The sequence below is a fragment of the Vreelandella azerica genome (assembly GCF_013112225.1).
Classification (GTDB): Bacteria; Pseudomonadota; Gammaproteobacteria; order Pseudomonadales; family Halomonadaceae; genus Vreelandella; species Vreelandella azerica.
Genome location: NZ_JABFHI010000008.1, coordinates 1 through 57,671, shown reverse-complemented (window position 1 = coordinate 57,671; position 57,671 = coordinate 1). Strand labels below are relative to the sequence as shown.

49 protein-coding genes, 2 tRNA genes, 2 rRNA genes, 1 other RNA gene and 11 pseudogenes (1 of these 65 running past the window's edge) are annotated in these 57,671 nt (G+C 53.2%); 21 read left to right on the top strand and 44 right to left on the bottom strand.

Features of this window, described 5'->3' with window-relative positions; all coding sequences use genetic code 11:
• The 4 genes from HLB35_RS15010 to HLB35_RS14995 all read right to left on the bottom strand — a co-directional run.
• Positions 1–2,519: ribosomal RNA gene (locus HLB35_RS15010) — 23S ribosomal RNA — on the bottom strand; it reaches 370 nt to the left of the window's first position.
• A 349-nt stretch (positions 2,520–2,868) separates the two neighbouring features.
• Positions 2,869–2,944 (bottom strand) — tRNA-Ala (locus HLB35_RS15005).
• Between the two features lie 110 nt (positions 2,945–3,054).
• Positions 3,055–3,131 (bottom strand) — tRNA-Ile (locus tag HLB35_RS15000).
• Between the two features lie 87 nt (positions 3,132–3,218).
• A 16S ribosomal RNA gene (locus HLB35_RS14995) occupies positions 3,219–4,751 on the bottom strand.
• The 16S and 23S rRNA genes sit together here with 2 tRNA genes alongside, the layout of an rRNA operon.
• Before the next feature lie 598 nt (positions 4,752–5,349).
• Here HLB35_RS14995 and HLB35_RS14990 point away from each other — a divergent pair.
• A pseudogene (locus tag HLB35_RS14990) lies at positions 5,350–6,374 on the top strand (aspartate carbamoyltransferase).
• 41 nt (positions 6,375–6,415) lie between these two features.
• Here the strand turns inward: HLB35_RS14990 and ruvX are convergent.
• The 7 genes from ruvX to HLB35_RS14955 all read right to left on the bottom strand — a co-directional run bounded on the left by ruvX (position 6,416) and on the right by HLB35_RS14955 (position 11,041).
• Positions 6,416–6,871: a Holliday junction resolvase RuvX gene (gene ruvX / locus HLB35_RS14985; RefSeq protein WP_171703194.1), complete on the bottom strand. Its 456-nt coding sequence runs from the start codon at positions 6,869–6,871 to the stop codon at positions 6,416–6,418.
• Positions 6,871–7,428 (bottom strand): YqgE/AlgH family protein, encoded by a 558-nt coding sequence (locus HLB35_RS14980; RefSeq protein ID WP_171703193.1) that lies wholly within the window; start codon positions 7,426–7,428, stop codon positions 6,871–6,873. The genes ruvX and HLB35_RS14980 overlap by 1 nt, the downstream gene beginning before the upstream one ends.
• A 42-nt stretch (positions 7,429–7,470) precedes the next feature.
• Positions 7,471–8,436: a glutathione synthase gene (gshB, locus tag HLB35_RS14975; protein WP_171703192.1), complete on the bottom strand. Its 966-nt coding sequence runs from the start codon at positions 8,434–8,436 to the stop codon at positions 7,471–7,473.
• Positions 8,437–8,548: 112 nt separating this feature from the next.
• Complete coding sequence (locus HLB35_RS14970) at positions 8,549–9,259, bottom strand: CvfB family protein (RefSeq protein WP_171703191.1); 711 nt, start codon at positions 9,257–9,259, stop codon at positions 8,549–8,551.
• A gap of 54 nt (positions 9,260–9,313) precedes the next feature.
• Positions 9,314–10,075: a 16S rRNA (uracil(1498)-N(3))-methyltransferase gene (locus HLB35_RS14965; protein ID WP_171703190.1), complete on the bottom strand. Its 762-nt coding sequence runs from the start codon at positions 10,073–10,075 to the stop codon at positions 9,314–9,316.
• Between the two features lie 5 nt (positions 10,076–10,080).
• Positions 10,081–10,584, bottom strand: a complete 504-nt coding sequence (gene secB / locus HLB35_RS14960; RefSeq protein ID WP_171703189.1) for a protein-export chaperone SecB — start codon at positions 10,582–10,584, stop codon at positions 10,081–10,083.
• Positions 10,585–10,618: 34 nt separating this feature from the next.
• Positions 10,619–11,041, bottom strand: coding sequence for a rhodanese-like domain-containing protein (locus HLB35_RS14955; protein WP_171703188.1), 423 nt, complete (start codon positions 11,039–11,041; stop codon positions 10,619–10,621).
• A 193-nt stretch (positions 11,042–11,234) separates the two neighbouring features.
• Between HLB35_RS14955 and gpmI the strand changes: the two genes are divergently transcribed.
• The 3 genes and pseudogenes from gpmI (at position 11,235) to HLB35_RS14940 (ending at position 15,373) form a co-directional block, all read left to right on the top strand.
• Positions 11,235–12,800, top strand: coding sequence for a 2,3-bisphosphoglycerate-independent phosphoglycerate mutase (gene gpmI, locus HLB35_RS14950; protein WP_171703187.1), 1,566 nt, complete (start codon positions 11,235–11,237; stop codon positions 12,798–12,800).
• 9 nt (positions 12,801–12,809) lie between these two features.
• Entirely contained in the window at positions 12,810–13,949 is a 1,140-nt protein-coding gene (locus tag HLB35_RS14945) for a murein hydrolase activator EnvC family protein (RefSeq protein WP_171703186.1), read from the top strand.
• A 102-nt stretch (positions 13,950–14,051) separates the two neighbouring features.
• Positions 14,052–15,373, top strand: a pseudogene (locus tag HLB35_RS14940) (S41 family peptidase).
• Positions 15,374–15,381: 8 nt separating this feature from the next.
• On the opposite strand, the gene HLB35_RS14935 reads toward HLB35_RS14940, so the two are convergent.
• The 4 genes and pseudogenes from HLB35_RS14935 to HLB35_RS14920 all read right to left on the bottom strand — a co-directional run bounded on the left by HLB35_RS14935 (position 15,382) and on the right by HLB35_RS14920 (position 20,093).
• Positions 15,382–16,629, bottom strand: a complete 1,248-nt coding sequence (locus tag HLB35_RS14935; protein ID WP_171703185.1) for a UbiH/UbiF/VisC/COQ6 family ubiquinone biosynthesis hydroxylase — start codon at positions 16,627–16,629, stop codon at positions 15,382–15,384.
• A 72-nt stretch (positions 16,630–16,701) separates the two neighbouring features.
• Positions 16,702–17,948: pseudogene (ubiH, locus tag HLB35_RS14930) on the bottom strand (2-octaprenyl-6-methoxyphenyl hydroxylase).
• A 157-nt stretch (positions 17,949–18,105) separates the two neighbouring features.
• On the bottom strand, positions 18,106–19,452 hold the full coding sequence (pepP, locus tag HLB35_RS14925; RefSeq protein WP_171703184.1) for a Xaa-Pro aminopeptidase: 1,347 nt from the start codon (positions 19,450–19,452) through the stop codon (positions 18,106–18,108).
• A 63-nt stretch (positions 19,453–19,515) separates the two neighbouring features.
• Positions 19,516–20,093: pseudogene (locus tag HLB35_RS14920) on the bottom strand (UPF0149 family protein).
• Positions 20,094–20,284: 191 nt separating this feature from the next.
• Here HLB35_RS14920 and HLB35_RS14915 point away from each other — a divergent pair.
• The 3 genes from HLB35_RS14915 (at position 20,285) to HLB35_RS14905 (ending at position 21,623) form a co-directional block, all read left to right on the top strand.
• Entirely contained in the window at positions 20,285–20,608 is a 324-nt protein-coding gene (locus HLB35_RS14915; protein WP_171703183.1) for a cell division protein ZapA, read from the top strand.
• A gap of 111 nt (positions 20,609–20,719) precedes the next feature.
• A non-coding RNA gene (gene ssrS / locus HLB35_RS14910) (6S RNA) lies at positions 20,720–20,902 on the top strand.
• Positions 20,903–20,906: 4 nt separating this feature from the next.
• Entirely contained in the window at positions 20,907–21,623 is a 717-nt protein-coding gene (locus tag HLB35_RS14905; RefSeq protein ID WP_171703182.1) for a 5-formyltetrahydrofolate cyclo-ligase, read from the top strand.
• Between the two features lie 447 nt (positions 21,624–22,070).
• Here the strand turns inward: HLB35_RS14905 and ilvA are convergent, their stop codons facing one another.
• The gene (ilvA, locus tag HLB35_RS14900; protein WP_328732210.1) at positions 22,071–23,618 is read right to left on the bottom strand and encodes a threonine ammonia-lyase, biosynthetic; all 1,548 of its coding nucleotides are present in this window, start codon (positions 23,616–23,618) and stop codon (positions 22,071–22,073) included.
• 124 nt (positions 23,619–23,742) lie between these two features.
• On the opposite strand from ilvA, the gene rpiA reads away from it, so the two are divergent.
• Positions 23,743–24,417, top strand: coding sequence for a ribose-5-phosphate isomerase RpiA (gene rpiA, locus HLB35_RS14895; RefSeq protein WP_171703180.1), 675 nt, complete (start codon positions 23,743–23,745; stop codon positions 24,415–24,417).
• On the opposite strand, the gene waaA is transcribed toward rpiA, so the two are convergent.
• From waaA to HLB35_RS14880, 3 genes and pseudogenes are all read right to left on the bottom strand, one after another.
• Complete coding sequence (waaA, locus tag HLB35_RS14890) at positions 24,414–25,715, bottom strand: lipid IV(A) 3-deoxy-D-manno-octulosonic acid transferase (RefSeq protein WP_171703179.1); 1,302 nt, start codon at positions 25,713–25,715, stop codon at positions 24,414–24,416. The two genes, rpiA and waaA, sit on opposite strands and share 4 nt — an antisense overlap.
• Before the next feature lie 2 nt (positions 25,716–25,717).
• Positions 25,718–27,147, bottom strand: a pseudogene (gene hldE / locus HLB35_RS14885) (bifunctional D-glycero-beta-D-manno-heptose-7-phosphate kinase/D-glycero-beta-D-manno-heptose 1-phosphate adenylyltransferase HldE).
• On the bottom strand, positions 27,137–28,255 hold the full coding sequence (locus HLB35_RS14880; RefSeq protein ID WP_171703177.1) for a glycosyltransferase family 9 protein: 1,119 nt from the start codon (positions 28,253–28,255) through the stop codon (positions 27,137–27,139). The pseudogene hldE and the gene HLB35_RS14880 overlap by 11 nt, the downstream one beginning before the upstream one ends.
• 93 nt (positions 28,256–28,348) lie before the next feature.
• On the opposite strand from HLB35_RS14880, the gene HLB35_RS18610 reads away from it, so the two are divergent.
• Positions 28,349–28,606, top strand: coding sequence for a lipopolysaccharide kinase InaA family protein (locus HLB35_RS18610; RefSeq protein WP_328732191.1), 258 nt, complete (start codon positions 28,349–28,351; stop codon positions 28,604–28,606).
• Between the two features lie 8 nt (positions 28,607–28,614).
• Complete coding sequence (locus tag HLB35_RS18605; RefSeq protein WP_328732190.1) at positions 28,615–28,980, top strand: lipopolysaccharide kinase InaA family protein; 366 nt, start codon at positions 28,615–28,617, stop codon at positions 28,978–28,980.
• 56 nt (positions 28,981–29,036) lie between these two features.
• Here HLB35_RS18605 and HLB35_RS14870 read toward each other — a convergent pair whose 3' ends face one another.
• The 12 genes and pseudogenes from HLB35_RS14870 to HLB35_RS14830 all read right to left on the bottom strand — a co-directional run bounded on the left by HLB35_RS14870 (position 29,037) and on the right by HLB35_RS14830 (position 36,084).
• Positions 29,037–29,198 carry a hypothetical protein gene (locus HLB35_RS14870; RefSeq protein WP_171703165.1) on the bottom strand — a complete coding sequence of 54 codons (162 nt, stop codon included), beginning with the start codon at positions 29,196–29,198 and terminating at the stop codon, positions 29,037–29,039.
• An 84-nt stretch (positions 29,199–29,282) separates the two neighbouring features.
• Positions 29,283–29,826, bottom strand: a pseudogene (locus HLB35_RS14865) (exopolysaccharide biosynthesis polyprenyl glycosylphosphotransferase); the annotation flags it as partial.
• A 69-nt stretch (positions 29,827–29,895) separates the two neighbouring features.
• Positions 29,896–31,027 (bottom strand): IS3 family transposase gene (locus HLB35_RS14860; protein WP_422822424.1). Its coding sequence is split into 2 segments (ribosomal slippage): positions 29,896–30,769 and positions 30,768–31,027, totalling 1,134 coding nucleotides; the frame shifts between segments, so codons are not numbered across the junction.
• Positions 31,028–31,061: 34 nt separating this feature from the next.
• On the bottom strand, positions 31,062–31,586 hold the full coding sequence (locus HLB35_RS17670) for a hypothetical protein (protein ID WP_328732188.1): 525 nt from the start codon (positions 31,584–31,586) through the stop codon (positions 31,062–31,064).
• 5 nt (positions 31,587–31,591) lie between these two features.
• Positions 31,592–31,936: a hypothetical protein gene (locus HLB35_RS17665; RefSeq protein ID WP_235937274.1), complete on the bottom strand. Its 345-nt coding sequence runs from the start codon at positions 31,934–31,936 to the stop codon at positions 31,592–31,594.
• A gap of 36 nt (positions 31,937–31,972) precedes the next feature.
• Positions 31,973–33,061 (bottom strand): glycosyltransferase family 4 protein, encoded by a 1,089-nt coding sequence (locus HLB35_RS14850; RefSeq protein ID WP_171703176.1) that lies wholly within the window; start codon positions 33,059–33,061, stop codon positions 31,973–31,975.
• Entirely contained in the window at positions 33,058–33,537 is a 480-nt protein-coding gene (locus HLB35_RS14845) for a glycosyltransferase (protein ID WP_235937269.1), read from the bottom strand. Before HLB35_RS14845 ends, HLB35_RS14850 begins: the two co-directional genes overlap by 4 nt.
• 23 nt (positions 33,538–33,560) lie before the next feature.
• Positions 33,561–33,800: a hypothetical protein gene (locus HLB35_RS17660; protein WP_328732186.1), complete on the bottom strand. Its 240-nt coding sequence runs from the start codon at positions 33,798–33,800 to the stop codon at positions 33,561–33,563.
• A gap of 217 nt (positions 33,801–34,017) precedes the next feature.
• Positions 34,018–34,431: a hypothetical protein gene (locus HLB35_RS17655; protein ID WP_235937268.1), complete on the bottom strand. Its 414-nt coding sequence runs from the start codon at positions 34,429–34,431 to the stop codon at positions 34,018–34,020.
• Positions 34,374–34,742 (bottom strand): hypothetical protein, encoded by a 369-nt coding sequence (locus HLB35_RS17650; RefSeq protein ID WP_235937267.1) that lies wholly within the window; start codon positions 34,740–34,742, stop codon positions 34,374–34,376. Before HLB35_RS17650 ends, HLB35_RS17655 begins: the two co-directional genes overlap by 58 nt.
• An 8-nt stretch (positions 34,743–34,750) precedes the next feature.
• Positions 34,751–35,251 carry a hypothetical protein gene (locus tag HLB35_RS17645; protein ID WP_235937266.1) on the bottom strand — a complete coding sequence of 167 codons (501 nt, stop codon included), beginning with the start codon at positions 35,249–35,251 and terminating at the stop codon, positions 34,751–34,753.
• A 41-nt stretch (positions 35,252–35,292) separates the two neighbouring features.
• Positions 35,293–36,084: a lipopolysaccharide biosynthesis protein gene (locus HLB35_RS14830; RefSeq protein WP_235937265.1), complete on the bottom strand. Its 792-nt coding sequence runs from the start codon at positions 36,082–36,084 to the stop codon at positions 35,293–35,295.
• Positions 36,085–36,251: 167 nt separating this feature from the next.
• Between HLB35_RS14830 and HLB35_RS14825 the strand changes: the two are divergent.
• Positions 36,252–36,543, top strand: a pseudogene (locus HLB35_RS14825) (IS1380 family transposase); the annotation flags it as partial.
• Between the two features lie 55 nt (positions 36,544–36,598).
• Here HLB35_RS14825 and HLB35_RS14820 read toward each other — a convergent pair.
• Together HLB35_RS14820 and HLB35_RS14815 are read right to left on the bottom strand one after the other, a co-directional pair.
• On the bottom strand, positions 36,599–37,060 hold the full coding sequence (locus HLB35_RS14820) for a hypothetical protein (protein ID WP_171703174.1): 462 nt from the start codon (positions 37,058–37,060) through the stop codon (positions 36,599–36,601).
• A 466-nt stretch (positions 37,061–37,526) separates the two neighbouring features.
• Positions 37,527–37,715: a hypothetical protein gene (locus tag HLB35_RS14815; RefSeq protein WP_171703173.1), complete on the bottom strand. Its 189-nt coding sequence runs from the start codon at positions 37,713–37,715 to the stop codon at positions 37,527–37,529.
• A 135-nt stretch (positions 37,716–37,850) separates the two neighbouring features.
• Here HLB35_RS14815 and HLB35_RS19025 point away from each other — a divergent pair, with 135 nt between their 5' ends.
• On the top strand, positions 37,851–38,282 hold the full coding sequence (locus HLB35_RS19025; RefSeq protein WP_171703276.1) for a helix-turn-helix domain-containing protein: 432 nt from the start codon (positions 37,851–37,853) through the stop codon (positions 38,280–38,282).
• A 53-nt stretch (positions 38,283–38,335) separates the two neighbouring features.
• Positions 38,336–38,865: pseudogene (locus tag HLB35_RS19020) on the top strand (IS630 family transposase).
• 145 nt (positions 38,866–39,010) lie between these two features.
• Here HLB35_RS19020 and HLB35_RS17640 read toward each other — a convergent pair.
• The 3 genes from HLB35_RS17640 to HLB35_RS14800 are packed head-to-tail and all read right to left on the bottom strand — an operon-like array spanning position 39,011 to position 41,050.
• Positions 39,011–39,445: a glycosyl transferase family 90 gene (locus tag HLB35_RS17640; RefSeq protein WP_328732180.1), complete on the bottom strand. Its 435-nt coding sequence runs from the start codon at positions 39,443–39,445 to the stop codon at positions 39,011–39,013.
• Positions 39,391–39,999: a hypothetical protein gene (locus tag HLB35_RS17635; RefSeq protein ID WP_235937263.1), complete on the bottom strand. Its 609-nt coding sequence runs from the start codon at positions 39,997–39,999 to the stop codon at positions 39,391–39,393. Before HLB35_RS17635 ends, HLB35_RS17640 begins: the two co-directional genes overlap by 55 nt.
• Before the next feature lie 22 nt (positions 40,000–40,021).
• Complete coding sequence (locus tag HLB35_RS14800) at positions 40,022–41,050, bottom strand: glycosyltransferase family 4 protein (protein WP_171703172.1); 1,029 nt, start codon at positions 41,048–41,050, stop codon at positions 40,022–40,024.
• Positions 41,051–41,132: 82 nt separating this feature from the next.
• On the opposite strand from HLB35_RS14800, the gene HLB35_RS14795 reads away from it, so the two are divergent.
• Complete coding sequence (locus HLB35_RS14795; RefSeq protein WP_171703171.1) at positions 41,133–41,924, top strand: glycosyltransferase family 2 protein; 792 nt, start codon at positions 41,133–41,135, stop codon at positions 41,922–41,924.
• A 4-nt stretch (positions 41,925–41,928) separates the two neighbouring features.
• Here the strand turns inward: HLB35_RS14795 and HLB35_RS14790 are convergent, their stop codons facing one another.
• Entirely contained in the window at positions 41,929–42,825 is an 897-nt protein-coding gene (locus HLB35_RS14790; RefSeq protein ID WP_328732177.1) for an O-antigen ligase family protein, read from the bottom strand.
• 583 nt (positions 42,826–43,408) lie between these two features.
• Here HLB35_RS14790 and HLB35_RS18600 point away from each other — a divergent pair.
• From HLB35_RS18600 to HLB35_RS18585, 4 genes are all read left to right on the top strand, one after another.
• The gene (locus HLB35_RS18600; protein ID WP_328732175.1) at positions 43,409–43,738 is read left to right on the top strand and encodes a hypothetical protein; all 330 of its coding nucleotides are present in this window, start codon (positions 43,409–43,411) and stop codon (positions 43,736–43,738) included.
• Positions 43,708–44,178: a hypothetical protein gene (locus HLB35_RS18595; protein ID WP_328732173.1), complete on the top strand. Its 471-nt coding sequence runs from the start codon at positions 43,708–43,710 to the stop codon at positions 44,176–44,178. The genes HLB35_RS18600 and HLB35_RS18595 overlap by 31 nt, the downstream gene beginning before the upstream one ends.
• A 25-nt stretch (positions 44,179–44,203) precedes the next feature.
• Positions 44,204–44,485, top strand: a complete 282-nt coding sequence (locus tag HLB35_RS18590; protein WP_328732171.1) for a sulfatase-like hydrolase/transferase — start codon at positions 44,204–44,206, stop codon at positions 44,483–44,485.
• A gap of 89 nt (positions 44,486–44,574) precedes the next feature.
• The gene (locus tag HLB35_RS18585; RefSeq protein ID WP_328732168.1) at positions 44,575–45,066 is read left to right on the top strand and encodes a sulfatase-like hydrolase/transferase; all 492 of its coding nucleotides are present in this window, start codon (positions 44,575–44,577) and stop codon (positions 45,064–45,066) included.
• On the opposite strand, the gene waaF is transcribed toward HLB35_RS18585, so the two are convergent.
• Together waaF and rfaD are read right to left on the bottom strand one after the other, a co-directional pair.
• Positions 45,053–46,093: a lipopolysaccharide heptosyltransferase II gene (gene waaF / locus HLB35_RS14780; RefSeq protein ID WP_171703170.1), complete on the bottom strand. Its 1,041-nt coding sequence runs from the start codon at positions 46,091–46,093 to the stop codon at positions 45,053–45,055. The two genes, HLB35_RS18585 and waaF, sit on opposite strands and share 14 nt — an antisense overlap.
• Positions 46,086–47,042, bottom strand: coding sequence for an ADP-glyceromanno-heptose 6-epimerase (rfaD, locus tag HLB35_RS14775; RefSeq protein ID WP_171703169.1), 957 nt, complete (start codon positions 47,040–47,042; stop codon positions 46,086–46,088). Before rfaD ends, waaF begins: the two co-directional genes overlap by 8 nt.
• 136 nt (positions 47,043–47,178) lie before the next feature.
• Between rfaD and glyQ the strand changes: the two are divergent.
• From glyQ to gmhB, 3 genes and pseudogenes are all read left to right on the top strand, one after another.
• Positions 47,179–48,137: pseudogene (gene glyQ, locus HLB35_RS14770) on the top strand (glycine--tRNA ligase subunit alpha).
• Positions 48,137–50,203 carry a glycine--tRNA ligase subunit beta gene (glyS, locus tag HLB35_RS14765; RefSeq protein WP_171703168.1) on the top strand — a complete coding sequence of 689 codons (2,067 nt, stop codon included), beginning with the start codon at positions 48,137–48,139 and terminating at the stop codon, positions 50,201–50,203. The pseudogene glyQ and the gene glyS overlap by 1 nt, the downstream one beginning before the upstream one ends.
• 106 nt (positions 50,204–50,309) lie before the next feature.
• A complete protein-coding gene (gene gmhB, locus HLB35_RS14760) occupies positions 50,310–50,870 on the top strand; it encodes a D-glycero-beta-D-manno-heptose 1,7-bisphosphate 7-phosphatase (RefSeq protein WP_171703167.1) in 561 nt (186 codons plus the stop codon).
• A gap of 135 nt (positions 50,871–51,005) precedes the next feature.
• Here gmhB and HLB35_RS14755 read toward each other — a convergent pair whose 3' ends face one another.
• The 5 genes and pseudogenes from HLB35_RS14755 to dnaA form a co-directional block, all read right to left on the bottom strand.
• A complete protein-coding gene (locus HLB35_RS14755; protein WP_235937262.1) occupies positions 51,006–53,141 on the bottom strand; it encodes a DNA gyrase subunit B in 2,136 nt (711 codons plus the stop codon).
• Complete coding sequence (locus HLB35_RS19015; protein ID WP_235937261.1) at positions 53,116–53,427, bottom strand: ATP-binding protein; 312 nt, start codon at positions 53,425–53,427, stop codon at positions 53,116–53,118. The genes HLB35_RS14755 and HLB35_RS19015 overlap by 26 nt, the downstream gene beginning before the upstream one ends.
• A gap of 115 nt (positions 53,428–53,542) precedes the next feature.
• Positions 53,543–54,640, bottom strand: coding sequence for a DNA replication/repair protein RecF (gene recF / locus HLB35_RS14750; RefSeq protein WP_171703166.1), 1,098 nt, complete (start codon positions 54,638–54,640; stop codon positions 53,543–53,545).
• Between the two features lie 124 nt (positions 54,641–54,764).
• Positions 54,765–55,867: pseudogene (dnaN, locus tag HLB35_RS14745) on the bottom strand (DNA polymerase III subunit beta).
• 23 nt (positions 55,868–55,890) lie between these two features.
• A pseudogene (gene dnaA, locus HLB35_RS14740) lies at positions 55,891–57,355 on the bottom strand (chromosomal replication initiator protein DnaA).
• Positions 57,356–57,671 lie beyond the last annotated feature (316 nt).

Sequence of the window (57,671 nt, the reverse complement as noted above, 5' to 3'; positions counted from 1 at the left end):
GACTTCAGCCCCAGGATGTGATGAGCCGACATCGAGGTGCCAAACACCGCCGTCGATGTGAACTCTTGGGCGGTATCAGCCTGTTATCCCCGGAGTACCTTTTATCCGTTGAGCGATGGCCCTTCCATACAGAACCACCGGATCACTAGAACCTGCTTTCGCACCTGCTCGACGTGTCTGTCTCGCAGTCAAGCACCCTTATGCTCTTGCACTCATTGCACGATGTCCGACCGTGCTGAGGGTACCTTCGTGCTCCTCCGTTACGCTTTGGGAGGAGACCGCCCCAGTCAAACTACCCACCACACACTGTCCTCGATCCGGATAACGGACCTGAGTGAGAACGCCAATGATGCCAGGCTGGTATTTCAAGGGTGGCTCCACTCGAACTGGCGTCCGAGGTTCAAAGCCTCCCAGCTATCCTACACAGGCAACATCAGCGTCCAGTGTGAAGCTATAGTAAAGGTTCACGGGGTCTTTCCGTCTAGCCGCGGGTACACCGCATCTTCACGGCGATTTCAATTTCACTGAGTCTCGGGTGGAGACAGCGTGGCCATCATTACGCCATTCGTGCAGGTCGGAACTTACCCGACAAGGAATTTCGCTACCTTAGGACCGTTATAGTTACGGCCGCCGTTTACCGGGGCTTCGATCAAGAGCTTCTCCGAGGATAACACCATCACTTAACCTTCCGGCACCGGGCAGGCGTCACACCCTATACGTCGTCTTACGACTTGGCAGAGTGCTGTGTTTTTACTAAACAGTTGCAGCCACCTGGTATCTTCGACCGGTTCGGGCTTGGAGAGCAAGTCTCGTCACCCTACGCCGGCGTGCCTTCTCCCGAAGTTACGGCACCATTTTGCCTAGTTCCTTCACCCGAGTTCTCTCAAGCGCCTTGGGATTCTCACCCTGACCACCTGTGTCGGTTTGGGGTACGGTCGCACATGATCTGAAGCTTAGAGGCTTTTCCTGGAAGCGTGGCATCGATGACTTCCTGACCGTGGTCAGTTCGTTTCGCATCTCGGCTTTAAGCGCCCGGATTTACCTGAGCGCTCGGCCTACTTGCTTTCACCAGGACAACCAACGCCTGGCTCACCTAGCCTTCTCCGTCCCCCATCGCAATCATGTCCGGTACGGGAATATTGACCCGTTTCCCATCGACTACGCCTTTCGGCCTCGCCTTAGGGGCCGACTCACTCTGCTCCGATTAGCGTCGAACAGAAACCCTTGGTCTTCCGGCGAGGGCGTTTTTCACGCCCTTTATCGTTACTCATGTCAGCATTCGCACTCGTGATACCTCCAGCGAACTTCTCAATTCACCTTCATTGGCTTACACGACGCTCCTCTACCGCTCACACCTAAGTGTGAACCCGTAGCTTCGGTACCTGATTTAGCCCCGTTACATCTTCCGCGCAGGCCGACTCGACTAGTGAGCTATTACGCTTTCTTTAAAGGATGGCTGCTTCTAAGCCAACCTCCTAGCTGTCTGAGCCTTCCCACATCGTTTCCCACTTAATCAGGATTTCGGGACCTTAGCTGACGGTCTGGGTTGTTTCCCTTTTCACAACGGACGTTAGCACCCGCTGTGTGTCTCCCACGCGTCACTCACCGGTATTCGGAGTTTGCCTCGGGTTGGTAAGTCGGGATGACCCCCTAGCCGAAACAGTGCTCTACCCCCGGTGGTGCTGCATGAGGCGCTACCTAAATAGCTTTCGAGGAGAACCAGCTATCTCCGAGCTTGATTAGCCTTTCACTCCGATCCACAAGTCATCCAAATCTTTTTCAACAGATCCTGGTTCGGGCCTCCAATTGATGTTACTCAATCTTCACCCTGCTCATGGATAGATCGCTCGGTTTCGGGTCTATATCCTGCGACTGGTGCGCCCAGTTAAGACTCGCTTTCGCTACGGCTCCCCTAATCGGTTAACCTCGCCACAGAATATAAGTCGCTGACCCATTATACAAAAGGTACGCCGTCACGGAACAAGTCCGCTCCGACTGCTTGTACGCACACGGTTTCAGGGTCTATTTCACTCCCCTCTCCGGGGTTCTTTTCGCCTTTCCCTCACGGTACTGGTTCACTATCGGTCAGCCAGGAGTATTTAGCCTTGGAGGATGGTCCCCCCGTCTTCAGTCAAGGTTTCTCGTGCCCCGACCTACTCGATTTCACAGGATCAGATTTTCGACTACGGGGCTATCACCCGCTATGGCCGCGCTTCCCAGCGCATTCGTCTAATCAGTCACCTGCTTAAGGGCTGGTCCCCGTTCGCTCGCCGCTACTAGGGGAATCTCGGTTGATTTCTTTTCCTCAGGGTACTTAGATGTTTCAGTTCCCCTGGTTCGCTTCCTGTCACCTATGTATTCAGTGCAGGATACTCATCTTGTGATGAGTGGGTTTCCCCATTCAGAGATGCCCGGGTCACAGGTTGTTTGCCACCTCGCCGAGCCTTATCGCAGGCTTCCACGTCTTTCATCGCCTCTGGCTGCCTAGGCATCCACCGTGTGCGCTTCATTGCTTGACCCTATAACCCGAAGGAGTCTGGGGTTCGCAATGATAACGATTGCCGGATACGCTTGAGACGTATCACATAACAATTTACTACGTACAAACCTCTCAGAGTGTTGTTAGTCACACAGAATGTGATTAACCACCCTCTTAAGAAGGTTTTTATCAGCTTGATATATTATTAAAGAGCGACTGTTCGATGAACAGTGATAAGACAACGCATTAATAACGTTTTGACTTATCAATGGTCACAAAACATAAACAAACGGTTGTTAACATAATAAATAATGGTGGAGCCAAGCGGGCGATGCGACGTTTCGCTCGAACCGCTGACCCTAACAAGGTCAGTTCCACATCCATAATAATGGTGGAGCCAAGCGGGATCGAACCGCTGACCTCCTGCGTGCAAGGCAGGCGCTCTCCCAGCTGAGCTATGGCCCCATTATTTTGCTAACTTAGCCTCTTGCCATCAATTTCTGTGAAACAAGGCAAAATGCGACGACGTATAGCCTGCTATACGAGGGGCATTTTAACGCAGTATCGCAGGAATTTGGTGGGTCTGGGCAGACTTGAACTGCCGACCTCACCCTTATCAGGGGTGCGCTCTAACCAACTGAGCTACAGACCCAAGAGGAAATCATGCTTAAACCGTTTGCTCTATTATCTGATCAGGTAATTCATTGTGAGCGCTTACCGCGAGGGATGATGCATCGTTTAAGGAGGTGATCCAGCCGCAGGTTCCCCTACGGCTACCTTGTTACGACTTCACCCCAGTCATGAACCACACCGTGGTGATCGCCCTCTTGCGTTAGGCTAACCACTTCTGGTGCAGTCCACTCCCATGGTGTGACGGGCGGTGTGTACAAGGCCCGGGAACGTATTCACCGTGACATTCTGATTCACGATTACTAGCGATTCCGACTTCACGGAGTCGAGTTGCAGACTCCGATCCGGACTGAGACCGGCTTTAAGGGATTCGCTGACTCTCGCGAGTTCGCAGCCCTTTGTACCGGCCATTGTAGCACGTGTGTAGCCCTACTCGTAAGGGCCATGATGACTTGACGTCGTCCCCACCTTCCTCCGGTTTGTCACCGGCAGTCTCGTTAGAGTTCCCACCATTACGTGCTGGCAAATAAGGACAAGGGTTGCGCTCGTTACGGGACTTAACCCAACATTTCACAACACGAGCTGACGACAGCCATGCAGCACCTGTCTCTGCGTTCCCGAAGGCACCCAGTGATCTCTCACCGATTCGCAGGATGTCAAGAGTAGGTAAGGTTCTTCGCGTTGCATCGAATTAAACCACATGCTCCACCGCTTGTGCGGGCCCCCGTCAATTCATTTGAGTTTTAACCTTGCGGCCGTACTCCCCAGGCGGTCGACTTATCGCGTTAACTTCGCCACAAAGTGCGCTAGGCACCCAACGGCTGGTCGACATCGTTTACGGCGTGGACTACCAGGGTATCTAATCCTGTTTGCTACCCACGCTTTCGCACCTCAGTGTCAGTGTCAGTCCAGAAGGCCGCCTTCGCCACTGGTATTCCTCCCGATCTCTACGCATTTCACCGCTACACCGGGAATTCTACCTTCCTCTCCTGCACTCTAGCCTGACAGTTCCGGATGCCGTTCCCAGGTTGAGCCCGGGGCTTTCACAACCGGCTTATCAAGCCACCTACGCGCGCTTTACGCCCAGTAATTCCGATTAACGCTTGCACCCTCCGTATTACCGCGGCTGCTGGCACGGAGTTAGCCGGTGCTTCTTCTGCGAGTGATGTCTTTCCTGGCGGGTATTAACCGCCAGGCGTTCTTCCTCGCTGAAAGTGCTTTACAACCCGAGGGCCTTCTTCACACACGCGGCATGGCTGGATCAGGCTTGCGCCCATTGTCCAATATTCCCCACTGCTGCCTCCCGTAGGAGTTCGGGCCGTGTCTCAGTCCCGATGTGGCTGATCATCCTCTCAGACCAGCTACGGATCGTCGCCTTGGTGAGCCATTACCTCACCAACCAGCTAATCCGGCATAGGCTCATCCGATAGCGGGAGCCAAAGCCCCCTTTCTCCCGTAGGACGTATGCGGTATTAGCCTGAGTTTCCCCAGGTTATCCCCCACTATCGGGTAAATTCCTATGCGTTACTCACCCGTCCGCCGCTCGTCAGCATCTAGCAAGCTAGATCTGTTACCGCTCGACTTGCATGTGTTAGGCCTGCCGCCAGCGTTCAATCTGAGCCATGATCAAACTCTTCAGTTTAAAATCATTGTGATGCTTACTTGTCACCCGAAGGTAACAAAAACGCATCAAACTTGGCTCAAGGTTCAAACGAATTCATTCAATACACAATCGAAGGCCGAGGCTTAAGATTGTCTTGCTGAGTCGCTTGCCTTGATATTTGGTGATTTATCACCCTCATCGGCAAGCGCCCACATGAATTACCTGATCAAATTTTTAAAGAGCTTTTCGCGAGGCGGTTATCAAACCTTGTCATTCGTTGACCTGAATGACTTGCCTCAGCGAGGAAGGCGTATTCTACGCATTCCTGTGTGTTTGTCAACCGCTGATTTCAGCGAAGAAGTTAGACGTTTTAAAAACTAGCTAACTGACTGACAAGCTGAAGGTTTTTGCCTTCACTCACCGCTGGTAACGCTGTGCGTCCTCGGCAGCGGATGCGTACTTTACGGCCTCACCGCTGAGGATGCAAGAGGCTTTGTAAAAAAGTTCAAATACCTGGTTTTTCAGATTAAAGCACAGCGGATGAAAAGCGCTTCGGCGATGACTTGGTTGGCAGTTACACTACTACCTACGTGTTTAATGTCTCTGTTTATTCGCCCTAACCAGCCTGAGGTCCGTGATGAGCCAGCACCTGTTAACCGTCGATTCTTTAAGCCGTGAAAGCGTTGATCATCTATTACGCGTCGCTGCGCGTATGGAGCCAATCGCCAATCGCCGTCAGGTGACGCGGGTACTGGAAGGCGCAGTACTCGGCAACCTGTTCTTTGAAGCTAGCACCCGCACACGAGTGAGCTTCAACGCAGCCTTTGCCGCTTGGGCGGCAGCGTCTGCGATACCACGGGCTTTACATTCTCTTCCATGGCCAAAGGTGAGTCGCTTTACGACACCAGCCGGGTAATGAGTGGCTACTGTGATGCGATTGTCATGCGCCACCCGGACCAGGGCTCGGTAGCGGAATTTGCAGCAGCAACCAATGTGCCGGTCATCAACGGTGGTGATGGCCCAGGCGAACACCCAAGCCAGGCGCTGCTGGATCTCTATACGATTGATAAAGAATTCCAGCGGCTGGGGAAATCACTCAAGGGTGCGCATATCTTGCTTACTGGGGATTTGAAGTACGGGCGTACCGTGCATTCCTTGATCAAACTTCTTTCCCTTTATGACCCGCTCCGCTTTACCCTGGTGTCTCCGCCAGGCCTTGAAATGCCAACCGCGTTGATTGACCTAGTCACCTCACGCGGGCATCAGGTTGAACAGCGCGAGTCGCTGGCCAGTAATTTTGCGGATCTGGACGTGGTGTACACCACAAGAATTCAGAAGGAGCGTTTTACCAACGAAATGAATGAAAGCTTTCAGGGGCTTTCACATGACTTTATGGTCAATCGTGACTTTCTTGACCAGCGCTGCAGCCAGAGCACCATAGTCATGCACCCACTTCCGCGCGACAGCCGTCCGGGCGCAAACGATTTAAATGTGGATCTGAACGGTGACCCACGTCTGGCGATTTTCCGCCAGACAGACAACGGTATCCCAATGCGTATGGCGATTTTCGCTACGCTATTACAGGTCGATGAATTAATCGAAAAGGATATGCGCCCTGTGCGCTGGTTTGTTCCTGACCAGACGGGCACGCTGGATCGCTAAGGTAGGCAGCCTGCAGCAGGCTTTTGGTTGTAGTAATTTGGTTACAAAGAGACGCGCCCATCTGGCAAGCCTTCTAGATGGGCGAACCAACCTTCCAATATAAGCACAGCGGCAATGCCATCCACACTCTCTTCGCGATAATTTCCGCGATGTCCGGCCGCATGAGCAATCTGCTTGGCTTCTCGGGTGGTGCCACGTTCATCGATCATCTGGCAGGGTTTACCGTAGCGGCCATGCAAGCGGTTACCAAACTTGCGTGCCCGCGTGCTCATGACTGATTCACTACCGTCCATGTTAAGCGGCAGACCCACCACGAAAAGATCCGGCTGCCACTCTTCCACCAATCGTGTTACCTGGTTCCAGTCAGGAATGCCATCACGAGCAGGAAGCGGGGTAAGCTCCCTGGCGCTTTTCAAAAGTTCATTACCTACGGCGACACCGATACGCCGCGTACCAAAATCGAAAGCAAGCACCAGACGCTGGCCCATCATTGCCATTATGCGTGCCCCGCGTCCCGGGTCATCAGGTTAAGATCAACCCCTAAAAGGCCTGCAGCGCTAGAAAGCCGCTCAGCAGGTGGCGTTTCAAACAGAACGCTCAGAGCAGCATCAACCGTCAGCCAGGCGTTATCCTTCAGTTCGTCTTCTAACTGACCCACATCCCAACCGGCGCACCCCAGGCAGATGAGAAAATGCGCTGGCCCGGTGTTATTGGCCAGCGCCTGAAGTATATCGATGGAGGTCGTCAGGGCGATGTCGTCGGTCACCTGAATGCTGGAATCCCACTCCTGGCTATTACCCCGATGGAGGATAAAACCACGATCCTTGTGCATGGGGCCGCCATAATAAACAGGCGCACTGCGATGCAGGCTGCGCTCTCCACCCAGAGAAAGCTGATCAAACAGCGCATCCAGAGTGACTTCCAGCGGTTTGTTAACAATAACGCCCATGCAACCATTGTCATCGTGGTCGCATAGATACACCAGGCTGGAAGCAAAATTGGCATCTTCCATATGCGGCATGGCCAACAGGAAATGATGTTTCAGACTTTGCATGCGGCTCCTAACATTTACCCTCTACGGGCAAATTTTTCAGTCTCAGGCTGACGGTATGAGGCGGCGCTCGATGGCATCGAGCAGCAGACCGGCAATATGGGTACCGCGCTGATCGTCAATTTCACGTACGCAGGTAGGGCTGGTGACATTGATTTCAGTAATGTAGTCACCGATCACATCCAGGCCCACAAACAGAAGGCCTTTTTCACGGATCATCGGCTGTACCTGCTGAATCAACCAGTGATCGCGCTCGGTTAATTCTCGGGTAACACCGCGCCCACCAGCTGCCAGATTACCACGGGTTTCACCCGCCGACGGTATGCGTGCCAGACCAAAGGACACCGGCTCGCCATCCACCAGAAGAATACGCGTATCGCCGTCCTTGATTTCCGGCAGATAGCGCTGAGCCATGATCTGGCGCTGGCCACGCAGGGTCAGCTGTTCAATCACGGCGCCAATATTGCGACCGTCCGGGCCAATATGGAAGATGCCCGTGCCGCCCATACCATCAAGCGGTTTAAAAATCACGTTACCGTGTTCTGCGTGGAAAGCGCGCAGTACCTCATCACGGCTGGAGACAAGGGTGGGAGCACAGCACTGCGGAAACTGTTGGGCAAACAGCTTTTCATTACACTGCAGCAGCGCAGCAGTGGGATTGACAACCTGAACCCCCTCTCGCTCGGCAAACCCCAACAGATGCACCGCATTGATGAAGTCTGCGTCTACCGGCGGATCCTTGCGCATCAGGATAGTATCCAGCTCGGTCAGCGGTCGCGCTTCGGCATCCCCAAGATCAAACCAGTGCCCGGCGTCACGATGAACACTCAGCGGGCGCATCAGCGCAAACGCCTCACCCGCCTGCAGGAACAGGTCTTCCTGCTCCATGTAATAAAGCTGGTAGCCGCGATCCTGGGCTGCCCAGAGCAAGGCCAGGGTAGTATCTTTCTTATAGGCGATATCAGCGATGGGATCCATCACCACGCCCAGACGAAGATTCGATTGACTCATTGATCAGCGCTTCCGGAAATAGACAGGTTAGTAATTGCCCTAGATGAACAGGCGCTTCTTCCATGACGGGCAGTATGCCGCAGGGTGTGTCAGACGCCAAACCTGACGTGTTTCAGGTGGCATTCTGCACCAGGCTAGCGGCCACGCCTGGCTGCAGGCGAATGGCCAAAGGCTCAATGCTAATCAGCTCACGCTTGTAAAGGCGCCCAATCGCCTGTTTGTAGGCGCTTTTGCTGACGCCCAGCCGCGCTTTGATCTCCTGGGCACTGCTTTTGTCGCCCAGGGGCAGATAGCCACCACTTTCACGCAGTGCCTGAAGCACTTTGTCGCCCACCACATCCAGGCGCGCCTCACCGGGAGGTAACAACGAAATATCCAGACGTCCATCTTCACGACGCCTTTTGACAAATCCTGTCAGGCCTTGCCCACGGCGCAGTGGCTGAGTGAGGTCATCCTGATAGACCAGCCCCCAATAGGCGTGGTTGACCACTACCTTCATGCCCAGATCCGTTCGCTCGGCAACCACCAGGGTCACTTGATCACCCTGGGAAAGCTCCCAGGCTTCATCCTGTAAAAAGTGTTCAAGGCGCATCGAAGCCACCGGACGCTGCTGATCATCTGCATACAGCTTGACCAGAACACGTTTACCCACATCCGGACGGAATGACTGCTCACTGTAAGGCAGCAGGACATCCTTCGGTGGCCCCCAGCGCAGAAAGGCGCCCACACTGGTGACAGCCGTCACGGTCAGGTAAGCGACCTCTCCGATGGACGCGCTGACGGCCGTGGCAGGAGGAGGAGAGGAGCGTGAATCACGAGCCATGGCAAAGGTGTCCTGAGAATAAAGAGAAGAAAAGCGGCGCCTGTCTGCCCGATATCAGGGCTGAAAATCACCGAAATGATATTGAAGCAGCGACAAAGCAACAACAGGGGCGGTTTCAGTGCGCAAAACGCGTGGTCCCAGCGTCAATGGGGTGAAGTCGGCATTTTCAGCTGCCTTGAGGTCATCCTCCGCCAAGCCACCTTCCGGACCAATCAACAAGGCGACACTGGCAGGCGCTTCAGCACACTGAAAAGGATTCCCGGTGGCCAGATGCAGCATCAGCCGCAGGGTTTCATCACGCTGTTCAAGCCAGGTCGCAAGCGCTTGGGGAGGATGCACACTAGGGACTACGGCGCGCCCGCACTGCTCACTGGCGCTGGCCGCAACGGCCTGCCAATGAGCATGCTTGCGTGCTTCCCGTTCGCCTTTCAGACGCACCTCGGTGCGTTGCGTATAGATCGGCGTGATACAACTCACGCCTAACTCAACAGCCTTCTGAATAGCGTAGTCCATACGGTCGCCCTTGGAGACCGCCTGGCCAAGATGAATCATCAGCGGCGACTCACCTTGCCCGGGCCATAAGGCTTCTACGCTTACCGTAACCTGCTTGCGTGTCACTTCTGCCAGACGCACACCGGCCTCCTGGCCGTTACCGTCAAAGATCACCAGCGGCGCCCCCGGCAGCATACGCAACACACGGGTGAGGTGGCGCGCCGGACCTTCCGGCAGAGTCAGCGTTGCCCCTTCAACCAGAGGCGTCGGCACATGGATGCGTGGCACCCTGGCATATTCTGCAGACCATTCAACGCTGTTCATGCTGATCAGGCTTGGGTGCCTTCTGCCTGCTGGGCTTCACGCTGCTTGCGCTGGGCATACATGGCCTCGAAGTTGACCGGCGCCAGCATCAGCGGCGGGAAACCACCACGGTTAACCAGGCTGTCGACACATTCGCGCGCATAGGGGAACAGCAGATTCGGGCAGAACGCGCCCAGGGTCTGATCCAGCTGAGCACCTTCAATACCAGAAATACGAAACAGGCCAGCCTGCTCGACTTCTACCAGAAAAGAGGTTGTGCCGCTTTCGTTATCATCGACCCGTGCAGTGACCTTGACGACCACTTCAAACTGATCTTCAGCCACCTGATTGCTGGTAGTGTTCAGATCAAGATTGACCTTGGGCTTGAACGGCTGCTTGAACACCTCGGGCGAATTAGGCGCTTCAAACGAGATATCCTTGACATAAATGCGCTGCAGCGAAAATTTCAGCTGCGGCTTGTCTTCAGCCTGCGCGCCGGCTGCCGGATTGGTGTTGTTGTCTTCTGCCATTGGAGACTCCTTGGATTCAATTTAGATCAAATGGTTATTTTTTCACCATGGGTAGGCTATCAGCCTGCCATTGCATCATGCCGCCCTTGAGTTTTACCGCACGCTCAAACCCGGCTTTGGCCAGTTTCGCCTGAACAGCGCCTGAGCTCTGGCCATGTTTGCATACTATGATTACCGGTTTGCTTTTATGCTTTTCCAGTTCGTTCATGCGGTTATCAAGGTTGCTTTGCGGAATATTAAGCGCACCTGCGATATGGCCGGCCTTGTAATCCTTGCTTTCGCGCAGATCAAGCACCACCGCATCTTCACGGTTGATAAGCTGGGTCGCCTGGGTAGACGTCACACCGCTGGTAGCAGCGTTACGCGTTTCATAGATAAGCCAGGCGGTCAGCACGAGCAGAAAGGCGCCCACCAGCAATGGATGGTTTTGTACGAATTCGAACAGCTGATCGATCATCGCGTGCAAAATCTCTTGGTCAATGCGGAAATAAAGCGGCACTGCCGCCGTTTAAACGCCACAGTATACACGCCACATACGGTTGCGCGCAGGCCGATATCATGACGAACCCACACGGCCTGCGCTATGATGCCCGAAGAGTCGGTGAGTCGCGACCCCGAACCGATCTGCATTCGGCAATAAAGAGGCTTTAATGGACACAACAAGTACACCGCGCCCAGTTGCGCTGATTATCCTGGATGGCTACGGCCACAATCCTGATGCCCAACATAACGCTGTCGCCAGCGCCAATACACCTGTCATGGATGCGCTATGGTCTCAGCGCCCCCACGCTTTCGTACATACTGATGGTCGCCATGTCGGGTTGCCTGACGGCCAGATGGGCAACTCGGAAGTCGGCCATATGAACCTGGGTGCCGGACGCATTGTTTATCAGGACTTCACTCGCATTACCAAAGCTATTGAAGACGGTGATCTGGATAACAACCCGGTGCTTACTCAGCCGATTGACGCCGCCGTGGCCAACCAGCGCCCCGTTCACCTGATCGGGCTGCTGTCACCGGGCGGTGTCCACAGCCACGAAGACCACTTTCTGGCCCTGGCCGAACTCGCCGCACGACGTGGAGCCAAACAGATTTATATCCATGCTTTTCTGGATGGCCGCGATATGCCACCGGAAAGTGCACGCCCCTCCATTGAACGCGCGAATACGCGTCTGGCAGAACTGGTTGGCGCAGATAATGGCTTTGTAGCCTCTGTGATTGGGCGTTTTTATGCCATGGATCGTGACAATCGCTGGGAGCGCGTCAGCCAGGCCTATGAACTGCTGACCGAAGGGCGTGCCGACTTTACGGCAGCGAGTGCCGAAGAGGCTCTGCAGGAGGCTTATGCGCGTGGAGAAACTGACGAATTTGTATCAGCGACGCGCATTGTCAATAACCATCAGGCGGTAACGCTGCAAAACGGTGATGCGGCCATTTTTGCCAACTTCCGTGCCGACCGTGCACGTGAGCTGACCCGCGCCTTCGCCGAGCCGGACTTTAGCGGTTTTGAGCGCCGCAACTGCCCACGACTGGCAGGCGACGGCCTGGTAATGATGACGCGCTACGCCGCTGATATTCCCGCCCCTACGGCGTTCCCGCCAACGGACCTCAGCGATACGCTGGGCGAAGTGGTCGCCAAACGTGGGCTGACCCAGCTGCGTATTGCTGAAACAGAAAAATACCCACACGTTACCTTCTTTTTCTCCGGCGGCCGGGAAGATGAATTCAATGGTGAAACGCGCATTTTGCTGCCCTCCCCGCAGGATGTTCGCACCTACGACGAAAAGCCCGAAATGAGCGCCCGGGAAATTACCGACAAGCTGGTCGATGCCATTGATAACAACCGTTTTGACCTGATTGTCTGCAACTATGCCAATGGCGATATGGTGGGTCATACCGGTGATTTTGAGGCTGCCGTCAAGGCCATTGAAACGGTGGATGAATGTGTTGGCCGAGTGGTTGAGGCGATTGAGCGCGCCCATGGCGCCTGCCTGATCACCGCTGATCACGGCAATGCCGAACAGATGGTTCACCCGCAAACCGGCGAGCCGCAAACGGCCCATACCACCTTTGTTGTGCCGCTTGTCTATGTGGGTGAGCGCCCAGGAACACTGAGCGACGGACGGCTTTGTGACCTCGCCCCTACCCTGCTTACGCTGATGGATCAGCCTGTACCCGACGCCATGACGGGAACCCCGCTGATCTCCCTAGACTGAGAGATCGCCATGAAGTGTTTTATCGCACTGGGTTTTATATGCTGCATAGGGCTGGTAACACCAGCCCTGGGGCAGGAAGAAAGCGAATCCGGTGCTCAACGGCTGCTGGAAAGTATTGGTCAGAAAATTGAAGCCGTTGCTAATCGCTTGATCGCCACAGGCTCGGAGCGCGACAAGGCCAGCCGCGAGCTTCAGGCAATTGAAACCGAGCTTGCCGACACTCACCAGCGCCTGGATACGCTGCAAAGCGAGCGAAAGGCGCTTGACGACAAGGCCGACCAGCTACGTCAACAGCGTGAGCAGCTACAGCAGGAACGCCATCAGCAGACGGAAGCGCTGAGTGAACAGCTCATCGCGCTTCATCGGCTGGGGCCAACGCTGCAGATCAAACTGCTACTTAACCAGGAAGACCCGGCACAGCTGGATCGCATGCAGGCTTACCTGAACCGTCTTGGCCAGGCACGACAGCGGCGTATGGCGGCTATTGCCGAACTGGATGCTAGTCTGGCCAGTTCTGCCACCCAGTTGCAGAGCCACCAGACCCGTCTGGACGAATTGACCAGCCAACTCGAAGAACAGCGCAAACAGCTTGCCGACCGTACCGCTCAGCGACAGCAGCTGGTCAGCCGACTGGATGCCCGTCATCAAACGGAAGAACAGCGACTTGCGGCACTTGAAGCCGACCAGAAAGAGGCGCGTAAAACGCTGCAACGCATTCGCGAGGAAATGGTGCGTCTTTCCAAGCCTTCACCCAGCACACGCTTCAGCCAGACTCAGGGCACACTGCCCTGGCCAGTGAAAGGCAGCCTGCAACACGGCTTTCATCAGGATACCGGCGTTCACCGTGAGGGCATCATGATTCAGGCCAGTGCTGGCACCCCGGTCACTGCCGTGCATCAAGGGCGAGTGGTCTTTGCTGACTGGATGCGTGGGTTTGGCAATCTGCTGATCATTGATCACGGTGACCATATGATGACGCTCTATGCCCACCTGCAGCGCTTTAGCATCAGTCCTGGCCAATCTGTACAACGTGGTGATGAGATAGGCCGAGTGGGTGACACTGGCGGGCAATCTCGGGCAGGGCTTTATTTTGAAGTTCGCCGACGCGGCGAACCCACCAACCCAGAGCAATGGATTGCGCGGCGCTGACGGGATAAGCTGGGACAGCTAATGTGTTGTCTGCTGCACTGACGCCATGGTTAGCCAACATTCATCCGGCAGCAAAACTGCCTAACGCTTTGCGGAGTCATCATGACGCTATCAGTTGAGGTGCTAAGAGCCCCCGTCAAGCGGGCACTGGCTGTACTTATACCCGTTGCTCTGCTGACGACTCCTGTCATAGCGGCAGCACAGTCGCCTGATGTCGTTAGCCCTGATGCAGAAAGTCAGTTTGACGACCTTCCCCTTGAAGAAATCAAGACTTTTGCTGAAGTGTTTGAACGCATCAAGCGCGCTTATGTGGAAGACGTTGATGATCGCACCCTGTTACGCAATGCCATGCGCGGTATGCTCAGCGAACTGGATCCGCACTCGGCCTACCTGGATGAGGACGAGTTCACCAGCCTGAGAGAGTCAACACAGGGTGAATTTGGCGGTATCGGCATTGAGGTCGGCATGGAGAACGGCCAGTTGACCATTATCACCCCGGTGGATGACACCCCTGCATCGCGGGCAGAACTGATGTCACGGGATCTGATCATCAGCATCGACAGCGCCCCGACAGACAGTATGTCGCTGCAGGAAGCCGTCAGCCTGATGCGCGGCGAGCCGGGCAGCGAACTGACCCTTGGTATTCTGCGCCCCGGCGAGGAGACCCCAAGGGATGTCACTCTGACCCGGGAAGTCATTCGCAGCGAAAGCGTCAAACATGAGCTGCTTGAACCCGGTTACGGCTACCTGCGAATCAGCCAGTTCCAGTCGCGTACTGCCCAGCAGGCACGTCGGGCACTAGAGCGCATGGCTGATGATCAAGCCCTTGAAGGCCTGGTGCTGGATTTACGTAATAATCCAGGCGGCATCCTGCAAAGCGCCGTTGATATTGCCGACATTTTTCTGGAAGACGGCCTGATCGTCTATACCGAAGGGCGCCTGTCCAATACGCAGATGTCCTTTTCAGCGACTGCCAATACTCCAGCTGCAGAGATGCCGCTGGTGGTACTGATCAACAGCGGCAGCGCCTCAGCGGCAGAAATCGTTGCGGGTGCCGTGCAGGACCAGCGTCGCGGCATCATCATGGGCACCGACAGCTTTGGTAAAGGCTCGGTGCAGCAGATTATGCCATTGGGTAATGGCGAAGGCCTGAAGCTGACCACGGCACTTTACTACACGCCTAATGGCCGTTCGATTCAAGCCCAGGGGATCAGCCCAGATGTGTGGAGGTAGTGCGCGGCCGACTGGAAGTCGCCGAAAGCCGCCGTCAGATTCGCGAAGCTGATCTTGACGGGCACCTGCAATCACAAAATGAAGCTCCTGAACGCCAAGCTGTATCGCAGCGTCTGCGCGATGACTACCAGTTAAGCGAAGCGCTTAATCTGCTTAAAGCCCTGAATGTGGTGGATCGCCGCCGACGTTGATAAAAGCGTCAGCGGCAGCTGGCGGGCAGGCGACCCCGCTCGCCTGTTGCCTGATGCATGACGGCGCGCTTCAGAGGGGCCAGGCGATTCACACCGCTCATCCCCATATTACGTGCCAGCATCAGAGCCGGATGGCGCGAACCAAACAATGTCTTGAAGCCTTTCATCAGCGCCAACATGGCCGTGTTGTCTGCACGGCGGCGGCGCTCATAACGGCTCAGGATGCGCTCATCTCCCCAAGCGGCGCCGCGCTGCCAGGCGTTGATGACCTCTTCTGCCAATACCGCGGCATCCATCAGGCCAAGGTTAACCCCCTGCCCGGCTAACGGGTGAATGCTGTGCGCCGCATCACCGACCAATGCAAAGTTCGCTAAAACGTAATGGCGGGCATGACGTTGGATCAACGGAAAACCATGCGCCTGATCACACACCTCGACCTGGCCCAGGCGATGCTCAAGGGCAGCCGCCAGCGCCTTCCCCAATGCATCACGGGATAAACCACACAGCTGTTCGGCTCTGGATGGCTCAACGGACCAGACAATCGAGCAATAATGATCATCACCCTTTACCGTCAAGGGTAGAAAAGCCAGCGGCTGGCCATCCACAAAGACCTGCCGGGCGGTATTACCGTGGGGCTTTTCACAGCGCACCGTGGTCACCACTGAGGTGTGCCCCATATCTTCTTCGCGTACCTCGATTTCTGCCATCTCTCTTAACAGTGAACGCGCCCCGTCGGCTGCCACCACCAGAGGCGCTTGTAACTGACGTCCATCATTAAGCGCCAGATAGCGCTGCCTGGCCCCAGTCTGCAAGGCCTCAACCGTGACGCCATTAAAGCGCGTCACCTTGGGGTGGTTGACCAACTGCTGATTCAGTGCTGCCAGGGTGACATCGTTTTCAACAATATGCCCAAGCACTGCCACTCCGGCTTCATCGGCTGAAAAATGAATATCACCACTGCCCTCGCCGTCCCAGACATGCATGAATGAATAAGGCGTCACACGATCAGCCTGCATGCCAGGCCACGCCTGAAGGTGGGTCAGCAGACGCTGAGAGACAGGCGTCAATGCACTGACCCGAGGCGTTGGCGGTGTATCAGCACCTCGCTCTGATGGCATCAGCGGCGCTGGCCTGGTTTCTATCAGCCCGACCCGCATGCCGGCGTTACCCAGCAGAGCGCTCAAACTGGTGCCCACCATGCCTGCACCGACTACCACCACATCAAACGCCGCTGTCTGTTGATTTGCTGATTGCATTGACTCGACACCCTCTGGCTGTAGATTTCTGGCCGCTATTTCTGAAAACCGCTTGTCCTGACCACTACTCGCTCAACGCTCCACGCCCATTGCCCGGCGAGCCAGACTGCGACGCAGTGGGCCCGCTAGGTTCAGGCCGATCAACCCCGCCGCGCGGGCATGGCCCAATAGCGGCCAATCGAGCCCAAACAGCCTTACCAAGCCATCGCTGAAACGGATAACGTTAGCACGGTCACGCTCGCGGCGCTGTTCGAATCGGGCCAGCGTCTCCATCGCCCCCAGGGTAGCCGCTGCGTTCAAGTGATTATCGCCTTTCTCAACATTGCCCTGCGCCAGCGCTTGAGCCAGCGTATCAACAAGATCCATCACGCCTCGCAATGCCAGATTAAAGCCCTGACCTGCCACCGGGTGCAGCGCATGGGCCGCATTACCTAACACCACCAGGCCGGGCCGCACCGGCTCATCTGCGGTAGTCAGTTTGAGCGGATAGACATGGCGGTTGCCCACCCGGGTGAAACGCCCAGCGCGGTCACCAAAGGCCTTTTGCAGCTGGGCGAGAAAATTACTGTCGCTCAGCGCTAACCTGGCCTTTTCATCCCCGCTGGGGTGTGTCCACACCAGTTCCATGGCATTGCCCGGTAAAGGCAGTAATGCAATGGGGCCATCCGTTGTGAAACGCTCATAGGCAATGCCTTGATGAGGCTGGCTGACGCCCACATGGGTAATCAGGGCCGTCTGTTGATAGGACGTCTGCGCACTGGGAATACCCAGTTGTTCCTTGAGCCCTGAACGCCCCCATCGGCCAGCACCGTCAGCCCCGCCACCAGCTCACTGCCATCCGATAGGGTCAGGTGGTGCCCCTCGGCCACCGGTGCCAATTGTTCAACGCGCGCTGGGCAATGCCATTCAAGCGGCAAGCCGCTTAGTTCGTGGTGTAAAACACGCCCCATCCAGGCATTCGGGATGACATGCCCCAGCGCCTCAACGCCAACGTCTTGCGCATTCAGGCGTGTTGCCCCCATTCGCCCCCGCTCACTGATATGAATCCGCCGGATGGGCGAGGCTTCCTGTTGCATCGCCTCCCACACGCCCAGGCGACGAAAGCGCTGTGCGGAACCCTCAGCAATCGCGCTGGCTCGGGCATCAAAACTGGGCTGCCAGACAGGCGGTTCAGCAGCCTCCGGCAAGGCGGTGGCTTCAATCACCGCCACGCGTAACCCATATTGCGTGATCAGCGGTGCCAGCGCACAGCCCAGGCTGGCGCCCACCAGGCCTCCTCCTATGATCACAATATCGTGAGTGACTGCTTGCTCGGACATCGCCATCGTTGCGCCCTCTTAGTATAAAAGCCTCAATATAAAGCCTCAGCACATAACCTAAGTTGAAAGGCTCAGAAACAGACATAAAATAATAAAAATCAGTTATTTATTTCGTAATGTAAATTACATAATAAATAAAACAACTAACCAAAAGCGGTTATTTATCAGCCATAAGGGCCTCAATATCTGCAATCTCTTTGGGTACATCAGAGGTAATTACCTCGTGGCCTTCGGCGGTCACCACGACATCATCTTCGATACGGATACCGATGCTACGGTAGTCAGCCGGAATATCTTCGTCATCCGGTATATAAAGCCCTGGTTCAACGGTAATCACCATGCCCGGCTCTAAAGGGCAAGAGGTTTCAGGATCCAGGCGGTAAGCGCCCACATCATGAACATCCAGACCCAGCCAGTGGGAGGTGGAATGCAGGTAAAAACGCCGATAGCTTTCATTCTTGATGCACTCATCAAGCTCACCTTTCAGCAGCCCAAGCGCTATTAACCCTTGTGTCAGGTCGCGCACCACACCTTGATGGATCTCATGAAGCGTTGCACCGGGGCAAACAGCCGCAACGGCATTCTTCTGGGCTTCGAGAACAAGGCTGTAAAGCGCCCGCTGGGGTGCGCTAAACACACCTGAGACGGGGAAGGTTCGGGTGATATCACCAGCATAGAGGGCATATTCAGCGCCAGCGTCTATCAGCACCAGCTCACCTGCCTTGAGCAGGGCAGAATTTTCAATGTAGTGCAGAACACAGGCGTTTGCACCGCTGCCCACAATGGTGCTGTAGGCAGGGCCGCTGCCGCCCTGCCAGACAAACTCATGCTCCAGCTCAGCCTGCAGGTGGTATTCATGTAGCCCAGGTGCGGCTGTCCGCATGACACGGCAATGAGCCCGCGCCGAGATGGCGGCCGCATGGCGTAACAAGGCGAGCTCTTCATCTCCCTTGATCAGCCGCATATCATGAATCAAGGGCGCAATATCCAGCCAACCCTGCAGCGTCGGGTGACCACGCCGCTGAGCGGCCTGCGCCTGCTGATAGGCGTCGTCAGCCAAGCCTCGGGCTTCTGGATGCGAGAGGGGGATATAGAGCATCTCACAGCCACTGAGCAAGGTCTTGAGCTGCTCCTCGCGCTCGGCATTTTCAAACGCCAGCTCAACAGCATGCTCTCGCATAACGCCTTCAGCCCCCAGGCGACGCCCCGTCCAGGCTTCCATGGTGGGGTCACGATCCTGACAGAACACCACGCACTGCCCGCCCTGATCGCTGCCATCAGGCAGTAACACCAGGAGGGCGTCGGGCTCAGTGATCCCGGTCAGGTAATAGAAATCACTATCCTGGCGGAACGGGTATTCACTGTCGCGGGAGCGGGTTACCAGGGAGGCCCCCGGGATCAGGGCTGCCGAATGGCTTGGCAGCTTGTGCATCAATCGAGCACGGCGCGCCTGATAAACCTGTGGCGCAATCGGGGCGGGCGATAACATCAAATCGGGCTGCATAGCGTCTCCAGTCACGTCAGCTTTTCAATACCTTGCATATTTCCAGCAACCTGAAACCCCAGTCTAATGGGTGGGCGCATCGGCCTGTTCAACCTGCGGCTGGCCGGGGTGCTGTTCGGTATACAACAACATTGCCGTCATACGCACGTGCTCGGTCAGCGCAAACAGATCGTTTTCATTTTCGGGGCTATCATCAATATCGGCCTCGATCCCCGCAATGGCTGGCATATCATCAAGGGCCTCGCACAAGGCCTGGGACCAGCGCTTACGTGTTTCATCATCTACCACGTCGTCAATGACTTCGTTAAAACCTTGCACCCAGTCCTTGAGGCCTTGCGCCTGCTCAGCCAGTGAAAAAGCTCATCCGGCAGCAAGGGGGTGTAGTTGAGATCGCTGGCGCTCAAAGCCTCCAGCGTCTGCTTGCGCCAACCCAGCAGGCGTTCACCGCTGCTGGTGTCAGCCGGCTGTTCAACGCCCAGACTCAGGCATACCTCTTCCAACCATGCCGACGCTGAAATATCCCGAAGCGCCAATAGCCCACACAAGCGCCCGTCTAGAAAAGCGGGCGACTGCATGCTGCCATGCAGCAGAAACACATCGGCAATATCAGAAAATTCGTGGCGTTCATCGATCAGGGACATAACAGAATCCATCAGGTGTTGGGGTGTGTGAAAATTGAGCGTGACACTACTGCAACAATCGCGTCGGCGAATCTTACTGGCGGCGTCGATTGACCCTGCAACAGTGGCTCCTTATAGTTGAGGCTGTACGCATGTTTCCATGCGGTGATATTAACGCATCGGGCCCACGCAGGCCCGCGCCGGAGCTTTCAATGAGTGACGCCAAGCGTCCAACCACGGATATCACCCTGCTAGGGCGACACTACACCATTGCCTGTGATCCGGGTGAAGAGCAGAAACTTGAGCGGGTCGCCCGCTACCTTGACCGTGCCATGCAGGGCATTCAGGCGCAAAGCAGCGTGCTGGGTACCGAACGCGTTGCCATCATGGCTGCGCTCAACATTACCAATGAGCTGTTGGAAACCAAGGACGCCCAGCGCCATTACGAGGCTGATATCACTCGCCTGAGTGAGCGCCTGGAAACTGCGCTAACAAAAAGTCGTGAGCCAGCCAATGGCACCAACAAGCCATCATGACAGCAACAGCGGGTCGCTCCCAAGCGTTTGAGCCAGCAAATTATTGCTTAAAGGTTTCGCAAAATTCACAGCGCATCTTTGGTATCCGAAGCGGCTCTGTTAGGATGGTTGCGTTCCCTGGGGTGTTCGCCAGTCGTTTACGTCCCTTGAGCCTATGCGCAATACCTAGGGGGCCAAATGCTAGCCAGTCCTGTGTGCATGTCCGCGTGACGGAAAGCCTGATGGGCTGGCTGCGGCCACCCACCTGAACCTTTGGGTTCAGGGCCAGAACGACAGCGGCACTCTGGGGAACCTTAAGATGACGTATGATGTAACCCTTGCCTCGCCAACGCTTGCTCAAGAGCCCAATGGCACCCTCCTGGCAGCAGGTAAAGATAAAACCTCCCTGCGCCGCGAACTCAAGCGCCGCCGGCGAAACCTTTCCATGCAGGCTCAACAGCTCGCCGCCCGAAAACTGTGCGCGCAGCTAAAAAAGCTGCCGGAAATCCAGCGCGCTCGGCGTATCAGCCTGTATTTACCGCTCAACGGTGAAATCGACCCCACTCCCTTGCTGCCCTGGCTATATCGGCGTGGGGTTAAGGTCTACCTGCCTGTCTTGCGCCCATTGGCAGACAATACGCTGTGGTTTGTTGCTTACCGGCCAGACACCCCTATGGTGAAGAACCGTTATCGCATTTGGGAACCCGCAGCCCAATTCAGTGCTCACAGGCGCAATCGCTTACCCCCTTGGGCGCTGGATACCATGCTGGTGCCGTTAGTCGGCTTTGATGCTAAGGCCAACCGGATGGGAATGGGCGGAGGTTATTATGATCGCACCCTGGCATTTGTTCGCCACCGTCGACCTGCGCCACGCTTGATGGGAGTTGCCCATGCCTGCCAGGAAGTTAACTCACTCCCCGTTGAACCCTGGGATATTCCGCTCAGTGCGATTGTGACAGATCAAGGTGTTATACGCCCAACCCCTCTTCGCACCAATGACATTTATGCCAATGAACGTATCCGTATCAGCCAATAGCCAACACGGGCGCCAGTGAAGTTTCCAAAAGAGGGAGCATCCCTACAAGAATGCGGCCTTTATCAAGCCTGCTAGCTGCCGGAAAGCGCCTGCGCGTACCCGGTAACCAAGACTCCCAGCACAAAGATCACAAATAATGCCATGATCGTATCTGGTTTTTTACGGCGCATGTTGTCCTTCTCCAAGAATGTTGGTAATAGCAAAATTAACTATTCAAGAGCGCCCAAAGGATCCAAGCCTGGAAATATTGGCTGATTTATCTCCAATGGTGACGACCAATGAATAATGGATAACATCGTCCATTGACTATATGGCCAATGGGCACCCCCAATCAATGGCCAATTGAATCTCTGGATGCCAGCAAACGTAGATTTAACTTCAATTAACTTTACTCGCACGGTGAGAAAGGCTATCCCACAATCAGCCAACTCAAACTAGGACGACGTGCTAGGCCATAAACAGGCGATAAGCCGGATTGTCGCTTTCCTTCCAATAGCGGTAACCAATCGCATCAAGGTGCATTTCAACATTTTTGCGGTGGCCATTAGGCACTTGCATACCCACCAGCACGCGACCATATGCCGCACCGTGATTGCGGTAATGAAACAGTGAAATGTTCCAGTCATGGGGCAGCTTGGTCAGGAAGTTCATCAACGCCCCCGGACGCTCAGGAAACTCAAAGCGATAAAGTTCTTCTTCAAAATGCTCGCTGGGGCGCCCGCCTGCCAGATGACGGGTATGCAGTTTGGCCAGTTCGTTGTCGGTCAGGTCTTCCACCTGATAACCAGCCTCTTCCAGTTTTTCGATAACCGCTAGACGGTCTTCTCCTCCCGGTTTGACCTGCACGCCCACAAAGATATGCGCTTCACTAGCATTCGAATAGCGATAACCAAATTCCGTCACCATCCGCTTGCCAAGGGTGCGGCAGAACTTCTTGAAACTGCCGGGCTGCTCATCAATGGTCACCGCCAGAATGGCTTCGCGCTGCTCACCCAATGAAGCCCGTTCGGCAATATGCTGGAGACGATCAAAATTGATGTTGGCCCCGCAGTTGATACACATCAGGGTCTGGCCTTCCACCCCGGTCTGTTGCACGTATTTTTTCAACCCTGCCAAGGAAAGCGCTCCGGATGTCTCGGGAACCGCACGGGTATCCTCAAAAATATCCTTCACGGCGGCACACATTTCATCGGCATTGACAGTGATCACATCATCCACCAGCCCCTGGATGATGCTGAAGGGCACTTCACCGATCTGAGCAACCGCCACCCCTTCCGCAAAGACCCCCACCTGATCCAGTACCACCCGCTCACCGGCGTCCATGGCAGCCTTGAGGCAGGCGCTGTCCTCTGACTCCACGCCAATCACCTTGATCTCGGGGCGCAGATACTTGACATAGGCCAGCACTCCGGCCAGCAGGCCACCGCCGCCCACCGCAACAAAAATGGTATCAATCGGTTCAGGATATTGGCGCAGCATTTCTACCGCTATGGTGCCCTGACCCGCAATCACATCAATATCGTCAAAGGGTGGAATATAGGTATACCCATGCTCGGCGATCAGCGTCTGGGCATGCTCGGCGGCAGCGGCAAAGGCATCGCCTTTCAGCACCACCTTGGCGCCCCAGCCGCGCACGGCCTGTACTTTGATCTCGGGGGTAATGCGCGGCATGACAATCACCGCCTTGACGCCCATCTGCTTGGCTGCCATGGCCAGCCCCTGGGCGTGATTACCCGCTGACGCCGCAATCACGCCCTTGGCCTTCTGTTCTTCCGTCAGTTGGGTCATCTTGTTATAGGCGCCGCGAATCTTGAAAGAATTCACCGGCTGCAAATCTTCGCGTTTTATCAGAATCTTGTTGTTGAAGCGACGTGATAGAAGAGGCGCAGAAGAAATAGGCGTTTCACGCGCAGCGCCGTAAACGCGAGCGTTAAGGATCTTTTTCACTGTAGCTTCAAGCATGGAAGTATCTCGTTGGCGGCTTTTCGGACTGATTTAAGATAAAGCCGATATTGTTAGCAGATTCTGGCCAGTGTCGTCTAGGACTGTTTGAGCCATTATACTGCTGACTCAACAGGCCCTAACCATTTTCAGTTTTTATTGCATCAAAAGGCTCACCATGACCCAGGATGAACTCAAAGCAGCAGTGGCAGATGCCGCTATCAAGGAAATCGAACCGTGGCTTGAAAAGGATACCGTGCTGGGCATTGGCACTGGTTCCACGGCCAACCTGTTTATCGACCGCCTGGGACGACTGGGGGACCGCTTCCAGGGCGCTGTTGCCAGTTCTGATGCCAGTGCCAGCCGTCTGAAAGCGCAGGGAATTGATGTACTCGAACTTAACTCTGTGGGCACGCTACCTTTTTACATCGATGGCGCAGACGAAGTAAATGCTCACTTACATATGATCAAGGGCGGCGGTGCTGCCTTGACTCGGGAGAAGATCGTCGCTGCCTGCGCTGAACGCTTTATCTGCATTGCGGATGGCTCAAAATCTGTAGCTCGATTGGGCGAATTCCCCCTGCCCATTGAAGTGATTCCCATGGCGCGTTCCTATGTGGCCCGCGAGCTTGTCAAACTCGGCGCCGAGCCGGTTTATCGTGAAGGGGTGGTGACGGATAACGGCAACCAGATCATCGACTGCTATGAGTTCATGATTGATGACCCTGAAGCCATGGAAGCTCGCCTGAACAATATTGTTGGCGTGGTGACCAATGGCCTGTTTGCCGCCCGCGGCGCCGATATCCTGTTGCTGGGTACGCCAAAAGGCGTCGAACGCACTGCGCGGCGCTAATCCGGATCTTGCCCCGCCTTCGCTGGCAGTAGTTGAACCAGACCTGCCAGCGTACGCTCAAGCGCGCCGCGCTGCTGTTCGACAACCTGCAGCCCCAGGGCACCTTTGCGCGCCGTCTCATCGAGGTCATCAAAGGCAGCCACCAGTGCTGCCACAAGCGCCTGCTCATCGGCCACGCTTTCCAGCGCTCCGGCAGCTTGCAGGGGCTTGGCCACATCCTCGAAATTCTCCAGTGACGGGCCACACAGGGTAAAGCGCCCAAGGCTTGCCGGTTCCACCACGTTATGGCCGCCCAGAGGCACCAGACTACCGCCCACAAAGGCCACATCCCCTACAGTGTAGAGCTGCTCCAGTTCACCCAGGGTATCTGCCAGGTACACCTGGGTCTGCGCTGTCACCGGCTGCTGCAGGCTTCGACGCGCCGTTGTACATTGCGTTTTCTCACACAGTTTTGCCACCTCGTCAAAGCGCTGCGGATGACGCGGCGCGAGTATCAACAGCGCCTCAGGATGATAGCAAGCAAGCTTGCGATGGGCCGCAAGCAGCACGGCTTCTTCTCCTTCCCGGGTTGAGCCAGCTACCCAGACAGGGCGTTTACAGGTCTCCAGACCCAGCTCACGACGTAAGCACTTACTATCGTTACCATCGCCTTTATTGTGGCTAATTTCAAACTTGAGCGAGCCGACAACCTGCGTTCGATTAGCTGACATGCCGAGTGCCGCAAAACGTTCAGCATCGGCTTGAGACTTGGCTGCCAACCAACTGATACGGCGTAAGGTATTGGTCATCAGCGGGCGAATTCGCAGGTAACGCCTGAATGCCCGCGGCGACAGACGACCATTGACCACAGCAACAGGTAGGTGATGTTGATGGCAGCAGGCAATCAGATTGGGCCATAGCTCGGTTTCAAACAGGATGGCCAGCGCAGGCTGCCAGTGGCGTACAAAGCGTTTGGCGCTGCCGGGGAAGTCCAGGGGTATAAAGCGGTGGATTAATCGCGATGACAGGTGAGTGAGCACTTGCACCTGCTGTGCGCCACTAGCGGTCATGGTAGTTAGCAACAGGTGATGGCGCGGATAATGCGCCAGTAGCGCCTTGATAAGCGGCTGGGCGGCGCGTACTTCACCCACTGAAGCGCAGTGCAGCCAGATATAGGCTTGCCCTGAACGCGCTGACGGCTCGATGCCAAGCCGTTGCCAACGCTGGTAAGTGGGTACTTGCTCACGCCATACCCGCTGCCAGATCAGCGGAGACAGCGCATACAGAGCGACTGAATAACCGAAACGCGGCCAGTCCATCCTCACCCTTCACGATCCAGTATGGTGGCAATCATTGCCGTGGTGGAAACACCGTCTTCAAAGCCCAATACTTTGACCTTTCCGCCTCTGGCGCGCACGGCAGCTCCCCGGCAATCTCATCCGGCTGGTAATCGCCACCCTTGACCAATACATCCGGCAGAATGGTTTCAATCAGGGCCGCTGGCGTATCGTCACTAAAGGGTACCACCCAATCGACGGCACCCAGCCCTGCCAACACCTGCATACGGCGTTCCAGCGGGTTGATTGGCCGCAGCGGCCCTTTTAAACGGCTAATGGAAGCATCGTCGTTCACCGCTACGATCAAGCGATCACCCAGACGCTTGGCCTGCTCAAGATAGGCAACATGCCCAGCGTGCAGGATATCAAAGCAGCCATTGGTCATCACCACGCGCTCCCCTCGCGCCTGCGCCGCTTTCACGGCATCTGCCAGGGTGAGGGTGTTGGTCACTCCGAACTCAGCCAGCTTATCGCCATGCAGGGCCGTGTACAGCTCGGCTATCGACAGTGTTGCAGTTCCCGGCTTGGCCACCACCAAACCAGCACCCAGGTTGGCGAGCATCATGGCCTCGGGGAAGCCGTAACCCGCCGCAATGGCCAGCCCCATCAGCCCAATCACGGTATCTCCCGCACCGGTAACGTCGAACACTTCCTGAGCGCGCGTGGCCAGATGCAGGGGTGCATGGCCTTCACGAATCAGGGTCATGCCTTTCTCGCTGCGGGTGATCAGTAAGGCTTCCAGTTCGAGTTCAGCGCGCAAGGCTTCTCCGCGCTCAGCCAGCTGCTCATCGTTATCACAGCGGCCCACAACGGCCTCGAATTCGCCCAGATTAGGGGTGATCAGACTGGCGCCGCGATACTTGCGAAAATCCTGGCCCTTGGGGTCAATCAGCACGCGTTTACCCGCCTGCCTGGACAGCTGGATCAACTTTTCAACCTGATTGAGGGTGCCTTTGCCGTAATCAGACAGAATCAGTACGTCACACTCCGCAAGCTCTGCCCGAGTGCTCTCCAGCAGTGGTTGAGTATCCACTTGGCCCAGCGGCTGTTCGAAATCCAAGCGCAGCAGCTGCTGATTCCGGCTCATCACCCGCAGCTTGGTGATCGTTGGCACCTGGCCACTGTACTGAAAGTGAGTACTTACATTAGACGCTTCCAGGCGTGCCTTCAAAAGCGCAGCATTATCATCCTGCCCCACCACCCCGGCGAGCGCTGCATGCGCTCCCAAGGCAGCAATGTTCAGCGCCACGTTGGCTGCCCCACCTGGCCGGTCGTCGGCGTCTTCCACGCGCACCACAGGCACTGGCGCCTCGGGCGAGATACGCGAGGTGCCGCCATGCCAGTAGCGATCCAGCATGACATCCCCCACGACAAGAACTCGGGCACGCTCAAGGGCGGTTAAGTCAACTTTCATCAGACATTCCTTTTACACTGGATGAGCGGGTGCTGGCGTTGCGGTATTCGGTATGCGCCAGCAAGGCATCAAGCTTGGCGATGACGGTATCTGCCTTGATCAGGTTCATGGCATCCTGATGGCGTACCCGCTGTCCCCAGCTGACCTCGCTGATATCTTTGTGCAGATAAGTACGCACCGCTTCTGGGTAGGCATTCACCGCAAAGTCGCGCCATAGATAAGGCGCTGCCCGCTGAGGGTTGGTGGTGGCGTAGAGCCCGAGTGTCGGTGTGCCCAGCGCATTGGCCATATGAGCCGGGCCAGTATCTGGGGCAATGGCTGCCCGTGCGCCCTCGATCAGCGCCAGCAAGCCCTTTAGCGAGGTAGCGCCAATCCCGTTGATCACGCTTTCAGGCTGGCAAAGGGCTTCAATCCGTGCGCCCATGGCCTTTTCTCCAGCGCTGCCACCACCGGTCAGTACGCTGACCAGGCCATGCTGCACCCAGACATGCTCGATCACACTGGCATAGCCTTCCGCCGACCAGTTACGGAAATTACGCAGGCGTGGGTTACTACATGGGTTGATGACCAGATACGGCTTTTCAGCGCTGATTCTGCGCGCTTCTTCATAGGCCTGTGGCGGCACAGGCAGTTGCCATTCCAGGCGGTCATCTTCTACGCCTAGCCGCCGGGCAAAGTCCATAAAGGATTCCAGCACGTGGGGCGATTGCCTGGGCGCCAGCTGTACCTGGGTGAACCAGTGCTGAAAATCCTTGGCCCGCGCCTTGTCGTACCCTATTCTCACTCCTGCCTTTAACCCTAGAGACAGCACACTGGCACGAATCGCCTGCTGCATATGCAAGAGTACATCAAAGCGGGTATCTGACAGTTCACGCCACAAGGCGCGCATACCGGCAAGGCCGGTAGATTTGTCATAGACGACAAACTCGACCCCTGTCATCCCAGCCAGTAAACTGTGCTCCGCCTTGCCAATAATCCAGGTAATGCGCGCCTGAGGCCACTGACGCTGAAGAGCACGGACGGTCGGAACAAGATTGCAGATATCGCCTAGTGCCGATAAACGCAGAATAGCAATATGATTGGGTTGAGCAGGCAAAGAGGGCTTCATGCGCTTAGCGACACTCCAGCAGGAAAAAATCTGATTTTATACGATGCGGACAGTTTATGTGACGTAGCAGGGTCACACCAAGTTCAGTCAGCATTGTTTACCGCTGCTTACTGGCAGCGGCTTGGCCAGATAACCGGCGAGGCTCCCGGGCGTGGCAACAGTCTATTCATTCAGCCGAACCCCGGCGGGCATCAGGAGTGGGTGCTACGCCGCTATCTGCGTGGCGGCTTGATGGCTAAACTAAACCGTGACCAGTATCTGTGGACAGGCCGGGAGCGTACCCGTGCCTTTACTGAAATGCGCCTGAATGCGCATTTTTTGAACTCAGTCTGCCCGTACCGCGCCCGATAGCCGCCTGTGTGACTCGCCACGGGCTGACCTATCGCGCAGCCCTGATCACCCAGCGTATCAAAGGCGCCTGCGCCCTGGCAGAGTGGCTATGTCATCCCGCCATTAGCTGGGCGCAACGCCAAGAGGGGCTGGGAGACGTGGGCCGGATGATTCGCCGTTTCCACGATCACGGCCTGGATCATGTCGACCTGAACGCGCGCAATATCCTGATGGATACGGACCACCAGCCCTGGCTGATCGACCTGGACCGCTGCCGTCTGCGCGCGGCAGGTTCTTGGCAAGACGCTAACCTGAACCGGCTGGAGAGATCCCTTACCAAGCTGTTACCCGATCAGGCTAATCTCTGTATGGCAGAAATTCGCAACGCTTATTGACGGATAGCTACGCTTGCCTATTGGTATTGGGTCCCATCGGGTGTTGTGTCTCCGAATCATTCGGCAAGATGCCAACCATTTTTACGTTCGCACTGGCTGAACAACCCCTTGATATAGCGAATAGCACGATCCCGCGTTTCTGAACGAGGAAAGAGCGAGCCTAATCGAGAAGCCAGATTTTCCATCAATGCTGAAATGAGGAGATCCAATTCCTGCATCTGCATCTCGTGATTATCTGTATATCAATCACATGCAGAGTAGTTTACTCATTTACGGCTGTAGTACTAAATGTTGTCCAAGAATTAATAGGCGTTTTTATTAATAAAGCCTTTGAATACAGTTAAAACGATGATCTTTAAATCCAACCAAAGCGACCAATTGTCGATGTACCAAAGGTCATACTCTACCCGCCGCTGCATTTTTTGCAGTGTATCCGTTTCTCCTCGCAGGCCATTGACCTGCGCCCAGCCAGTGATACCTGGCTTAACTTTATGGCGGCGCATGTAGGACGCGACTAGCTCTTTGTAATGCTCATTATGCGCAAGAGCATGGGGGCGCGGGCCGACAATAGACATGCGACCTTGGAGTACGTTGTAGAATTGCGGCAGCTCATCTAACGAAGTCCGCCTCAAAAATGACCCTACGCGAGTAATCCTGGGATCATGCTTGCTTGCCTGGGTGACGCTACCTGTCTTCTTGGTGAACATGCATTGAACGAAATTTATAGACCCTAAACCGCTGACCATTCGACCCTTCTCGGTACTGCTTGAATAGAATAGGTCCTGGCGAGGTGACCTTTATGGTCAGCGCAATCGCTAAGCATACCGGTAGGATCATGATGGAAATATGAGGTGGACCCAATCAGTTGGACAACCTGATGGTATCCCTAAGCTATAATCCGGTTGTTTCCCTGACTCAGGCTGCCAGAGATATGGGTTGCCCGTAGTACACCTCATCGGGCGTTTGGTAATCAAGGGTTTGGTGGTACCGGGTCTGATTGTAATGCCAGAAGTACCGGTGGAGCGCCTGCTTCAAGTGTTGTCCATCCTCGAAAGCGGCAAGGTAAACACACTCGTATTTGACGCTGCGCCAGAGCCGTTCCACGAATATATTGTCATGGTAGCAGCCCTTGCCGTCCATGCTGATCCGGATGCCATGATCTTTGAGAACGTTTGTGAAGGCCTCACTGGTGAACTGGACACCCTGATCGGTATTGAAGATCTCCGGCGCTCCATGGCGCTGTAGAGCCTCCTCCAGGACATCGACACAAAAGTCTGTGTCCATGGTGTTGGAGACCCGCCAGGACAGCACCTTGCGGCTGTACCAGTCGATGATGGCGACCAGATACATGAAGCCCCGGGCCAGCGGAATATAGCTGATATCTGTTGCCCACACCTGGTTGGGGCGGTCGATTTTCAGCCCTTTGAGCAGGTACGGATAAACCTTGTGCCCGTCGCCCGGAATGCTGGTTCTGGGGCGTGGATACACCGCCTGAATGCCCATGGTGCGCATCAGCCTCTGCACCCGCTTCCGATTGACCCGATAGCCCTGGTGCTGCAAATGGGCACGCATCTTGCGAGAGCCATAGTACGGCGTTTCCAGGTGTTGCTGATCAATCAGATACATCAGGTCCAGATCCTCCTGACATGGCTCACGAGGGACGTAGTACACCGATGAGCGGCTCAGCTTGAGCAGCTCGCACTGGCGTGAAAGACTGATTTGGGGATGACCACGCTCGATCATTGCCAACCGCTGTTGGCGGCTTACTGATCGAGCTTGCGCGACAAAAATCGCGTTCCACCGTCAGTCGACCAATCTCACGGTACAGCTCGTCTGTGCTGGGCTCATCGGATTGCTTGCCGACCTTCTTCTTGCCTTCGAAGAGGTCGGTAGCGTTCTCCAGCAAGTCGCGCTTCCAGGTGCTGACCATGGTGGGGTGGATCTGAAAACGAGCAGCAATTTCGGATGTGGTCTGGTCGCCCTTGATGGCGGCCAGAGCGACTTTGGACTTGAATGATGCGCTGTATTGTTTGCGTTTCTTGCTCATGATTCTCCTCCTTGTGGAGATGATGAATCATAGCTTAGGCACCTGTCCAAATTTTGGGGTCCACTTCAATAAGTGAGCCAATAATGATATCTTCGCTACGCTTCACAAAGCGAGACATACCGCTCATAGGTGACACACTTAGGTCTATAGCATAGTGTCCAGCCACCTCACTCATGCGGTGGTTAAGTAAATGCATATCTTCAAACGCGGGAATAAAGCGTACTTCTGCCGTGTGGTTGCGGAGTGCATAAAACAGAGCACGAACCGTTTGACCCATTTCAAAGGGTACGCAGATCCAAACTTCGCGTGCCTTAGAGCGGCTAATTCGCTGGACAATACGCTCGATACACTCATCGCTAACTTTACCTTTAATACGTTCGACACCCGCGATGGTGTGCCCTTCCCAGGCGACACTGCGAATACCTTCTGCAACGCTGAGTACGTTGGTGGCCGGGCCAATCAAGAAAACAGGCCGCCTTGCTCCACCCCGTAAACGCACGTGCTTTAAGCCAAGCTGCACCAGTATGCGTGCACCTCCTGCGAATAAAAACGATATCACCAGAGTTAAGCCAATCCATAACCGTGAATAGCGGTCAGCGGAATGCGAGAAAAGATCAACGATGCAGCAGCGACCCCTACTGCAGCCCAAACTAACAGTAGCTTGCCCAACATTTGCTCTACCGGCGTAATTCGCCAACGGCGGTAACTACCGGACATGCTATTAATCACTAGCACCAGAAGGCCAATACAAATAAGGGCGAGCACATAGCGCTCGTGGGGATGAAGCGAACTGAACCGCACCCAGTTCGCTAACCAACCGCCAGCAAAAATGGCAAGTACATCAAAAAAGGGAAATACCACCTGTGGTGGGAAACGCTCCGAAAACGTCATAGTTTTTGGCTTACCCATTGCGGCCTTCCTTTATGCATCGAATCATCAACATGTTCAATCGCTTTGCTGCTTTCTCAAAATAGTATTCACCCCCTGGGAGAATACTTGCTGGTCACTAAATTGTTGGCGCACCTTGCTCGCCTGCTCACTGAGAAAAGCGCGTATATCTTCAGGCTGGGCATAAAACGCTTCGATTGCTGCGACTAAGCCCTCTACGCCATCCTCATAAAAGAAGCCGTTCTTGCCCTCTTGAATATACTCCTTCGATGCATGCAGCTTTGCGTTCGCAATTACGGGAATCCCGCAGGCCAGGGCCTCTACAGCGACCAAACCGAAGCTCTCGCTTACCGATGGAAATACAAACACGGAGAAATCCGTCAAAACGGTTGGCAACTGTTCTCTAGGAAGCGCCCCAGTGAATGTAGTTGAGGATGCAATACCTAATTGTTCTGCTGCCCTTTCCAGCGCAGTTCGCTGAGAACCCTCTCCAACCAAAATTAAGCGCTTATTCGGGATAGCGAGCTTAGCAAATGCTTCCAGCAGCGATTGGCAGTTTTTACCCGGCTCAAGGCGTGACACGCAGCCTACGGTAAACATGTTCGACTGCGTCACTGATGAAGCATTCGATTGTGCCACGAAGTGTTCCCCTACGCTATCAGGGTACACTTTAACAATGCGTGATAAGGAAAAGTCCAAATGTGTGCTGATCTGGTGGCGAAAATGTTCTGAGGGTGCCACACACAGATCTATATTATACTTTAACCGATGAAAACAAGAACGAAATAGCCGAGAACTCGTGATTTGTACGAGATCGGTACCATGAAAGCGAAGCACCAAATAAAAATGTTTGGGCTTAACGAGTGATAGCAAATACAGCAATGGCAAAAAATATACCGGGTAGTGAACTTCCAACAGAGTTCCTGCGGGTTTATTGCGTAACGAACGGGCGCACCGGGTAAGCAAACCCACATATAGCCTAATCTTGCTGAATTTGCCGGTAGGCTTTTCACGAATCGCGACAAGCTGAACGTTTTCGTTGCCCAGCGCCTGACGCCAGGCTTGCTCAGTCGATTTTACAAAGGTGCCGTAGTGGGGAGCTTTCTTTGTAGGGTAAAGGTTGGTCCATAAAAGCAGCTGTTTCATGGCTTGCGGCCCTTAATACCAAGATGCTCAGCAATATGACGCCCCAGTTCATTATCTTGGCTTTCCTGGCCTGGAAGCTGGTAGGCCGCATTAGGGTTTATCAGTTCATCAAGCGCGGTAAAAAATGCCTGCTTATCTGAGCAAAACGAGAGTATTGGGAACCGGCCCGTAAAGGCCTTGGCGGTATCCAGCTGATGATCATTACGGTGTTCGGCTAACGCGTATTGGCGCGGTAAAAACACGCCTCGCTTACCATGATCTAGGCACGATAAAATACTGCCCATTCCTGCATGCGAAAAAATACCTTGGGCTTGGCAAAACCATTTGTAATATTCGTCACTGGAGAGCGTTTTGAATACGTTCATATCTGGGTGGGTAAACTCACTACTTTCACCTACCTGTGCGACTACCTCTCCTTCGTAGCCACGGCTATCGTGCCATTCTGCAAAGGTTTCCAACAAGCGGTCAAACGGCAACTGGGTGCCCACAGTGATAAAAATCATAGGACTTTCCCCCAGTAGCTGACGCGCTTGTCATTAGCAGCTAAATGCTCCCACTGGGTGAGACAGATATCGCAAAAAAGCCGCGCTATCTTTCCAGAAAAGGAGAGCTGCTGGTAGTTGGCCATGCTATCGACCCAGATCACTTGTTTGCCCATAAGCTTAGCGATAAAGCAGAGTAGCAAGCCAGGCAGCGCGCCTGTAGAAATGACGGCATCTGGCTTAGCAATTTTCAACACGGCATACGTCTTACGGACAGCAGAGATCAGGTCCTTTATGCGACTTCCACGGTGTACATTGGGGCAAAAAGGGCAGGGGTTCCGTTTACTATTAAGCCCTGCTCAGTGCTAGCAAAGGTAAACGAGACGTTGTCGTGATCGACACTCTCTGCTATTTGCCCATAAAGCCGCTGTAGCTGTATGAAGTGACCTCCGAAAGATCCCACTAACAGAATTTTCATACTTCCTCCCTGAATGTCAGCTGATCATATTTTAGTTTATAGAGGTACCCCACCAACAATGCGGTAGCGCTCGAAGCGATACCTGAATTCACCACATGCCCTGCTGCCACGCTCACTCCTAAGACGGTAAAAATCAGCAGCAAAAAACTAATCCCGTATCGTGGCTGATGCTGTAACAGTTGAACTGCCCAAATGGCTCTTAGCAGCCAGGGCAAATAAAAGAACACGCCGCCCAGCACGCCAAAAGTGATAAACACATCGACAATATCTATTTCGACCAGAGACCCTCGAATACTGAGCAGCTGATCTACCCCCACTCCAAACAACACATCCATGAATCCAAAAGGCACGATCACAAGATCAATCGCTTCATTGAGAAAAGAGAGACGACCACTGAGTAGTGCCCCCAAAAACCACCGTGTAGTTGCTGTAGGAAAAGCATCCGGTCAAGTAACCCAGTCGCCTGTATGAACTGATAGCCAAGTACGATGACCGCCGCCATGCCTATCAAACCCAACGTATATACAGCAGGGATGCGCCTGATTTTAAAGTAACCGTTATGTATAAGAGAAAATACGAATATTAGACAGATACCTAACATTGCCACTTTAGTGGCTTTCATTAGGAAAAACAGCAGAAACACACCAAACACACCAGCTAGTAACCAAGCGCTTTTTGTCTCCGCAAACCGAAGTAACACAATGCTGGCGGAAGCAAGCATGAGGTAGCTCATTTCATTACCTGCGATAATGAAGCCTTTACCGCCAATTCCCCGGCATATTGAGACTCTCCCACACCAAACACACCTAGCGTAACGTTCATCGACATGATGAAAAAGTAAAAAAACATCAGCCACGCAATTTTTCGATTATTCCAAAAATCGCTTGGATGTTTAGCTTCGCCTATCAAATAAAACAACAGCGCTAGAGTCAGCAGCCCCCTCACAGCCCATGTGATGCTCTCGACGGCATGTCCATAAATAAACACCTGGTAGAAAAGACACAAGGTGATCAATAGAGCGCATAAAAGCGCGTATATAAACAGCCTTACATGATAAATCAACAACGCGACCATCAGCCCAATAAAGCCTAGTGCTTTGTAGGGTGCGGAAATGCTCGGTATTGTCACGTTATGGTAGTAAAAATAACCATTCACCGTATCAACAACAGGCCATACTATGAGAAAACACAGCAGCAAGATATTGATGCACTGTTTAAGCTTGAGATCCATGGAAGCCTCCGGCATGCACTAAGCGCTTCAAATGCCTTTGATTACTTGGCACGCCGATAAGCGATAGCTACTTGTTTTACAAAAATACTAAACACCGCCACTAATGGTGCCACTAGCAAAGCTACTATTACGCCAATCGCTAAGATAAACGTCTTACCAATACCGTTTGGCTTAAGCGATTGTAATGCTAACTGGGTAGGGCCTCCGGGGTTAATACTCTCAATACGACGATCAAGCTGAAGCATATCCTCAAAAAAAGAAACCTGTAGCTCACCTGCGGCTTCACTGTTTGACTTACGTGCTGCTTCTAATGCTTGAGAGTAAGCTTCGTACTGAGCATTCAGTCTCTCTGTTACGCCTTCAACCAGCTGATGCTGATCTTCCTGAATGGAGGCAATTAGGCCCTCGTGGAACTGCTCAACAACAGGCTGATATGCTGTATCCGCATCGCTACTTATTAGAAGCGACAGGGTGTTTCGAGGGTTAGATACTTCGACTTCAAAAGTAATATCAGCGATTTCATCATCTTGCAATAACCGCCTATGCTGCTTGTCAATAAAGGTATTATCTAGTTTTGCGATGACCTCTTCGGGTTCTTCAAGCCCCACACGATTTCCTTCCAGTGTCTCATAAGAAGCAATCGTATACGTCGTGACAAACCCATATTTTACTGGCTTCAGCCATAACGCAGCCAGTGTTAAGAGTATAATGCAAACCACACTTGTAAGCATGATTTTCCACTGTTTTAGTAGCAACACCACGAAGTCAACCAGCAACATATCATCCGGATTTGAATTCTCTTTAACTCGTAAATCCATTCTATCCCCCGTCATTACTGCTCTCCACTTACCGCATAGCGGTCACACTTTATTCCTGCCTTATTCACGGCACAGGCCTGAAAATAAAGATGGCGAATGGTGTTCTCTATAAAAATCAGCACGTTCCAGCAAGAACCTGATCCAAGAGAACCATTCGCCATGGGTGAAAGACTACCTCCCTGGAAACCGACCTGCAACGGCTCTGTTCATGTGAACCGTCCTGAAAATATCGACACGGTGCATGAAGGGCTATTACGATTAGCGATCTGGCAATTGAACAGCTTGTCCATCGTCACGTCTTACACAAACGATGCACCCTTGACGCTTGATATTGATGGTTGGCCCATTGAGGTCTTTGGGCACCAGGGCGGCAGCGGCTACTCGGGTACCCGCATCTATTCCCCGCTGATCACCTCTATTGCCGAAACTGGCGACATAGTGGGCGGCTTGCTACGGGAAGGGAATGCGGGCCCTATGTTCGGGGGGCGGGAAACGGCACCCTGTTCGTAGGAACACGTTCCCTACCCTATCACTCTCGAAAATAACGATTCATCAACTGCCGATACCAAATCATTCTACAAATGTTAACTATCCCTAGAATGGCTGGCAAAAGGTAAATAGTAAAAAATGCATCTTGCATAGTCGGCAAAATATTAAGCGCCACAAACACTCCCATGATCCCCAAAAAAACAATGACGTTAAAATAAAATGCTTGTCGCTCATACCCACATAAATTAATCATAACGGACTCAACAACACCCAACTGGGCGGTTGCAATATAAAACCCCAAAGCGGCTACGAAAACAGCCGATGCAAAAAAATCATTAATATTGACAAAAAAATACAAATAAATAAAAATAAATAGCGTTAAAGATGGGAATAGCGTAGCGATGATTATTTTCACTTTTCGGCGCAGACTTAATACAAACTTATCATCAAAATGATTCGCCAAAATCATTTTAGATAAAGCAGCAGTGCCATTATTGATCACTCCCCTCGGAACCGCTGAGATAGAACTAAAAACTAAGGCCGCAATGGAAGCAACAACTGCGATCTCACCGCCACCTAAAGCAGCAAAAAAGAGGGGAGAATAAAACTTACACCTCCGCTTGCTGCATTAGACATCCCTACTACCAAGCTTGAGACTGTTTCATCCTTAGATATCAGAGTTAAACTACCCTTACTGAGAAAATCGCTAACATGATTAAAATGCCAGAAAAAAACAATGCATAGCGATATTAAATATGAAAAAGACAAGATAACAAAAACAGCAGAGCTATTAATTTTATTATAAATAATATAAAAGCTCAGGATAAAAGAAACAAACAACAGACCTATAACAACATCGTTCACTAACAAGCGATAAAAATCTCTTTTAAAAATAAGATAATTTCTAAATACCTGATATACCGATGTAGAAATAACTAGCAAAAGCAATGAGAAAAAATTCGGAACAATTAAAAAAATGAAACTAAATAAAGACCAATAAAAGCAACCGCACCACCAATAAAAATGGCTGACAAAGAGTAGTTTAAAAAATTAGCACCGCTATCTTCCGCCATTCTTTTAACGAGCATCGTAGAAAAACCGATGCCACAAACCATAACAAAAAATGCAGCTAGCGTGTATTGCGAAGAAAAAGCCACCACCTCTTCTTTAGCAATAAAATATGTAGAAAATATAATAACAAATATTCTAAAAGCACCAGGCGTAGCTGCTGTAATAAGTGCCTATGCAATAATTATAGGGTATAAAGATGTAACTCAACGAGGAGATACATCATGTCCAAGCCGTTACGCTTCATCTCTTTGACACCAGACCAACAGCGCATTGTAAATAACGCTTATCAGTACGGTGAAAAGCGAGCCTTACGCCGTCGCGCTCATGCCATCTTATTGAGCCATAAAGGGCACACGATCAATCAAATTCGTGACATTCTCGGGGTCAAGCGCGATACGGTATCGACATGGCTATCCCAGTGGGAAGCAGACGGTATTGACGGTCTGCAAGACAAACCCCGCGACGGGCGGCCAAACCTTCTCAATGATGGCGAGATAGCGTTATTGCAGCAGCTTGTTGAAGATCATCCTCATCAGTTGCCGGTGCTGCATGCCAAGTTTCAAGAAAAAACCGGGAAAGTGGTCAGTCGAGATACCCTACGTCGTGCTCTAAAAAAAACGGTAACAGTTGTAAACGTGTTCGCTACTCGCTGAAGGCACGGCGTGACGAGACAGATTTCCGCAATACGCAAGGCCTGATCAACGCATTGAAAGAATGGGAAGACAGCGGCACCTGTGATCTTTACTTCTTTGATGAAACTGGATTTTCGCAGTCTTCATCACTGCCTTATGCATGGAGCCCAATAGGGCAACCCTGGGAAGTCACTGCTTACTCTCATAGCAAGAGATTGAATGTATTAGGTTTTTATCCAGAAAAGGGATGTTCTTTCATCATATGACAATGGACACGGTGAATAGTGAAACGGTTATAGAGGCGTTTGACCAATTTGCAGCACAGAAAGATCCTGATGCCTTCGCTGTTGTTGTGCTAGACAATGCCAAAATGCATCACTCCAAGGCATTTCGACGGAAAATCATTGATTGGATGACCCACCGTATTCACCTGATTTATCTGTCGCCATACTCGCCTGAGTTGAATCTGATCGAAATTCTTTGGCGTGAAATCAAATATCGCTGGTTACCACTGACGGCCTATAGCTCTTTCGATAGGCTCTGTCAGGCGGTGAAAGGCGTCTGTAACGGTTATGGCGTAGATAACACGATAACTTTTGCATAACTACTTAACAGATAAAGATTTTTTTAATTTTAATGAATAGCGAAACATTACCACCACCATGAAATTTAAAAATAGCGATATAAAGGCGCTTGACACCTCCGTCCACCCTTAAACCGAAAGGTGTCCATACCGATCAAGCCTGACTCTATTCCCATAGCCCCAACCCGAGGGGCGCCACTTGTCCGGTTTTCTCAAAATACTTCTGCATGACCAGGAGCCCGATAAGGTGCTCTCTGGGCGCATCCAGAAAAGGTTTAACATAGTTGTTAGCGTTGCGAATAATCGCGTTGGCCTGACCCGGGTGATCAATGTAGTACTGTACTTTTTCATCCAGATCGCTGTAGTCGTCGGCCAACAACACATAGTGATAGCCCGGCACCAGAGCACCTTCCATGAACCAGGTTTCAAATTTTGGCTTCGTCATGAAACATAGCGAATTAGAGGCCATCACCCATTTCAGGTTAGTGGCAACATCATTGCCTTCGATGCTGAGAATAAATTTATAATCAAGCTGCTGGGAAATACTCAGAAAACCTTTGTGCCAGGCTTCGTGGCTGAATTTTTCATGGCTATCGCCCACATCGCACAAAGGGTGGCAATAAAAGCGTTTGACGAAGTCCTGGCGATGTTCACGGTGGCAGGCCCCCGCCAGACCAGCCGATTTTTTTTGTGTTCAAACGGCTGGTGATCTTGAACAAAGAAATAGTGCCTTATCCTGTTCAGCTTGAGTAACACCGAGGTTTGGTTGTCATCGCTGATCGGGCGGCTTTTCAGAAAGGTTGGCTCAACTGGCACGGTTCTGATATCACCTGGTTGATAAAAAAACCGCATGGCCGGATCAAAAGCAAGCAGATATTTTTTCATATCAATGTAATAGGCCCAGCTTTTGCCTTTGCTGAAATCACTTGCCCTTTGTGCCCCTGAGGTTAAAGGGGCTGTCTTCTGCCACTGATTGTAATAGTTAACCCGCCGCTGAATATCGTCGATGTCACTTTGTGAGCGCTCTATTTCAAATTGCTTAAACCAACGTATTTTCTGGTCGATATAATAACGCCTAGGCAGGCCAGTTTCGCCAAAACCCTTAAGATAGAAAGCCAGTTTATGACGATTCTTTTTCCATTTGTCTTTTAACAAAGCAACTCTCTCAGTCCTGACGTTAAGTACACAGACGTTGATAAATAGCCAGATAGGCCTGCGCCATTGCCTGGGGCGTATAACGCTCCAGATCCGCATAGGCATTCTGCGCCAGGCGGCGGCGTTTTTCAGGCTGCTCAACCAGATCAACAATCGCTGCCGCCAGTGCCAAACCATCTTCCGGGGCAATCAGCACGCCGGTTTCATTGGGCTTGATCAAGTCGGGAATGCCTCCAACATTAGTGGCGATAATCGGCACCTGGGCATGCATGACATCCAATAACACCGACCCTAACCCCTCGTTGCGCGACGGGAAAACGAACAGATCAAACGCTGGCAGATAGTTACCTATATCTTTTTTGAAGCCTTCCCAGATCACATTATCAAGCGTGGCGCTTTCTTCTCGCAGCCTCGCCTCGTCAGCTCCACGGCCAAAAAACACAAAGCGCAGATCGGGGTGGCTATAATGCAGCGCTTTTGCCGCCTCTAATACAATTCGCTGACCTTTATGGCGGTCTACCAAAGCACCCACATGGCCAATAATAAGATGACCGGAATAACGCTCACGATAAGCCTGAGCCACACTTTTATCCGGGGCGAAACCTGACATTGCACTGGGGATAACAGGCACAGCACGCTCGCTCCAGCGATCCAGCAAATGGCGAATCGCCTGGGAAATCGCCACGCAGCAATCCGCATCGGCATAAAAGCGGCGATTGCTCCATTTATCGCGAATCGGTGTATCCACACGACGCGTAATGATATAGGGCGTGCGATAAAGGCGCTTGTGCAACCAGGCCCAATGCACCGCTTTTGCCTCATGGGCATGCACCACAGCCCCACTGCCGACGCTCATATGCCCTGCCAGCTGGTGGTTGGCAGTCGCAAAGCGTAGCCCCTTCACAGCACTCAGGGCTTCACGCAGTGGCGAATCGCGCCGACACACCAGCGTCTGAGAAGCGACCAGGTTTTCCAGCGCCTGAATCAATAGCACTGTCTGGCGCTCACCGCCTCGAAACCCTTTCGCCAGGTTGACATGGATAATATGCAAAAGACGCTCATCCTAATATCGTGAGTTTATGCAAGGGTATGATAATGTATTTGCACGTTGCTAGCGTAGAGAGCTTTTCACCATGCCGACTGGTATCAGTGTTGTCATTATTACCCGCAATGCCCAGGCAACCCTGCGGCGGACGCTGGACGCTGTTAGAAATTTCGATGATATCGTCATCTATGACAATGGCTCTACCGATGGTACCTGTGAGCTCGCCAGCGAATTCCCCAATGTCACCCTCCATCAAGGGGAGTTTCTAGGATTCGGGCCCACCAAACATCACGCGGTAACACTGGCAAAACATGACTGGATTCTGTCTCTTGATGCCGATGAAGCTCCTGACAGCGCGCTTATTGACGCCATATACAAGTGGGTATCTGACGCCAAGCCCAATCAGGTCGCCAAATTATTGCGAGAGAACTGGATGCTTGGGCGCCCGGTGCGCCATTCCGGTTGGGGTAACGACTGGTTGATACGGCTCTTCAACCGCCGTACCTATAACTTTAATGATGCCATGGTGCATGAGTCAGTAGCGCTAGATGCACAGGCAGATATGACGGCCCTGCCGGGCAAGATCCTGCATCTGGCAGTCACTGACCTTGGCCAGTTTCTCGAAAAGATTAACCGCTACTCTTCCATCAGGGCAGCTTCTGGCAAGATGAAAGCCTACTCTTTCCCCTTGATCATCTTGAAAGCCCTGTTTGCCTTTATCAGAACTTACCTGTTCAAACGTGGCTTTCTTGATGGCTGGCGCGGCATGGTCATTGCCACAGCCAATGCCAACGGCGTGTTCTGGAAATACGCCAAGTGTTATGCCTTGAAACACACGGCGAGCAAAGACACTGACACTCCCTCAAAAGAGCACGGTTAGACATTTATTGAATAACCCTCAACGGTTGCTGATGGCGATAGCTTCCCCATAGCACAGCAAGCAGGAAGGCATACATCATGATGCCGCTATTATGAGTCAGAAATGCCTGGGTCAGACCGAAATCCATATAGGTCACAGGCAATAATACCCCGGCCACTGCAACCGCCCTTTGCCCTATAGGTGCTTCAAACCCCTGATAAAAAAGCCGCATAGGTATCAGGTATAACGCCAACAATACTACAATACCGGCTAGCCCGCGTTTGGCCTGGGCATCAATAAATTCATTATGGGCGTGCTCAAATTGCGCCGCATAAGGATCAATCACTCCATTTTCACCCAGTGCATGCATAGCTTCAGCGTAGCCTTGGCTGCCCCACCCCGTCAGCGGCTTCTCAGCAATCAACATGATGGCACCGCGCCACATTTCAAAGCGCGCGCCCACCGATGTGGATCGGCTCTCACCGCTGATATATTGGTGTACATCACTGACCGCTTCATTAACCCGCGACTGTACTCCTAGATGGGGAGCCGCATAGACGGTGGCGGCGCCTGCCAGCAACAGCGCTAATAGTGCCACTTTCAAGCGCATGCCAAGATGGCGCCCATAACCGCGATAGAACACCCATAGCACCAGTGGCAACCCCACCCATCCTCCTCGGCTACCGGATAACAGCGACCCCAGCACACCGCCAAGAGCACCCGCCAACAGGATAACTAACCAGACACTTCGGTAACGCGGTTGGGCAGCAGCCCACCCCACCCCGGCCAGACACAGGACGCCCATCAGCATACTCAGATTGCCGAACTGAATGGGATGGGTATAGCCTTGCGCCCTTTCCATATTTTCAAACACCCTTTGCCATAGGGCAACACTGGCGGCCAGGACGCCTCCTGTTGCCATGCCGCTCCACAAGAAGCCCACTTTCGGCGGGTATTTTATTAACCAGATGAGTGCTGGTATTGCAAAAACAAACCTTAATGGCTTGTCTATACCGCTAATACCTTGATTATCTAGAATCGCTTCAATAACTCCCACTGCTGAAAACGCTAATAGAACTAAAACAATCAAGCTGTCCTGCCGCGATAACGTGGGTAGCGAGCGACTTACTATCAAACTGCTACCTGCCACCAGCAAGATCAAGGCTCCTAGTGAGTAACCGCTAGGTACTATTAACGCTAATGCCGGTAACAGAAAGATAGCCAGGTTAGTGGTGCGAGTGACAAGTTTTTTTTTCTGCACGCTATTCACTGTGGGATTCAATACATTCAAGGCAAACGTCCTTTTAGTGATAACCAGATCTTTTGGTTGCTTTGGGTGCTATCCAGCGCCTTGTTGGCGACTGGATCGTCAAGGCTGCAAGCACCCGCCATCGCCCACCTGACTCTTTCTCATGATAAGCTTTAACTGTATTCAACAACAGCGCCGTGAGAAAGCATTGCCTGGCGCTGGGCAGACCTCTAAATCTCTGTTGTGTAGGAGCCCCATGCCCCGATTCAAGCTTCCACCGCCTGGTACCTGGTTACCACTCGTCATTATCGGTGTCGGGCTGGGCTATGCGATTGCCATATTGACCCGGCTTCCCTGGTGGTCGTTTGCGTTTGTAGCCATCGCCTTTGTCTGGCTGGGCCGCCACCTAGGTAGCGGGCAGCCACGCTATCGCCGCTATCGCAAGCTAACCCCCTGGTCCTTGCTACCACTGTGCTTTTGGGGCTTGTACATTTACCTGGCTGACAGTTTCGGTAATGTTGATATCGGAGCGGTTTTTACCACCTTCAGGCAGGCATGGAAGACCACGGCGGTTCCGGGCGGCTAGTGGCGGCGGTTCTTTACACCCTGACCATGCTGGCAATGCTGATCTCTATCACCTGGCTGACACGCAATGACTGGCGCTGGCGACGCTCGGAGCCTTTCCTCGCCGTATTATTGGTGGCCACTAACCCCCTGCTTTACAGCCTGGGGCAGCGCAGCGCGGTAGTGGTCGCGGATGATCATGGCTGGTTGGACAGGCGTTATATCGCACCTGATATTTCACCCCAACCCTCGCCTCCCAACCTGCTGGTGCTGTATCTGGAAAGCATTGAGCGCACCTACAGTCATCCTGACTTTGGTGATGCCTACGCAGATCTCGACCATCTTGGCGAACAAGGCCTGGTATTTGAAGGTGTTAAGCAGCTTGATAATACCGGCTGGACTATGGCCGGTATGATTGCCAGCCAGTGCGGCGCTCCCTTGATGCCTGCTGGGCTTGCATGACCGCCAGTTTGAGCCTCTTTCATCCGTGGTACCAGGCGTAGAATGCCTGGGTGACCTGCTCAGTGCGCAGGGCTATCGGCTGAGCTTTCTGGGCGGCGCCAGTACCGAGTTCGCCGGTAAAGGACGCTTTTATCGCGATCATGGGTTCAAACATGTCTACGGCCTACAGACCCTTCAGAAGCACCTGGAAGACCCCGAATACGTCAACGACTGGGGGCTTTATGATGACACTCTCTACGACTTGACACTGGATGAAATCGAGCGCCTGGACAGCCAATCGGATAGCCCCTGGGGGTCGTTAACCTGAGTATTACCGGTCATGCGCCCAACGGGTATCCAGCCCAGCGCTGCGTTGAGCGGCAAGGCGAATGGGATGAGATCGATATTCTGTATTCAGTGGAGTGCTCAGCCTGGCTGGCGCGCGACCTTATCGAACGACTGGAAGAGCGTGGCCTGCTTGAGAATACCGTGGTGGCGATTCTCAGTGACCACCTCACCATGCGCGTTTCTGTATGGGATGAGCTGACAACTCTGGATCGAGACAATACCTTTATTCTGCTGGGTAGCGATCAAGCGCCACAGCGCATCACGCGCAGCGCTTCGACCATGGATGTTTTTCCAACCCTGCTAGACGCGCTTGGCTATACGCCACACAACTCACGGTCAGGCCTGGGGGTTTCTCTGCTCAGCGATGCGGACACCTTGGTAGAGCGCCATGGTGTTGCAGCTATTAATGAGCGTTTACATGCGGAAAGCAAGTTGCAGCAACGCCTTTGGGAGGGGTTGGCTCCTCAGCGAACTTCAAAACCCGAGAACCTCCCGAATACAGAGTCACAAATACTCGAGACCCCGCAGGACACTCCAGAAGAACACCCTATTGCGCATTGAGTTTCAGTGGACGTGGCGTTGACCTGATCGCCGCATAGACACCCTCGACATCCAGTTTATTCAGGCAATTCATGTGGCCCAGCGGGCATTCACGCTGAAAGCAGGGAGAGCATTCCAGCGCTAGATAGTGAATCTGTGCGTTGGCGGTCAAGGGTGGCGTGTAGGCAGGTGATGAAGAACCGTAGACAGCATGTACCCGAGTACCTACTGCAGCGGCAACGTGCATTAACCCCGAATCGTTGGTCACCACCTGGCCACAATCCGCCAACAGATCAACGGCATCCGCCAGGCCCGTCTTGCCACACAGATTATGGGTATGCAGCAACCCTTGGGCAATCACATCACCGTCATCCTGATCCTTGGGGCCACCGAAGATACGTACCTCATAGCCGTCACTTACTAGGCGCTCAGCCAGCTGATGAAAATAGGCTAGCGGCCACTGCTTGGCGGGGCCGTACTCGGCGCCTGGCATCAGGCCGATTGCTGGCCGGGAAGACAGCTGGTGGGCAATGCGTAGATTGACCAGATTATCGCGATCAATCATCAGGCGGGGGCGTGGAATGGCAAACTGCCCCGTACTGGCTTCGTCTTCTGACAAGCCTAGCGATACAAAACGCTTCACCGTCTGGTCAAGCACCTGTTTATCGAGTTTGCGGCGCTCTTTCAGCAAACCATAGCGCTGCTCGCCAAGAAAGCCGACACGCTCAGGAATACGCGCCAGAAATGGCACCAGAGCTGCTTTCCATGAGCGCGGCAGCACAATGGCGCGGTCGTAACGTCCTTTAAGCTTCCCGGCCAGCTCCCGACGCGTTTTGATACCGAACTCGCCATGACCAACGCCCAATGGCAACACCTCATCCACTTCCGGCATGCGCGCCAGAATCGGCTGGGACCAGGCCGGTGCCACCACGCCCAGCATGGCTTCAGGGTTACGCTGTTTCAGGGTGATAAACAGGCTCTGGGCCATGACCATGTCCCCCACCCAGGAAGGGCCAATCACCAGTAGCCGCTTGGCGGACTCATTCATTCAGCCACTCCAGATAGGCCGCCACTCCTTCGGCAACCGTTTTGAACTCAACATCACAGCCCGATTCACGCAGTTGGCTGATATCTGCCTGGGTATAGCTCTGGTAGCGCCCTTTCAGTTCTTCGGGGAAGTCGATATAGCGTATCTCGCCCTTACCATAATAGTCGATCACCGCTTCGCCAATCGCCTTGAAGGGTTCGGCACGCCCGGTACCCAGGTTGAAAATGCCGGACTTTTCCGGGTGATCAAGGAACCACAGATTGACGTCGACCACATCACCCACATAGACAAAGTCACGGCTTTGCATACCGGCTTCGTAACCGTCGTAGGCACCGAACAGCTTAAGGGTTTCACCGTGACGCACTTGCAGGTGATTGTGGTAAGCCACACTGGCCATCTTGCCTTTGTGCTGCTCCCGGGGGCCATACACATTAAAGTAGCGGAACCCGACTACCTGGGTGGTCAGAGAATTCCAGCGCAAGCGTACGTGCTGGTCAAAAAGTAGTTTTGAGTACCCATACACATTCAGCGGTTTTTCATACTCAGGCATTTCCCTGAAAACGCTACTGCCCCCATAGGTCGCGGCAGAAGACGCATAAAGCAAGGGAATGCCGTGCTGTTCGCAATAATCCAACAGCACTTTGGAGTACTGATAGTTATTTTCCAACATAAAGCGACCATCCCATTCGGTGGTGTCCGAACAGGCGCCTTCGTGGAAGATGGCTTCAATATGCGGAAGCCGAGTAACCTCGCCGCGCAGACCCGCCTTGATGCGCCGGATAAAATCCTCCTTATCCAGATAATCCGCCAGGGTGCAATCGGCCAGGTTGACAAATTTGGTACCGTCGCGTAAGTCGTCCACCACCATGACATCTGTGTGCCCACGCGCATTCAGTGCTTTTACGATATTGGCGCCAATAAAACCGGCACCGCCTGTCACGACGATCATCACTCTCTCCTTAACCTATAGGGTGTGCGCATTTTATCTGGGCATTGTCTCGGGATAGCCGATGCGCCTATAACCTGCCTGCTTGTGATTGTATACTTGACGCTCTGTGAATTCATGGCCAATGGTGCTTTTCCCGATGAGTGATTCAACCCCAAGCGCGGCACCTGATGTGTCGACCTTTCAAGGATTAATCCTTGCCCTGCAGCAATATTGGGCAGAGCAAGGTTGTGTTGTGCTACAGCCACTGGATATGGAAGTTGGCGCGGGTACCTTTCATCCGGCCACTTTTCTGCGCTCCATTGGTCCTGAAACCTGGAATGCAGCCTATGTTCAGCCATCACGCCGCCCCACCGATGGCCGCTATGGCGAAAACCCGAACCGCCTGCAGCATTACTACCAGTTTCAGGTGGTAATGAAGCCTTCACCGGCCAATTTCCAGGAGCTTTACCTGGGCTCGTTGAAGCGCCTGGGGCTTGACCCCTGGTGCATGATATCCGCTTTGTCGAAGACAACTGGGAATCCCCTACTCTCGGCGCCTGGGGTCTGGGCTGGGAAATCTGGCTGAATGGTATGGAAGTCACACAGTTTACCTATTTCCAGCAGGCAGGTGGCATTGAGTGTTTCCCGGTCACCGGTGAGCTGACCTACGGTATCGAGCGGATTGCCATGTACTTGCAGGACGTGGACAGCGTCTATGACCTGGTGTGGACCGTCGCACCGGATGGCACCAAGGTCACCTATGGCGACGTTTACCTTCAAAACGAGCGCGAGCAATCCACCTACAATTTCGAACATGCCGACGTTGAGCAACTGTTCAAGGCATTTGACCATCAGGAGCAGGAGTGCGGCAAGCTGCTTGATGCCAAGCTACCGCTGCCCGCTTACGAACAGGTGCTGAAAGCGTCTCATACTTTCAACCTGCTGGACGCCCGTCACGCCATCTCAGTGACCGAGCGTCAACGCTTTATCCTGCGAGTACGTACCATGGCTCGCAATGTTGCCCATTCTTATTATGACTCACGCAAAGCCGAAGGTTTCCCAATGGCGCCAGAGGCCTTACGGCGTGAACTCTTGGCCGATCAGGGAGACGCATAATGGCTGTTAATACGCTTCTATTGGAACTCGGCGCAGAAGAGCTTCCGCCCTCGGCGCTGGATACGCTGTCAGATGCCTTTGCCAATGGCATTCAGCGCGGCCTGGAAGACGCCGGTGTCACCTTTGATAACGTCACCGCCTATGCCACCCCGCGCCGCCTGGCCGTCCAGGTGCGCGAGCTGGCCGATAAACAGCCGGACCGTAACGTGGAACGTCGCGGGCCAGCCCTGGCCGCTGCCTTCAAGGATGGTCAACCTACCAAGGCCGCTGAGGGCTTTGCCCGTTCCTGCGGTGTTACGGTTGATCAACTGATCCACTTGGAAACCGATAAAGGTACCTGGCTGGGTTATCACGAACAGCAAGCCGGTGAGACCATTCAGGCCTTGCTGCCCGAGATTGTGCGCAAGGCCATTGGCGGGCTACCCGTGCCCAAAAACATGCGCTGGGGCGCCTCACGGGTTGAGTTCTCCCGCCCGGTTCACTGGCTGGTCGCCCTGTATGGCAGCGATGTCATTGCCGCTGAAGCCTTGGGCCTAGAAGCTAGCCGCACCACCTTCGGCCACCGCTTCCACGCCCCGGATGCCATCCAGTTGGCTCATGCAGATGACTACCTGGTAGCGCTTGAAGACGCTTATGTACTGGCCGACCGTGACAAGCGCCGCGAGCGTATTCGTGAGCAGGTGCTGTCTGAGGCGGAAGTTCAGGAAGCAACCGCCGTGATTGACGAGTCACTGCTGGCAGAGGTCAGTGGCCTGGTAGAGTGGCCTGTCGCCCTGACAGGCAGCTTCGATGAGCGTTTCCTGGAAGTGCCTGCCGAATGCCTGATTTCTTCGATGAAAGCCAACCAGAAATACTTCCATCTGGTAGATGACAGCGGCCAGCTAAAGCCGCTGTTTATCACCATTTCCAACATCGAAAGCCAGGATCCGGATCAGGTCATCCAGGGCAACGAAAAGGTCATTCGGCCCCGCCTGGCCGATGCTGCCTTCTTCTACGAAACAGACCGTAAGCGCACCCTGGCCAGCCGCATTCCCATGCTGGAAAGCGTTGTGTTCCAGCAGAAACTGGGCACCCTGGCGGATAAGGCACGCCGTACAAGCGCCATTGCCCAACTGATTGCCAATCAGATTGGCGGTGATCCGGCTTTGGCCCAACGCGCCGCCGAACTTGCCAAGTGTGACCTGGTCACTGAAATGGTGCTGGAATTCCCTGAACTGCAGGGCATCATGGGCCACTATTATGCCAAACAGGATGGCGAACCCCATGAAGTCGCAACGGCGCTGGAAGAACAGTATCTGCCCCGCTTTGCCGCCGATGATATTCCACATACCGCGACCGGCAAGGCGCTGGCGCTTGCTGACCGTCTGGATACCCTGGTAGGCATTTTTGGGATTGGCCAACGCCCGACCGGCGCCAAAGACCCCTTCGCTCTGCGCCGCGCCTCCATAGGTGTGCTCAACATCCTGATCAAGGGAGAGCTGAATCTGGATTTGCGTGAGCTGTTGGCTTGTGCCACTGAGCAACATCGTGACCTACCTAAAACAGATGGCTTGGTAGAGAATGTGCTGACCTATGTAATGGATCGCTTCCGCGCCTGGGGTCAGGAAGAAGGCATCAGCGCTGAAATGTACCTTGCTGTTCGTGCCCGTCCGATTACCAAGCCCCTGGATTTTGCCCGCCGCCTGCGTGCGGTAAAAGCCTTTGCCCAGCGTGAAGAAGCAGCCGCCCTCGCCGCTGCCAACAAGCGTGTTTCCAATATCTTAACCAAGCAGTCCCATGATGGTGGCGCCCAGGTAGATGCCAGCCTGTTGAGTGAAGAGGCTGAAAAGAATCTTTACCATGAAATTACCAATCGGCGGGAAAGTGTTGCTCCGCTGTTTGCAGGTGGTCATTACATGGAAGCTCTCGACACCTTGGCAACACTACGCCAGCCGATTGATGACTTCTTTGATCAAGTAATGGTGATGGCAGATGACACTGACGTGCGTAACAATCGCCTGGCATTGTTGGCCAGCCTGCAGGCGTTATTCCTTGAAGTTGCCGATATTTCTGAACTTCCTCAGTAATACGCGGACGCATGAAGTTTATATATGCTAATCGAAAACCCGGCTATGCCGGGTTTTTTATGTCTTACTCACTGACGATGTTTCACGTGAAACACTGAGCTACGCCATGTCGATTTCTGCGCAAAAACTGATCATTCTCGACCGGGATGGTGTCATTAACCAGGATTCCGATCAGTACATAAAAACTCTGGATGAATGGATACCCTACCCTTCAGCCATTAAGGCCATTGCACGTCTTTATCAGAACGGCTTCACGCTAGCCGTAGCCACTAACCAGTCAGGTCTTGCCCGGGGTTATTTCGAGGAAGATACCCTTACTGCCATGCACCAGCAGCTGAATCACCTGGTGGAAAGTGCCGGCGGAAAAATTGCTCATATCGCTTACTGCCCTCACGGGCCTGACGACCACTGCCAATGCCGCAAGCCCTTGCCAGGTTTGCTGCTTGAAATTCAGCAACAGCTTGGTCTGGCATCATTGAAAGGCAGCTGGATGGTCGGAGACAGTTTGCGCGATTTACAGGCAGGCGAGTCCCAAGGTTGCCTGCCTGTATTGGTTAGAACAGGCAAAGGCAGACCCACGGAAGAAAAAGCACAAGGCTTGGAGCAAGCAAAAATCTTTGATGATCTGGCGGCCTTTGCTGACTGGTTACTTACCCCTCATGGATAAACGCAAAACGCCGCTGAACTCAATGGTTCAGCGGCGTTTTAATAGCTTAATCTCTTTTAGATTAAAAAATTTAGATTAGAGAGGCAGGCGATGTTTCACGTGAAACATCGTCTGCTTTATCAGTTTCATTACCGATTATATATCAAGGTTAGCAACAAGCGCGTTGGTTTCAATAAAGTCGCGCCGTGGCTCAACGTCATCGCCCATCAGAGTATTGAACATCATATCGGCGGCAACAGCATCCTCAATAGTCACCCTGAGCATGCGGCGGCTGTCTGGGTCCATCGTGGTTTCCCACAGCTGATCCGGGTTCATTTCGCCCAACCCTTTATAACGTTGCACAGAAAGCCCCCGCTGCCCTTCCTGCATCAGCCAACCCAATACATCAGCAAACTGCTTGACGGGCTTCTGACGCTCGCCGCGAGCAATGTAGGCGCCTTCTTCCAGCAAACCCTTAAGGGTCTCACCTAACGCTACCATAGCGCGATAATCAGCGCTTTCGAAGAAATCCAACCCCCACATATAATCCGTGGTTACACCATGAGCAAGCAAAGACACGGTCGGCAGATAGAGACCGCGCTCAGTATCTTCCTTCAGGTGAAAGTGGTAGCGGGGCCCACCTTCATAAGCAACCTGATCGTCCATGGCTTTCTGCAATTCTGCAATCCAGTTTTGCATGGTCAGGTTATCTTTCAGGCTTTCTTCACCCATAAGCCCAGATGCATGCACCACCTGCTTAAGCACCTCAATGGGGTAAACCCGTGACAGGCGATCAATACGTTTCATCACACCACGATATTGGGTGACCAGAGCTTCTAGCTGAGAACCGGCAATGCCAGGCGCATCCGCATTAACATACAGGCGAGCGCCATCTAACGCAGTAGATGTCAGGTAGTCCACCATGGCCTGTTCATCTTTAAGGTAAAGCTCCTGCTTGCCACGCTTGATTTTATACAGCGGCGGCTGGGCAATAAACACATGGCCACGTTCAATCAGCTCTGGCATTTGCCGGAAGAAAAACGTCAGCAACAGGGTACGGATATGTGAGCCGTCTACGTCCGCGTCGGTCATGATAATAATGGAGTGGTAGCGCAGCTTGTCCGGATTAAATTCCTCCCGTCCAATGCCACAGCCTAACGCCGTAATCAGTGTTCCCACTTCAGCTGAAGACAGCATCTTATCAAAACGTGCCTTTTCGACGTTGAGGATTTTACCCTTCAGCGGCAATATTGCCTGTGTCCGGCGGTCACGTCCCTGCTTGGCACTCCCTCCAGCAGAATCACCCTCTACCAGATAGAGTTCAGAAAAACTGGGATCCTTTTCTTGACAGTCAGCCAACTTGCCCGGCAAACCTGCGATATCCAGGGCGCCTTTTCTACGCGTCATATCGCGCGCTTTACGCGCGGCTTCACGAGCGCGGGCTGCATCCAACATCTTGTTAACGATGGACTTGGCTTCGTTAGGCTTTTCAATCAGGTACTCAGAAAACAACCGACCCATTTCCTGCTCGACAGCTGTTTTAACTTCACTGGATACCAGTTTTTCTTTGGTCTGTGATGAGAACTTGGGGTCAGGCACCTTGACGGAAATAATCGCCGTCAAGCCTTCACGCGCATCATCACCAGAGGTGTTCACCTTGGATTTCTTGAGCAGACCTTCTGCTTCAATATAGTGGTTCAGCGTGCGCGTTAATGCAGCACGAAAACCTGCCAAGTGGGTTCCCCCATCGCGCTGAGGAATATTATTGGTGTAGCAGAAAATATTCTCGGTAAAGGTATCGCTCCACTGCATAGCAACCTCCACCTCAACACCATCTTCGCGCACGGCATTGAAATGGAACACTGGGTTGAGCACAGTCTTTTTACTATTAAGGTGGTCAACAAAAGCTTTAAGGCCGCCTTCATAGTGGAAAAGCTCTTCTTTACCACTACGCTCATCCGTCAACCGAATGGCAACACCTGAATTCAGGAATGACAGTTCACGCAAACGCTTGGCGAGTATGTCGTAGTGAAACTCGATATTGGCAAACGTATCCGGTGAAGGCCGGAAATGCACCTTGGTACCACCTTGCTCCGTTTTACCCACAACGGAAAGCGGCGCCTGAGGCACACCGTGCTGATAGATCTGTTCGAAAACTTCTCCCTGACGCCAGATCGTCAGGCGTAATTCAGATGAGAGTGCGTTGACAACCGACACCCCAACGCCGTGCAGACCACCCGAGACCTTGTAGGAGTTATCATCAAATTTACCACCGGCGTGAAGCACCGTCATAATGACTTCTGCGGCTGACACACCCTCTTTCTTCATGCAGCTCGGTGGGTATGCCACGCCCATTATCGCTAACGCTGATAGATTCATCGGGGTGGATAATAACGCGAATTTCGCTGCAGTGACCCGCCAAGGCTTCATCGATGGAGTTATCCACCAACTCGAACACCATATGGTGCAGCCCTGTTCCGTCATCTGTGTCGCCGATATACATCCCTGGACGTTTGCGAACTGCGTCCAGCCCCTTGAGCACTTTGATACTTGATGAATCGTAAGCCTGCTCGCTCATTGACCACTCCATCGTGAAGTCTGTCTTGTCCGTATCGCCTACCCGCCTGGTACCACTTTTTGCTTAGTGTTGCACGACTCTTGCAAAGCTCACTGCCCAGTTTCTTTTAACTGACTTAACAGTGGCTGCACTCCCCATCCTGCTCAACATGTTTCACGTGAAACATCTTCACTTCAGTACCGGAAAGCCATCGACTCTGTAAGGCGGTTGGTTCGACGCTCGTTATAAAAGCCTGACATTGAATAGATTCAAGAAGGTGACAAAACCGCTGGCGATGCTGTTCATCCAGCTCAGCTGGCAAGTCATCAATCAGATACACGCAATGTCTGTTAGCTGTGCTTTCTAGAAATCGGCCTTGTGCCAGTTTTAAGGCACTTACTACCAGTTTTTGCTGACCTCTGGAAAGCACCTCAACAGCTGGCTGCTTGTTGACCTTAATTCTCAGGTCAGCGCGCTGCGGGCCTTGTTGAGTAAACCCCATCTGCTCATCCGTTGCACGGCTTGCTGCCAAGACGTCCGCCAAGGGGCGATTCTTATCCCAGCCTCGCGCATAGTGAAGCGTCAGCCCTTGTAGCGATAATAATGATTGCAACGTTTCTTCAAACACTGGTAAGAAGTTACTAAACCATTCTCGGCGTTGCTGGTCGATTCTTTCACCGCTATTTGCCAGTTCCTGTTCCCATACCTCAATCTCAGCAGGGGATATTCTACCACGCCTGAGAAGAGCATTCCGATGTTTCAGCGCCCGCCTTGCCCGCTTCCAGACGCTGAAAAACTCATGTTTCACGTGAAACACTCCCCAGTCCAGAAACTCCCTACGCCCCGAAGGTGGGCCTTCAAGCAGACGAAAAGCATCCGGATTAATTAATTGCAGCGGCATCATTTCAGCAAGCTCGACCAGACGAACCTGCTTTTGGCTTTTAATACGCAGCTCCAATTCGCGCTGTTCACGTAGACGACGGACACCCAGAGTGGTGGCTTGCTCATCATCAAGCCTTGCGAACAGCGTCATCTCGGAGGCACCCTGCTGAATAACATTCTTTAATTGACGGGTACGAAATGAACGCCCCAATCCAAGAATATGAATGCCTTCAAGCAAGCTGGTTTTACCGCTTCCATTGGCACCGCTAATAATATTGATGCGGCTTGAGGGAGAGACCTGAGTTGGTTGGAGGTTTCGTATCCCATGAAAATTGAGCTGTTGGATGCTCATTGGAGACGCAACCCTGTCGAGGTGCTATTCACGGATATAAAAACATGGACGGCAGCCACCGGGAAAGAGTGGCGCCACCTGATCAGACATACAATACTGGCAGAAAAAGCCGTCACACCAGCCACTACAACCGCATTGGCATAACAACATACAAGGCATCACCACCACCAGGCTCTTCCATTAAAGCACTGCTATTGGAATTTGCCAGCGTCATTTGCATGCGATCTTCATTCAACACCGAGAGCACGTCGACGAGATAACCGACATTAAAACCGATTTCCATCGCGGCGCCATTGTATTCAACCGCAATATTTTCCTCAGCTTCTTCCTGCTCAGGGTTATTTGCCATGACCTTGAGGTTGCCGGGTTCCAGATAGAGCCGCACGCCCCGATATTTCTCGTTGGACAGAATGGCTGTACGCGACAGCATCTGGCGCAGATCAGCGCGCTCAGCAAGCAATACCTTGTCGCCGTTACGCGGCACAACCCGTTCATAATCAGGAAACTTGCCATCAATCAACTTGGACGTAAAGGTGAAGTCACCGGTATGTACACGCACATGGGTTGAGCCTAACGTCAAGCTGACTGGTTCGTCGCTGTCATCCAGCAGGCGAGATAACTCGAGAATACCTTTACGCGGCACAATCAACTTTTGTGATTGCTCAACAACAACCTCTACTGAACGTGAACACATTGCCAGACGGTGCCCGTCAGTGGCGACAGCGCGCAGCAGGTTGGTCTGAATTTCCAGTAACAGGCCGTTCAGATAGTAGCGTACATCCTGCTGGGCCATGGCAAACGCCGTCGAGTCGATCAGGTGCTTGAGCGTTCCCCTAGGGACGCTTAAGTCCTGCCCCCTTCAGCTTCTTCGATACTCGGAAATTCAGCGGCGGGAAGTGTAGAAAGTGTAAAGCGCGAACGACCACTACGTAATACCGCACGACCCTCTTCAACGGCCAGCTGAATCTCTGCCTGTTCGGGCAGCGATTTACAGATATCCATCAACTTACGGGCAGGGACAGTAGCGGCTCCTTCCTGCTCTACAGCGCAGGCAACCGTGCGTCCTATCAGTTCAACCTCAAGGTCTGTGCCGGTCAAGGCGACCTGGTCGCCTTCAATTTCAATCAGTACATTCGAGAGCACAGGTAGCGTTTGCCGACGTTCGACCACGCCGGCTACCAGTGTCAGTGGACGCAGCAACGCCTCTCGGGAAATGGAAAATTTCATCAACGCTCCAGATTAGTCGGTAATTAGCTGGTCAGCAGACGCAACAGATTCTTGTAGTCCTCACGAATATCCGCATTTTCTTCCTGCAGGGCTTTTACCTTGCGGCAGGCGTGCAACACAGTGGTGTGGTCACGTCCACCAAAGGCGTCGCCAATCTCTGGCAAGCTGTGATTGGTAAGCTCTTTGGCAAGTGCCATTGCCACCTGACGCGGCCTTGCAACAGAACGTGAACGCCTTTTGGAAAGCAGATCAGCGACCTTGATCTTGTAATATTCTGCCACTGTACGCTGAATATTATCCACACCCACCTGCTTATCCTGCAGGGCCAAGAGGTCTTTCAGCGACTCACGAATGAAATCCTGAGTGATGGGTTTGCCCATGAAGTGGGAGTCGGCAATCACTTTTTCAGGGCGCCTTCCAACTCGCGGACGTTGGAGCGAATTTTCTGGGCAATAAAGAACGCCGCATCATGGGGAAGATCCACTTTGGATTGATCGGCTTTCTTCATCAGAATAGCCACGCGGGTTTCAAGTTCAGGTGGTTCAATCGCCACCGTCAGCCCCCAACCAAAACGTGATTTCAAACGCTCTTCAACGCCACTGATCTCTTTCGGATAGCGGTCAGAGGTAAGGATCATCTGCTGCCCACCTTCTAGCAGGGCATTAAACGTATGGAAAAACTCTTCCTGAGAACGCTCCTTACCAGCAAAGAATTGAATATCATCAATCAACAGGGCATCAACACTACGGTAAAAACGCTTGAAATCATTGATGGCATTCAATTGCAGGGCTTTTACCATATCCGCTACAAAACGCTCTGAGTGCAAATACACCACGCGCGCATTTTCCCGTCGCTCTGCCAGCGCATTGCCCACCGCATGCATCAAGTGGGTCTTACCCAACCCCACACCACCATATAAAAACAACGGGTTATAAGCCCCACCGGGGTTTTCTGATACCTGACGTGATGCAGCCCGCGCCAATTGGTTGGATTTACCTTCAACGAAGGTTTCAAAAGTGAAGTTAGGATTAAGTCCGCTGGTGTGTTTCAGACTGCCTTCGACCTGCACCTGACGCTCACCGGAGCGTTTAGACGCAGATTCCTCACGCAGTTGATCAATTTCACGATCATCGTTCATATGAGTGCGTGAAGGTGTACTGACAGCCGGTGACGGCGACCTGTTGGCTGAGGCTGAAACGGGGTTCCCAGCTGACGTGGCTGCGGTGCAGGAGCAGCCACGCGGCGGCTACCGACTGTCAGGCTTACCTTGGGAGGCTTTGCCGGTGAGAGCTCTCTGACCAACTCACTGATTCGTTTGGCATATTTATCATTTACCCAATCACGTACAAAACGGTTAGGCGCTAAAAGACACAGCTCATTGGACTCGCCTTCTTCGGCCTGAAGAGGACGTATCCAAGTATTGAACTGCTGCGAATTCAGCTCGTCCTGCAGATAATCGAGGCATTGCTGCCAAAGCGCGAGAGACACTCAACTCACCATCGGTTGAAAACGGCCGGATATTGTAGCGCCCCAGAACCAAGTTATCCACACAAGTATCATCTCCGACACTTCTGTGGATAACCTTCTACTGCTATGGCTTGAGCCCTTTGGATGAGCTGGGGAAAAAACCTGAAATAATGCTAAACCTTCATTTATCCACGCTTTCGTCACAGCTAAACTACCGCTTAAGCACTGCTTATCCACAGTTTTTTTATCATTTCAAATATCTGAATATAATAACTTATATGGTGTTATCCACAATTTCTATCCCCACTATTAATAACAATATTTAAAAAGATATAGA

Excerpts from the sequence above, each read along its gene's own strand:
- ruvX (WP_171703194.1), bottom strand. The coding sequence starts at position 6,871 with ATGGCAATGATGGGCCAGCGTCTGGTGCTTGCTTTCGATTTTGGTACG.
- HLB35_RS14980 (WP_171703193.1), bottom strand. The coding sequence starts at position 7,428 with ATGCAAAGTCTGAAACATCATTTCCTGTTGGCCATGCCGCATATGGAA.
- gshB (WP_171703192.1), bottom strand. The coding sequence starts at position 8,436 with ATGAGTCAATCGAATCTTCGTCTGGGCGTGGTGATGGATCCCATCGCT.
- HLB35_RS14970 (WP_171703191.1), bottom strand. The coding sequence starts at position 9,259 with ATGGCTCGTGATTCACGCTCCTCTCCTCCTCCTGCCACGGCCGTCAGC.
- HLB35_RS14965 (WP_171703190.1), bottom strand. The coding sequence starts at position 10,075 with ATGAACAGCGTTGAATGGTCTGCAGAATATGCCAGGGTGCCACGCATC.
- secB (WP_171703189.1), bottom strand. The coding sequence starts at position 10,584 with ATGGCAGAAGACAACAACACCAATCCGGCAGCCGGCGCGCAGGCTGAA.
- HLB35_RS14955 (WP_171703188.1), bottom strand. The coding sequence starts at position 11,041 with ATGATCGATCAGCTGTTCGAATTCGTACAAAACCATCCATTGCTGGTG.
- gpmI (WP_171703187.1), top strand. The coding sequence starts at position 11,235 with ATGGACACAACAAGTACACCGCGCCCAGTTGCGCTGATTATCCTGGAT.
- HLB35_RS14945 (WP_171703186.1), top strand. The coding sequence starts at position 12,810 with ATGAAGTGTTTTATCGCACTGGGTTTTATATGCTGCATAGGGCTGGTA.
- HLB35_RS14935 (WP_171703185.1), bottom strand. The coding sequence starts at position 16,629 with ATGCAATCAGCAAATCAACAGACAGCGGCGTTTGATGTGGTGGTAGTC.
- pepP (WP_171703184.1), bottom strand. The coding sequence starts at position 19,452 with ATGCAGCCCGATTTGATGTTATCGCCCGCCCCGATTGCGCCACAGGTT.
- HLB35_RS14915 (WP_171703183.1), top strand. The coding sequence starts at position 20,285 with ATGAGTGACGCCAAGCGTCCAACCACGGATATCACCCTGCTAGGGCGA.
- HLB35_RS14905 (WP_171703182.1), top strand. The coding sequence starts at position 20,907 with ATGACGTATGATGTAACCCTTGCCTCGCCAACGCTTGCTCAAGAGCCC.
- rpiA (WP_171703180.1), top strand. The coding sequence starts at position 23,743 with ATGACCCAGGATGAACTCAAAGCAGCAGTGGCAGATGCCGCTATCAAG.
- waaA (WP_171703179.1), bottom strand. The coding sequence starts at position 25,715 with ATGGACTGGCCGCGTTTCGGTTATTCAGTCGCTCTGTATGCGCTGTCT.
- HLB35_RS14880 (WP_171703177.1), bottom strand. The coding sequence starts at position 28,255 with ATGAAGCCCTCTTTGCCTGCTCAACCCAATCATATTGCTATTCTGCGT.
- HLB35_RS14870 (WP_171703165.1), bottom strand. The coding sequence starts at position 29,198 with ATGCAGGAATTGGATCTCCTCATTTCAGCATTGATGGAAAATCTGGCT.
- HLB35_RS17665 (WP_235937274.1), bottom strand. The coding sequence starts at position 31,936 with ATGGGTAAGCCAAAAACTATGACGTTTTCGGAGCGTTTCCCACCACAG.
- HLB35_RS14850 (WP_171703176.1), bottom strand. The coding sequence starts at position 33,061 with ATGAAACAGCTGCTTTTATGGACCAACCTTTACCCTACAAAGAAAGCT.
- HLB35_RS17650 (WP_235937267.1), bottom strand. The coding sequence starts at position 34,742 with ATGCTTGCTTCCGCCAGCATTGTGTTACTTCGGTTTGCGGAGACAAAA.
- HLB35_RS17645 (WP_235937266.1), bottom strand. The coding sequence starts at position 35,251 with ATGGATCTCAAGCTTAAACAGTGCATCAATATCTTGCTGCTGTGTTTT.
- HLB35_RS14830 (WP_235937265.1), bottom strand. The coding sequence starts at position 36,084 with ATGACGGGGGATAGAATGGATTTACGAGTTAAAGAGAATTCAAATCCG.
- HLB35_RS19025 (WP_171703276.1), top strand. The coding sequence starts at position 37,851 with ATGTCCAAGCCGTTACGCTTCATCTCTTTGACACCAGACCAACAGCGC.
- HLB35_RS14795 (WP_171703171.1), top strand. The coding sequence starts at position 41,133 with ATGCCGACTGGTATCAGTGTTGTCATTATTACCCGCAATGCCCAGGCA.
- HLB35_RS14790 (WP_328732177.1), bottom strand. The coding sequence starts at position 42,825 with ATGGCAACAGGAGGCGTCCTGGCCGCCAGTGTTGCCCTATGGCAAAGG.
- HLB35_RS18600 (WP_328732175.1), top strand. The coding sequence starts at position 43,409 with ATGCCCCGATTCAAGCTTCCACCGCCTGGTACCTGGTTACCACTCGTC.
- HLB35_RS18595 (WP_328732173.1), top strand. The coding sequence starts at position 43,708 with ATGGAAGACCACGGCGGTTCCGGGCGGCTAGTGGCGGCGGTTCTTTAC.
- waaF (WP_171703170.1), bottom strand. The coding sequence starts at position 46,093 with ATGAATGAGTCCGCCAAGCGGCTACTGGTGATTGGCCCTTCCTGGGTG.
- rfaD (WP_171703169.1), bottom strand. The coding sequence starts at position 47,042 with ATGATCGTCGTGACAGGCGGTGCCGGTTTTATTGGCGCCAATATCGTA.
- glyS (WP_171703168.1), top strand. The coding sequence starts at position 48,137 with ATGGCTGTTAATACGCTTCTATTGGAACTCGGCGCAGAAGAGCTTCCG.
- gmhB (WP_171703167.1), top strand. The coding sequence starts at position 50,310 with ATGTCGATTTCTGCGCAAAAACTGATCATTCTCGACCGGGATGGTGTC.
- HLB35_RS14755 (WP_235937262.1), bottom strand. The coding sequence starts at position 53,141 with ATGACGGTGCTTCACGCCGGTGGTAAATTTGATGATAACTCCTACAAG.
- HLB35_RS19015 (WP_235937261.1), bottom strand. The coding sequence starts at position 53,427 with ATGAGCGAGCAGGCTTACGATTCATCAAGTATCAAAGTGCTCAAGGGG.
- recF (WP_171703166.1), bottom strand. The coding sequence starts at position 54,640 with ATGAGCATCCAACAGCTCAATTTTCATGGGATACGAAACCTCCAACCA.